Raw genomic sequence first — 56,941 nt, 5'->3', positions numbered from 1 at the left:
TTGGTGGCTCCAGCCCGGCCGTAGGAGGCGTGAACCAGATAGCTGCCGGGTTCGAGCTGGAAGACGGCGGTGCCGCCATGGGACGAGGCGACCATCGGCAATTTACCGTTGACGGCTTCGGGCTTGAAGACCCGCCAGACGATGCCGCGCGTGATGTCGGAACCCTTGTCGGTCAACTGGGCGGACAGCGTGATGGCGCCGCCGCCGCTCAGCGCCAGTGACGTCTCGCCTTTCGGCGTCGCGTAGCTCGAAATTCCCGGAAGCTTCAGGTCGCTGACACCGTCGACGTTCTGTGCCATGGCGAGCGAAACCGGCGCCATCAACAGCAGGGCGCCGAGCCAGACCAGGAAAAGACGGACAGTCCCCTCAAACATGCCTTGCGTTGAAGCCCATGGCGGTGGCAATTTCAAGGCTTAAGAGTCCGATCGATACGACTCTTGCGTCCGGCGTATCCCGCGCCAATGCCCGAGCCGCCCGATTTCCCGATGGTGCGCTTCAGCTAAAACAGAATGTCTAGGAGACTTGCGCCCATGGCGTTGCCGATCATCGATTTCCTGCTGACCCGAAACTCCGCACCGATCCCTGATCTGAAGGAGCCGGCGCCGAGCGATGCGGAGATCGCGACGATGATCACTGCTGCCTCGCGGGTGCCCGACCATGGCCGATTGGAGCCCTGGCGCTTCATCGTCTACCGTGGCGATGCCCGCGTCGAGATCGGCAGGCAACTGGCAGCCCTTGCAGAGCAGCGGGAGGGCCCATTGCCGGAAGGCCGCCGTAACCAGGAATTGGCGCGGTTCTCGCGCGCGCCGCTGGTGATCGGCGTCGTGTCTATTCCCAGGGAGAACCCAAAAATCCCGCAATGGGAAATGTTCCTGTCGGGCGGCATGGCGGCGATGAACCTGATGATCGCAGCCAACGCGCTGGGCTATGGCACCAACATGATCAGCAACTGGTATTCGGATGTGCCGGAGGGCAGGGCGCTGCTGGGGCTGGCGCCGCAGGAGCGGGTCATCGGCTTCATCCATATCGGCTCCTATGCCGGTCCGGCGCCGGAGCGGCCGCGACCCGATCCGGCGAAGCTTTACGGCGATTATTCGGGGCCGTGGGCGGGCTGAATGTTTTACGAGCCTTCAAAGGGCCACGGCCTGCCGCACGACCCTTCGAAGGCGATCGTGGCGCCGCGTCCGATCGGCTGGATTTCGACACTGAACAGGGCTGGTGAGATCAACCTCGCACCGTACTCCTTCTTCAATGCCGTTTCGACGCGGCCTTTCATCGTCTGGTTCTCCTCTGAAGGCGAGAAGGACAGCGCCTCCTTCGCCCAGGAAACCGGCGAGTTCGTCGCCAATCTCGTCAGTCGCGATCTGGCGGAGAAGATGAACCGCACATCCGTCAGTGCTCCGCGCGGCGTCAACGAGTTCGTCTATGCCGATCTTGCGATGGCGCCGTCGCGCCTGGTCGCGCCGCCGCGCGTGGCGGCAGCGCCGGCAGCGCTCGAATGCCGGGTGACGGAAGTTTTTCGGCCAAAGGCGCTGGACGGATCGCCGACAAGTGCCGTCGTCGTCGCCGGTGAAGTGGTCGGCGTGCATATCGACGACGCCTTCCTGACGGACGGCCTGTTCGACATCACCAAGGCCGGCAATGTCGCTCGTCTCGGCTATATGGACTATGCCAGCGTCGACGAAGTGTTTTCGATGCGCCGGCCGCGCTGGGACAAGGACTAACCCAAAACGCCTGCCGCCTTCGCACGCGCCAGAAGCCGCTCCGCCAGCCGCAGGTGCGGGCGGTCGAACATCTTGCCGTCGATGCCGACGACGCCGGGATTTCCCGCTGCCGCGAACGCGGCAACGATTGCCGCCGATTGTCTCACCGCCTCGGCCGACGGCGTGAAGGCGGCGTTGATGACCGGCACCTGATCGGGGTGAATCGCCATCTTGCCGGTAAAGCCATCGCGCTCGGCCTCGGTGCATTCCGCTTCGAAGGCGGCCATGTCGCGAAAATTCGGGAAGACGGTGTCGATCGCCGCGACCTCCGCCGCGCCAGCGGCGAGTATGGTCATCGTGCGAGCGTGGCGGAACACGTCCGTGTAGCGGCCATGCTCGTCGCGGGCCGTGCGCGCGCCGATCGCCGCCGACAGGTCTTCCGCGCCCCAGGTGAGGCCGGCAAGCCGCGCGCTCGTCCCGGCATAGGTCGCCGCCGCCAGCACGCCTGCCGGCGTTTCGGTGATGATCGGCAGGATCTTGATCGCGCCGTCGGCCAGACCGTTTTCGGCCTCACGCACCCTGAGCTTTGCAGAGAGGTGCTGCACATCTTGGCCGCTGTTCGACTTGGGCAGCATGATGCCGTCGGGTTTCGCCGGAACCAGCGCCGCCAGATCGTCATCGGTCAACCCGGTAGACAGGTCGTTGACCCTGACATAGATCGCCGAGCCGGTTTGCGCCCTGTGTTCCGCAATGAAGCGCGCCGCCACCTCGCGCGCCAGCGCCTTGTTGTGCGGCGCCACGGAATCTTCGAGGTCGACGATGACCACGTCGGCGCCGGCACCAAAACCCTTTTCCAGCTTCCTCTGCGAATCGCCGGGAACGAACAGCAGCGAGCGCATGATCAAGCCGCCTTCTTCAGCATCATCGCTTGCCTCGTGCATTTGGCGACGAGATCGCCATGCTGGTTGTAGGCGCGATGCTCGAATTCGACGATGCCGCGATCGGGTTTCGACCTGGACTCGCGCGCCGAGATAACCGTGGTCTCGACCCGGATTGTGTCGCCATGGAAGACCGGATGCGGAAACACGGTTTCCTTCATGCCGAGATTGGCCACCGTCGTGCCGACGGTGATGTCATTGACCGAAATGCCGATCATCAGCCCGAGCGTGAACAGCGAATTGACCAGCGGCTTGCCCCATTCGCTCTTGGCGGCGAAATCGAAGTCGATGTGCAGCGGCTGCGGATTCAGCGTCATCACCGAAAACAGCATGTTGTCGCTTTCGGTAACGGTCTTGCGCAGCGTGTGCTGGAAGACATGGCCGACAACGAACTCTTCGAGATAAAGTCCGGCCATTGCTTTCTCCTCCAGGTGCTTGACGGTTGATAGGCGCTGCAAATCAGCCTCGCAAGCCAGTTAATGAACGTGGTGAACGGTTCGTAAACCAATTCTGCCTACGGTCATCAGGTGGGGTCAGAAGCTTCTGGCAAGGGCGTAAGCAGACGGGCATGGTTGTTGTTTCGCATTTCCTGAAATGGATCTACACGGCCAAGGTGTCGGAGCGCGCCGCGGCGGCGAGCGCTCTGGCCCGGGCCTACATCAATTCCGAATTGCCTTTCGAGGACCGCTGCGCCGCCGAGGCGGCGCTGACGCTGTTGCTCGACGATGCCTCGTCGAAGGTGCGGCTGGCGATGGCCGAGGCGCTGTCGATGAGCCACCAGGCGCCAATGCAGATCATCAGCGTGCTGGCCTCCGACCAGCCGGAAGTCGCCGGCGTGGTGCTGGCGCGCTCGCCGCTGCTCACCGACGCCGACCTGATCAACCGCGTGGCCTCAAGTCCGAAGGCGACACAGAAATTGATCGCCGACCGGCCACGCGTCTCGATGGCGCTGTCGGCGGCCATCGCCGAGATCGGCGAGGCGGACGCTTGCGCCGTGCTGCTCGCCAACAGTGGCGCCGACATCGCCTCGCTCAGCTTCCGCCGCATGGCTGAACGGCATGGGCACATGCCGCTGGTGCGCGAGGCGCTGATATCGGATATCAGGCTGCCGGCCGACTGCCGGCATATGCTGCTCGTCAAGCTTGGCGAAATGTTGAAAACGTCGCCACTGGTGATGGCGATGATGGGCGCGGCGCGAGCCGACCGCGTCATGCGCGATGCCTGCGTCAAGGCTTCGGTGACGCTGATCGAAGGCACGCGCACGGAAGAACATGCGGCCCTGATCGAGCATCTCAGGCTGCGTGGCGACCTCACCGCAAGCTTCCTCATCCGCACCATCGCGCATGGCAAGGTCGATTTCTTCGGCTCGGCGCTGGTTGCGCTCAGTCAGCAGTCCGAACAACGTGTGAGGGCGCTGCTGGCCGGCGGGCATGACGTGGCCTTGCAGGCATTGTTCCGCGGCGCCGGGCTCGCCGGCGCCACGCACGCCGTCATCCTGCGTGCGCTGAAGATCTGGCGCGAGGTCGCCAACGGCAAGCGCATCGCCGGTGTGCAGGAGGTAAGCTGGCTGATGCTCAAGGAAGTGGGCGGTCAATCCGCCGAGGGTGATCTCGCCGCCTTGGTCAAGTCGATCCATCTCGACGCGCTGCGCGAAAACGCGCGCGGCCACGCGCTGGCGATAGCGGCGGCTTAACGTTTATCCCTCGCGAAAAACTCCGGAAAATCCTCCATCGCGGCGGCGATGATGCGCAACGATGCCGCGATCTGCAGCAATTCGCCGGTACCGTTTCGTTGGGCAATGCTCGCCGCATATTGCCGGGCGACGGTGACGGTTGAGGTCTGCGGATCGCCGGGGGCGCGGAAGAGCAGTTCGCGCGCCAGCCCCTTCAGGAAGTTGGCGATCGAAAGCGCGGTCTCGGATGGGATGGCATGGCTTTGGCTCGCATCGCGCAGCCGAAGGACCTCCAGGCCGACGGTGACGGCGGCGACGCCGCCGCCCAGAACCGCATCGCCCTTCTGACCGGCATTCTGCACCAGCGGCATCAACTGGTTGATGCGGTCGTAGGCGAGGCTCTCGAAGGCCGACCGCCTCGGCACCCGCTCATGCAGGCAAAGCCGCGCCAGATCCTCGCGCATGGCGCGCACGATGCGGTTAGCCGCGAGCCATGGATCGGCTGGCAGCACGACGATGAAGACACCGATCGCCAGCAGGATGCCGACCAGAATCGACGCCGAACCGGCGAAGAAGGGCCCAGGATCGTAGGTCATCGCCTGGTGCGGACTGAGGAAGGCGAGGAAGTTGATGGCGAAGGCTGTCGCCACGCCGACATAGCGTGGATTGGCCATGGCCAGTGCCGTCGGTACGAGGATGGGCACGACAAACAGCGTGAACCAGCCGAAGCCGGGCAGGGCAGGCAATGCGATCTGGCCGACGAAAAAGGCAAACGGCAGCGCCAGAAGCGTTCCCTTGAAGAAGCCCCAGGCGACCTGTACAGGGTCGGGGCGAGCAGCAAACAGGCTCGATACGACAGCAACGAGAATGACCGTGCCGGCGGCTTCCGACCATTTCGTCGTCAGCCAGAAGGCCGCGACCAGCAGCGTGGCAAGGGCAGCGCGCACGGCATTGCGCGACGCGCCGGGGTAATCGCGATGCACCACCAGCGCAGGCTGCCTGCTGCCCCGGACCGGGCGCGTGGCAGGCGCACGCAGGGCGTCGAGGCCGCGCAGCACCTGCTTGAGCGCTTCGGCGAAATCGGCGGCGATGGTGAGCCGGGTGATGGTGCCGACCCTGTCGTCGCCCTGATCGGTCGAGGCATCGGGCATTTGCCGGGCCTTGGCCGAGATGGTGTCGAGCCGCGCCACCCAAGGCGTGGTGTCATCCAGTGCACCGGGCTTCGCGGCCAGTACATCGACAAGGGCCTGCAACTCCGAACGCACCGGAATGAGCGCCGCATTCTTCGGAGCGGCATGCGAATGCAGCGCACGTGCCGCCGACAGCGCGGAGAGCAGTTGTCCGATGGTGCGCCGGACCGGATGGGCGCGCGGCGCGAAGCTCGGCGCCTCGAGCCTCGCATAGGCGCGCATCTCGCCAAGCGTCTGGGTATCAGCGACCAGCTTTCGGTGCAGCGCGGACAGTATTGCCGGATCGCCTCCGGAGAACGCACCGCCGGCATAGGTGGCAAGATCGAGGATGCAGCGTTTCAGGCGCGAGATGATGGCGTTGCTGGCCAGTTTCGGCAGGATCAGCCGGCTGGTCAGGCCGGCGCAGACAATACCGAGCACGATCTCGGCACAGCGTGCGACCGCGAGGTCGACGACGAGGTGCGGCTGTCCGAAGGCAGGCAGGCCGATGATCATTGCGGTGTAGCCGGCAAGCGCTGCGCCATAGGCTTCCGGATTGCGCAGCAGTGACGAGACGAAGGTGCAGATGCCGATCCAGACGGCAAGCACAGTCACCAGCACCCAAGGGCCGGTGCCAAATGTGGTGGTGATGCCGATCGCGGCCAAGCCGCCGACCAGCGTGCCGAGCAGCCGGTAGAAGCCCTTCGCCAGCACCATGCCGGCAACCGGCTGAGCGACGATGAACACCGTCATCATGGCCCATTGCGGATGGTCGAGCTTCAGCGCATAGGCGGCCAGCAACGCGATCAGGCCGGCTGAAACCGTGCGCAAGGCAAAGATCCAGTCGGAGCGCGTCGGTTGCGTCAATCCGGCTAAACTCGTCTCGAAATAGCCTTTCAACCGCGCCCAGGTCACATGCTCGTCTCCGCAACTGGAGCCTTGTTATGGACCGGCTGGCGGCTAGATATCCAGCACTTCCGCCGCGGCGAATTCGGCGCGTTCCTGGATGAAGCGGAAACGGGCTTCCGGTTTGGTGCCCATCAGTTCATCGACCCGGTCCTTGGTGGCTGAATCGATTTCGTTCACATCGACCCTGAGCAGCGTGCGCTTTCTCGGATCCATGGTGGTTTCCTTGAGCTGGGCGGCCATCATCTCGCCCAGGCCCTTGAAGCGGCCCAGTTCCACCTTGCCGCGTCCGGTGAATTCGGTGCGCAGGAGTTCATCCTTGTGCGCGTCATCGCGGGCATAGGCGACCTTGCCGCCTTGCCTGATCGAGTAAAGCGGCGGCACGGCGAGGTAAAGGTGGCCGCCGCGCACCAGCGCCGGCATCTCCTGGTAGAAGAAGGTGATCAGCAGCGAGGCGATGTGGGCGCCGTCGACATCTGCGTCGGTCATGATGATCACGCGGTCGTAGCGCAGATCCTCATCGCGGTACTTTGAACGCGTACCGCAGCCGAGCGCCTGGATCAGGTCCGAAATCTGCTGGTTGGCCGCCAGCTTGTCGTTGCCAGCGCTGGCGACGTTGAGGATCTTGCCGCGCAATGGCAGCACCGCCTGGCTGGCGCGGTCGCGCGCCTGCTTGGCTGAGCCGCCGGCCGAGTCACCTTCGACGATAAACAGTTCTGCACCGGCCGCGGCATTCTGCGTGCAGTCGGCGAGCTTGCCCGGCAGCCGCAATTTGCGCACCGCGCTCTTGCGCGACACCTCTTTTTCCTGCCGCCGCCGCACCCTCTCGTCGGCACGCGCGATCACCCATTCGAGCAGCTTCGACGCTTCTTGCGGATTGTCCGCCAGCCAATGGTCGAACGGATCGCGGATCGCGGTCTCGACAATTCGAATTGCCTCGATCGTCGCCAGCCTGTCCTTGGTCTGGCCGACGAATTCCGGCTCGCGGATGAACACCGACAGCATGCCCGCCGCCGAGATCATGACGTCTTCCGAGGTGACGATCGAGGCGCGCTTGTTGCCGACAAGATCGGCATAGGCGCGCAGGCCCCGCGTCAGCACGTTGCGGAAGCCGGCCTCGTGGGTGCCGCCTTCGCCGGTCGGGATGGTGTTGCAGTAGGAATTGATGAAGCCGTCACCGCCGAACCAGGTCACCGCCCATTCGAGCGAGCCGTGGCCGCCCTGTTTCTCACTCTTGCCGGCGAAAATCTCGCGAGTCACCTGGAAGTCGTCGCCGAGCGATGCCTTGAGATAATCCTTGAGGCCGCCGGGAAAATGGAATTCAGCCTTGGCCGGTGTCTGGTCTTTTTCCTTGATCAGCGACGGATCGCAGGTCCAGCGAATCTCGACGCCACCGAACAGATAGGCTTTCGAGCGCGTCATCCGGTAGAGCCGCGCCGGTTCGAACGCCGCGCCCTTGCCGAAAATCTGCTCGTCGGGGTGGAAGCGGATCTTTGTGCCGCGCCGGTTGTGAACCTCGCCCAACTGTTCCAGCCCGGTCACGGGAACGCCGCGCGAGAATTTTTGCCGATAGAGTTGCCGTCCCCGCGCGACCTCGACCTCGAGATGGTCCGACAGCGCGTTGACCACGGACACGCCGACGCCATGCAGGCCGCCTGATGTCTCGTAAACCTTGGAGTCGAACTTGCCGCCCGAATGCAGCGTCGTCATGATCACTTCAAGCGCCGGCTTCTTGAACTTCGGGTGCGGATCGATCGGGATGCCGCGGCCATTGTCGGTCACGGCGAGATAGCCGTCGGCCGAGAGCTCGACATCGATGAAGGTGGCATGGCCGGCAACCGCTTCGTCCATCGAATTGTCGATGACCTCGGCGAACAGATGGTGCATCGCCTTGTCGTCGGTGCCGCCGATATACATGCCTGGCCGGCGGCGCACCGGCTCCAGCCCTTCCAGCACCTCGATGTCGGCGGCGCTATAGCCCTCGCTGCCGTCCTTGGTCGAGGCAGGACGCTTGGTGGCTTGCACCACCAGTGGATCGGCCGGGCGCGCAGGGGTACGCACCGGCTGCGGCTGCTTGTCCATATTGCCGAAGAGATCGTTGTTGTCGTCCATGCCTGCCATAGGTTCCGGTGCTGCGAATCACCTCGCGATAGTGCCACGCTTTTCAGCGCCAAGCGACCGAGGTTCCTGTTCCGTTCGGGGATCTGGCCCCTCTTACCCCAAAACCATTCGATAACCAAGTCGGCGGAAATAGATCCGATACCAACGCCCGGGATTCCTGATTCTTTAACAATGCCGCCTAGCGTGAGCCCAACAAAATAAGAAACTGCAGGCATCAGGGGTTTTCGGCGTGAGGGGCAAGGCCATATCGATGATCGGCATCGCCGCCGTTTTCGGGGCGATCTCGATCTTTGCCGCGGATTTCTGGGTCAAAAGCCAGGCCAAGGCCGATTCCGAAGAGAAGACGTCGTCGATCCCGGCACCTGTTTTGCCGAAAGTCGAGTTCAAGACCATCGTGGTGGCGAATGCCCCATTGCGCCACGGCATGGCGCTCGACCGCGCGCAGCTCAGCGAAATCCCGTGGTCGCAAGAGTCCGTGCCGCAGGGCGCCTTCAACACCATCAATGCGTTGCTTGCCGATGGCAGCCGCGTGGTGCTGTCGCCGATCGAGGTCAACGAGCCGGTGCTGCTAGCCAAGCTGTCCGGTCCGAACGGCCGCGCGACACTGTCCAATATGATGACGCCCGGAATGCGGGCGGTCACCATCCGCACCGACGAGATCGCCGGTGTCGGCGGCTTCGTCACGCCCGGTGACCGCGTTGACGTGGTGCTGACGCGCGATGCCGGCGAAATTCAGGAAGTGGCCAAGAATGCGCAAGGGGCCGCCGGCTCGACCGTCACCTCCGAGATCGTCGTCGCCGACGCCAAGGTGCTGAGCGTCGGGCAGGGTGCCGACGAACGCCAGACGACGCCGCAGATTTCCAATTCGGTGACCATCGAGGTGACGACAGACGGCGCGCAGAAAGTGGCGCTGGCCCGCACCGTCGGCACCTTGTCGCTGTCGCTTCGGTCCGCCAGCGAAGGCGGTGACGGCAAGAACGGCGTCACCACCATCTCCTCCTTCGGCGGATCGGTCGCCTCGAATGTGCAGGCCGCGGCCGGCTCGTTGCTCGAAGCCGTCACCAAGGAGCCAGAGAAACCGAAGTTCAAGACGGTCATCGTAACGCGCGGCACAAAGGCCGAGGAATACCAAGTTCCTTCGCGGGACCAGAAATAAGCCAGTGGGGACTGGGTGAGGGACGGGACAATGTTCGGGCTGTTCACATATCGGGTCATGGGGAGGTTGCGCGTTTTGCGCACCGTGTCTGTCGCGGCTTCGCTGGCTGCTGCCGCGATGCTGGCCTTCGGCGCCTCGGCGAGGGCGGACAACGAGATCGTCTATGTGTCGTCGACCAAGAATGCGTCAATCAAGGTCGCCAAGGGCAAGCCGAAGACGATCATGACCAGTGCCGCCTTCTACCAGATCGTCATCGGCGATCCGGAGATCGCCAACGTCAATCCGCTGACCGACAAATCCTTCTATGTGCTCGGCAACAATCTCGGCACCACCGGCATTGCGCTGTTCGATGAGAAAAAGCAGCTTGTCGGCACTGTCGACATCGAGGTGACGCTCGACACCGACCAACTGGCTAGCACCATTCGCGCCAGCGTGCCGGATGCCAGGATCAAGGTCGGATCGGCCAATGGCCGGGTCGTGCTGTCGGGCGAGGCGGATGACGCGGTCGCAGCTGAAAAGGCAAATAAGATCGCGACGCGCTTTTCCGGCACCGAGGAGGTCATCAACTCGGTCAACATTTCGTCGTCGCAGCAGGTCCAGCTCAACGTCCGCTTCGTCGAGATCAACCGCCAGGCGGGCCAGGATCTGGGCGCCAAATACGCCGCCAATTTCGCCTATGGCCTTGGTGGCCGCGACGTCTCGCTTGATCCGGGTACAGTGCCGACTGCCGGCACTGGCGAGATCATCGGACGGCTTTTGTCGAACGGCGTGTCGATCGATATCGCCATCAAGGCGCTTGAGGAACGCGGTCTTGCCCGTCGGTTGGCCGAGCCGAACCTGATCGCCCGGTCCGGCCAGACGGCGAGCTTCCTCGCCGGCGGCGAGTTCCCGATCCCGGTCTCCGAGGACAACGGCAAGATCTCTGTCAGCTACAAGAAATACGGCGTCAGCCTGGATTTCACGCCGACCGTCCTGAAGGACGGGCTGGTCAGCCTGGACATCGCGCCGGAAGTCTCCTCGATCGACGCCTCGGCCTCCTACAATATCGGCACCATCTCGGTTCCCGGCTTCATCGTGCGCCGTGCCAGGACGTCGGTCGACCTGAAGAACGGCCAGAGCTTCATGATCGCCGGATTGCTGCAGTCGCAGAACGACATCACCACGTCGCGCATTCCCGGCCTCGGCAAGATGCCGGTGCTTGGGGCGCTGTTCTCGTCGAAATCCTATCAGCGGCGCGAGACCGACCTGGTCATCATCGTAACGCCCTATTTGGTCAAGCCGGTCGATCCGTCGAAGAAGCTCGTCGAGCCGACGGATGGCACGCAGCCGGCCAGCAACGCCGACTATTTTCTCAACAACACCGAGGAAGTGAAGGGCGCCGATGCCGGTCGCACCGTGGCGCTGGCGGACGGCCGCGTCACTCAACCTGCAGCGGCCGCTTCGGCTGGGCATTTCCTCGACCTGCCGAAGGATTGAAGCCATGCGTCTGGTCTTTGGATCGAGCGTCGCCTTGCTGCTGGCCGGCTTTGCCGGTGGCTGCACCAGCGACGACTATGTGCGCAGCGAAGGGCCGACGGCTGGCGCCGGAAATGCGCAGGCCGCCAACACCGTCATGCAGATGGTCGATCCCTGGAAATACGGGGTCCAGAACACCAGGCTCCTGGTGCCGGCCCAACGAGGCAGTGCCGCGGCCGTAACACCCGATCAGGCGGCCGGAGCCAAGGCGTCGCAGTCCAGCACGACCAATTGATCCCACGGGCAACTGATCCAACGGTCGATCGACCTGATAGGCTGACAGAATGGCAAACGGCATCAAGACCAGGAAGATCCTGCTCGTATCGACCGACAGGACGTTTGCGCAGGACACGCGCACCGCGTTTTCCGCCTCCGAGATCATACAGCTCTCGACAGTGGAGAAGAACGTTACCGGGTTGCGCGGCGAGATCCAGGAAGCCGACTTCGGCGCCATCATCGTCGACATGGATGCGGCAAAGCTGGAGGAGGTCGAGTCGCTGCAGCGCATTATGCGCCGGCTGGAGGACAAGGTTCCTGTCGTCGTCGTCACCCAGGAGTTCAACGCGGCCGCGGTGCGTATTCTCGTGCAGCTCAAGGTCGCGGATTTCCTGGTCAAGCCGATCACCACCGCCGACCTGGTGCGTTCCGTCGTGCGGGCACTGCAGGGACCCGGGCGTGAGGAAAACACCGAGTCGCAGATCTACACCTTCATGCCTGCGGCGGGCGGCGTCGGCACCACGACGCTGGCACTGCAGACCGCTTTCCAGCTGCATCACTCGGTGACGCGCGGCGCGTCCACCTGTGTCGTCGATCTCAATTTCCAGCAGGGCGCCTGTGCCGAATATCTCGATCTCGAACCGCGTTTCGACATCACCGAGATCGAGAACCAGCCCGAGCGTCTCGACCGCCAACTGCTCGACGTGATGCTGTCCAAGCATGCCAGCGGGCTTTGCGTGCTGGCGGCACCGGCGCATCCAGCAGAGATGCGCTCATTCAAGACCGATGTCGTGGTGCGCATGCTGGACCTCGTTTCGGCCTATTTCGACAATGTCGTCATCGACATGCCACGCACCTGGTTTCCATGGACGGAAACCGTGCTGCTCGGTTCCAACAAGCTCTACATCGTCGCGGAAATGACGGTGCCGTGCCTGCGCCACACCCAGCGGCTGATCCAGGCGGTCTACGAGACTGCCGGCAAGGAAGTGAAGCCGAACGTCATCGTCAACCGTTTCGAACAGAAGATGTTCGATAACGGCATCAAGCAGGCGGACGTCCAGGAGATTCTCGGCGAGCATTTCGTCGGCGGCATCGCCAACAACTACCGGCTGGTGCGCGAAGCGGTCGATCGCGGCGTGCCGCTGCACGAGATCGATCCCAATGCCAATGTCGTCAACGATCTGAAGAAGATCATCCTGCCGGAAGAAGCGGTCCCAACCCGGGCAAAATCGCGCTCGCTATTTGATATGGGCCGTGGATTGCTGAAGAGGAAAGCCGGATGACCAGCCGCTTCTCCGCCCTGCAGAACCGCGATGCGCGTCCGCAGCGCGCGCCTGAGACGACGCCGGTCGCCCATCATGCGGTCGTCATTCCGACCAGCCGAAAGGCATTGCCGGCAAAGCCGGACACAGCGCCGGCAAAGAATGCCAACAAGGTGCTCGATGCGCGCGTGCGTATCCACCGGCTGCTGCTCGAAGAGATCAATCTTGTCGCGCTGGAGCGTTTGCCGAAGGATGAGATGCGCCAGCAAGTGCATGATTTCGTGTCGGAAAAGACCAGGCAGGAGCGGATGGCGATCAACACCGTCGAGCTTGACGCGCTGGTCGACGACATAGTCGACGAGATGGTCGGCCTCGGTCCGCTCGAGCCGCTGCTCAAGGACCCCGACATCAACGACATCCTGATCAACGGCCACATGAACTGCTTTGTCGAAAAGAAGGGCAAGCTGCAGCCGGTCCACATTCCGTTCAAGGACGAAGCGCATCTGTTGCGCATCGTCAACAAGATCGTCGCCGCGGTCGGTCGCCGCGTCGACGAATCACAGCCGATGGTCGATGCCCGCATGCTGGACGGCTCGCGCTTCAACGCGGCCATCCGCCCGGTTGCGGTCGATGGGCCGCTGGTGTCGATCCGCAAGTTCTCCAAGAACAAGCTCGGCCTGCACAAACTGGTCGAATTCGGCGCCATCACCCAGAACATGGCCGAAGTGCTGGCGGCGGCCGTGCATGCCCGCAAGACGACGATCATTTCGGGCGGTACAGGCACCGGCAAGACGACCATGCTCAATGCGCTGTCGGCTTTCATTCCCGAGGACGAGCGGCTGATCACCATCGAGGACGCGGCCGAACTCCAACTGCAGCAGCCGCATGTCGCACGCATGGAAACGCGGCCGGCCAACATCGAAGGCCATGGCGAGCTGAAGCAGCGCGACCTGGTCAAGAACGCACTGCGCATGCGCCCCGACCGCGTCATCCTCGGCGAGTGCCGCGGCGAGGAGGCCTTCGACATGCTGCAGGCAATGAACACCGGCCACGAAGGATCGATGGCGACCATCCACGCCAACACGCCGCGCGACGCCATTTCGCGGCTCGAGCAGATGCTTGGCATGACCGGCATGCCGATGACGGTGCAGTCGATCCGCAGCCAGATCGCCAGCGCGCTCGACCTGATCGTCCAGCTGACGCGCCTGTCCGACGGCAAGCGCAAGGTGACCAGTGTCGCCGAGGTGACCGGCATGGAAGGCGATGTCATCCAGATGCAGGAGATCTTCCGCTTCGTGCGTACCGGCATAGAGGCCGACGGCAAGATTCTGGGCCACTACGAGGCGACCGGCATCCGGCCGCGCTTCCTTGAGGATCTGCGCGCCATGGGCATCGAGTTTCCCGGACGATATTTCGAACCCGGCCGGCCGCAGGAGTAGCCAAGTGTTCGATGGAATGAGCGCGATCTATGTCGTCTATGCCGCAGCCGCGCTGACCGGCATCCTGATCGCCGAGGCCTGCTACCTGCTTTACGCCGGCCGCAGCGACAAGCGCACCGCCATCAATCGGCGCATGAAGCTGCAGGAAAACAAGATCAGCCAGGAGCAGGTGCTCGTCCAACTGCGCAAGGAGCGCGGCCTTGACGCGGGGACGCCGCTGTTTTCGGCGGACCGGTTTCGCGCTCTGCGAACCCAGTCGGGCATGATCATGCCGCTGTCGAAATTCCTGACGGTCACCTGTGGCGTGGCGATGGCGATGGCCTTGGTCGCCATCTGGTACGGCTTGCCGCCGCTGATGGGGCTTGTGCTGTTTGTGGTGCTTGTGCCGGTGCTGCCGGTGATGACGTTGCGTTTCAAGCGCAAGCGCCGGCTGAAGCGGTTCGGCATGCAGTTGCCGGAGGCGCTGGAACTGATCACGCGTGGCCTCAAGGCCGGCCATCCGGTGCCTGTGGCGATCGCCATGGTGGCGCGCGAGATGCCCGACCCGATCGGCAGCGAGTTCGGCGTCATCGCCGACGAAGTGACCTATGGCTCCGATCTGGTTTCGGCGTTGAACGCGCTGTTCGACCGGGTCGGCCAAGAGGATCTGCCGCTGTTCGTCACCGCCGTCTCGATCCAGACCAGTTCGGGCGGCAATCTGCGCGAGATCCTCGATGGCCTGGCGACGACGATCCGCGAGCGCGGCAAGCTGCGCCGCAAGGTGCGCGCCATTGCGACAGAAGGCCGGATGTCGGCCTACATCCTGACGGCGGTGCCGGCGTTGCTGTTTGCCGCCATCATGGCGCTGATGCCGGGCTTCTACAGCGACGTCTGGGGCGAGCCAAAGACCTGGTATCTGCTTGGCGGGTCGATCACCTGGCTGATGCTGGGCAATCTAATGATGTTCAAGATGTCGAATTTCAAGTTCTGACATGCAGGGCTTCATCGAATTCCTCGCCTCGCTTGCGCCGACCTCATTGATGCCGGTGGCCATCCTGCTGCTGGCCGTGGGAGCTGCCGCTGTTGCCTGGCCTGTTGTCACGGCGAAGGGCGATCGCAACCAGGTCATGCGCCGGCTCAGGGTCGACAACGGTCCCGCGGCAGCCAAACCGGAGCCGGTGCAGAAGAAGAATACCGGCGTCGTGCGCGAGAAGGCGGTAAAGCGGGCGCAGGAATTCTACGCCAGGAGCGATCCGGAAAATGTCGCCCGGCTGCGCATGAAGCTCATCCAGGCGGGCTACATGGAGCCGCGCGCTGTCGGCACGTTCTTCCTGATCCGGTTCACCGCGATGATCGGCACGGCAATCGGTGTGTTTGTGCTCAACCGCTGGATGGCCAGCCCGGACGCGACGATGGCCAGCCGCTGGACATTCGTCATCCTGTCGGGAGCGGCCGGCTATTTCCTGCCTGGCCTGGTGCTGAGCCAGAAAGTGCGGGAACGCAGGCGTGAGTACCGCAACGGGTTTCCCGATTTCATGGACCTGATGATTGTCTGCTCGGATGCCGGCATGAGCATGGAGGCGGGCATAGAACGCGTCTCCAAGGAACTCGCCAAGACCTATCCCGCGCTCAGCCAGAACCTGCAGCTGGTGTCGCTGGAGCTGAGGGCCGGGCGCAGCCTTGACGATGCGCTGAAGGCGCTCGCCGACCGCCTCAGCCTGGACGAGGTGCGTTCCTTCGCCACGCTGCTGCAGCAGTCCAAGGAACTCGGCACCAGCCTGTCGGGGGCATTGCGCGTCTTCTCCGACGACATGCGCCACAAGCGCATGTCGTTGGCCGAGGAAAAGGCGCACGCTTTGCCGGCCAAGATGTCGGTGCCGGTGGTGGTGTGCATCCTGCCGGTGGTGTTGATGATTGCGGCGATTCCAGTCATCGTCAAAATGACCGCGCACTAACGAGCGCCCACGAAAGTCCTGGCGAAGGGCTGACAATTCATTGCCCTGCATCCTGCCCGAACTCGGCCCTGCAATGTGAGAAGCCCATGCGAATGCTGTTGCGTACTCTGTTCTTCGGCCTCGCCGCAGCCAGTTTATCGCCCGCCTGGGCTGCGGCCAGCGATTGCGGTGATGCTGCCGCCCTGGTGCAGCAGGCCTATCCAAAGGCTCGAAAGAGTGCCGACGGCGCGTCGTTCACGCTTGAGCCTCACACCAGCATCGCCCTGACGCACTCGGACTACGACCCGCCCGGGTTGGTGTGCAAGATCTGGCCCGCTCACGACAACCTGCTGTTGGTCGCAGTGCCCTTGATCGACAGCGCCCAATCCGTCGAAGGCCAGCATGTCGGCGATATCGAGCTTCTGGTCGTCGACAGGAAGAGCCTACAGGTGCGCCAGCGCCTGCTGCAGCCCGGGCTGATGAGCGACGATGCCATCGCCATCCGCGGCATCGAATTCGATACCGGCCGTTATAGGCTGGCGCCCAAAGTCACGACCTTTGGCCTGCGCATTGACATGGCAAATCATTCGCAGCTCAATCCCTTCAGTCAAATCGGCCTGCGGCTCTATGCCCTCGATGGCGATGCCCTGCGGATGGTGCTCGACGGCCTCGTCGTGGCCGGCAATGGCGGTGAAGGCGATAGCAATTGCGCCGGATCCTTTCATTCCAGCCAGGTCAGCCTGGCGATGAGCCCGGCGAGCCACCACGGCTATCACGACATCACCGCGGTCGAGCGGACCGATACCGACGAACCTTTTGTCGACAAGGATGGCGAGTGCCAATCCCACCCCGGCAAGTCCGTGACGCGGACCTATCGGCTGCGCTATGACGGCAGCCGCTATCCGGTTCCGGAGCCGCTCAAGGCGCTGGGGCCGCCATGAGAACGTCGCTCGCATCTGTGGTTAATGGCTGGTGTGCCCGAAGCCGAATTTTGGCGGCGTTTCGGCACCGAAGTTTAATCGCCGCTGATATATTGTGTTTCCTGAAGAAGGACCCGGCAAATCGGGCGATGAGGCAGGGGCATGCGTCACAGTAATTTCACGGCAATGGCCGCGATGGCGGCCGTCTTGATCATGTCTGGCTGTTCGACCAGCACCGTCGACACGACCAAGACCACGGCCATCCAACCGGCGGCAAAGGACATCGAAACCTCCGATCTGGCGCAAGGCAAGGCGCAGTTTCGCGACGCCAATTACGGCCTCGCCGAAAAGCACTTCCGCAAGGCCGTCGAGTTGAAGGCCGACAATGCGGAGGCCTGGATGGGGCTCGCTGCTTCCTATGACGAACTCGGCCGCTTCGACTTCGCCGACCGTGCCTACGGCCAGCTTTTGAAGGTCGCCGGCCGCAAGCCGCAGATCGTCAACAATATGGGCTATTCGCAACTGCTGCGTGGCAATCGCAAGAAGGCCAGGGCGCTGCTGCTCGAAGCGAAGGCCGGCATGGCCGATCCCACCGTCGTCAACGCCAACCTCGCTCTCTTGAACAAGGGTTGATCTCGCATCCACGGGTCCGTTCGGGACACTTGGTATCGACGCTTTGTAAACCTTGTCCGCAGGTTGGTCGAACGATCGGCTGAAAACCCGTATCTGAGGGCTGCCGCTGACCTAGAATGCAGCGCAACCGCCGACGCTCAAGAGGCCCTTGCCCGAATGCTGGACTTCAGTTCGCTCCTGCTCGCAGCCGCGCTGTCGGGCATATGCCTCAGCGTCACCATGTTTGCGATCTGGTTCACCGCGCCCAAGGCAGGTTTCGTGCTGACGGTGGCGTGCGGAATTCTGGTGCTGGTCGCGCATGTGATCCTGTTCTGGCGATACACCAAGGATCCCGATCCGCTGCTTTGTCAGATCGTGCTAGCGCTGCTCACTCTAGGGTTCCTGATCCTCTGCGTGTCGGCCATGCAATATCTGGGCGTGCCTGGCCACAAACGTGCCATTGCACCGGCGCTTGCCGCCATGGCCATTTGTGCCGTCGTGACCTTTATGGGCTTCGACGGCGTCGGCTTCATCGTCACCTACACCACGGTGACGGCGCTGCTGTCGGCGATGGGCGCCATGTTCTGGATCAACGGCAGCCACGATCGCCGGATCCTGCTGGTGGTATCGTTTCTGAGCGGTACCTGCGCGGTGTCGTTCGCGCTTTGTGGCGTGGTTCTACTGACCAACGGGCAATGGACGCTCGCGGCCGCGCCAGACAACTGGGCCGAACGACTGAATTCCGTCGTGGCGGTGGCCTGCATGACCGGGCTCGGCGCATTGACGCTCTCCCTCCACCATCTGCAGGCGCAGATCGAGCTGAAGGCCGAGACCATGACCGACCCTCTGACGGGGTTGCTGAACCGCCGGGCATTGACGTCGCTCTACGGCGAACGGAGTTTCGGTCCGTTCATGTCCATCGTGATGTTCGACCTCGACCACTTCAAGCGGACGAACGATGTCTATGGCCATCCGGTTGGGGACCAGGTCTTGTGCCGCTTCGCCGCGGTCATCAAGAAATATGCCCGGACCGGCGTCGACGCCTTCCGCCTGGGCGGCGAGGAGTTCGCAATCGTCATGTCGCGGATGACGGATGAAAAGGCCTACGATCTCGCCAGCAAGATCGGCGTTGCCTTCGGCACCGAAATCGTTGCCACCCAGCTCGGCAAGTTGCGCAGCACGGTCAGCGGCGGCATCGGCTTTGGCGAGGCAAGCGGCAGCAGCCTGGATAATGTGCTCGCCGAGGCCGACGCGGCGCTCTATGCCGCCAAACGCGCCGGACGAAATTGCGTCATCAGCCGCAAGAGGATGGGCAAGGCCGAGCCGATCAAGCCGACCTTGCGCTCCGCGTAATTATTCCGCCGCACCCAGATAGTCCGACAGCGGCGGGCACGAGCAGACCAGGTTGCGGTCGCCGGCGACATTGTCGATGCGTGACACCGGCGGCCAGTACTTGGCTGCCGTGTCGGCGTCGCCGGCGGGATAGGCCGCCTCCAGGCGCGAGTAGGGATGCGTCCACTGGCCGGCCAGCACCTCGGCGGCGGTGTGCGGCGCGTTGACCAGCGGATTGTCGGCCAAAGGCCATTCGCCCTTGGCGACTTTCGCTGCCTCGCCTGCGATGGCGATCATCGCCTCGCAGAAGCGGTCGAGTTCCCGCTTGGGCTCGGATTCGGTCGGCTCCACCATCAGCGTGCCGGCGACCGGGAAGGACATGGTCGGCGCGTGGAAGCCGTAGTCGATCAGCCGTTTGGCGACATCGTCGACACTGATGCCGGCGCTGTCCTTGAGCACGCGGGTGTCGAGGATGCATTCATGCGCGATGCGATCGTGCCTGCCCTTGTAGAGAAGCGGGAAATGCGGCGCGAGCCGTGTCGCCACGTAGTTGGCCGAGATGATGGCGGTCTCCGTCGCCTGCTTCAGTCCGGCGGCGCCCATCATGCGGATATACATCCAGGTGATCGGCAGGATCGAGGCGCTGCCGAATGGTGCGGCCGACACGGCGTGCGCCGAACCTTCGGTGACATGTCCCGGCAGATAGGGCTGCAGATGCGCCTTGACGCCGATCGGGCCGATGCCCGGGCCACCGCCGCCATGCGGAATGCAGAAGGTCTTGTGCAGGTTCATATGACAGACATCGGCGCCGATATCGGCGGGCCGCGCCAAAGCGACCAGGGCGTTGAGGTTGGCGCCATCGAAATAGACCTGGCCGCCATGCTCGTGGATGAGGGCGCAGAGGTGGCGCGCACCTTCCTCGTAGACGCCATGTGTCGAGGGGTAGGTGAACATCAGCGCAGCGAGATTCTTGGAGTGCTCGTTGGCCTTGGCCCTCATATCGTCCATGTCGATATTGCCGTCCTCCAGGCAGCGCACGACGACAACGCTCATGCCGGCCATCGCCGCACTCGCCGGATTGGTGCCATGCGCGGAGGAAGGGATCAGGCAGACGGTGCGATGGCCTTCGCCGCGCGAGCGATGATAGGCGCGGATTGCGAGCAGGCCGGCATACTCGCCCTGGCTGCCGGCATTGGGCTGCAGGCTGACGGCGTCGAAGCCGGTGATCTCCGACAGCCATCCTTCCAGTTCGCCGATCATGGCGCGATAGCCGGCCGAATGGCTTGCCGGCGCGAAAGGATGCAAATTGGCGATTTCAGGCCAGCTTACCGGCATCATTTCCGCCGCCGCGTTGAGCTTCATGGTGCAGGATCCCAGCGGGATCATGGTGCGGTCGAGCGCCAGGTCCTTGTCGGCCAGCCGGCGCAGCAAGCGCATCATCTCGGTTTCCGACTTGTTTTCGCGCAAAACAGGCTGGGTCATGAATTCCTTGCCGCGCGGCTTGCCGGGCATCGTGCTGTCGGCCGACGGAGCGGCCTTGGCGCCGAACAGGGTCGCGATCGCATCGAGATCGGCGTCGGTCGAGGTCTCGTCGAAGCTGATGCCGACATGGTCGGCATCGATGACGCGCAGCAGCCGGCCGGTCTTTTCAGCCGCAGTGGCGATCTGCGCCGCCTTGCCCTTGGTCTCCACCGTCACCGTGTCGAAACGGCTGGCACCGATCACTGACACGCCTGCCGCTTCGAGGCCGCTTGCCAGACGATTGGCCAGCGTGTGGATGCGCCCGGCAATCGCCTGCAGTCCGGCGGGGCCATGCCAGATCGCATAGGCGGTCGCCATGTTGGCGAGCAGCGCCTGCGCGGTGCAGATGTTGGAGGTCGCCTTGTCGCGGCGTATATGCTGTTCGCGCGTCTGCAAGGCAAGCCGGTAGCCGGGACGCCCCTTGCTGTCTGTCGACTGGCCGACGAGGCGGCCGGGCATCAGTCGCGTCAATTTGTCCGAGACGGCGCAATAGGCGGCGTGCGGCCCGCCAAAGCCCATCGGCACGCCAAAACGCTGCATCGGGCCGACGGCAATGTCGGCGCCAAGTTTGGCCGGCGCATCGGTCAGCGCCAGGCCGAGCGGGTCGGCGATGAAGACGACGATGGCGCCGGTCGCACGCGCCTTGTCGATCGCAGCCTTGTGGTCGCCATAGACCCCAAACGTATCCGGCCAGGAGACGAGCAAAGCAGCCGTGTTGTCGTCGATCGTCTCGCCGTCGATCTCGATGCCGAGCGGCTCGGCGCGGGTACGCACAACGTCCAGTGTCTGCGGGTGTGGCGTGCCGGCAAGTGCGATCTTGGTGCGCTTGTCGCGGTGGTGGCGCAAGGCGATGCCGACCGCTTCGGCCACGGCGGTTGCTTCATCCAGCAGCGAGGCCGACGCCACCGGCAGGCCGGTCAGTTCAGTGACCAGCGTCTGGAAATTGAACAGCATTTCGAGCCGGCCCTGGCTGATCTCGGCCTGATACGGCGTGTAGGCTGTGTACCAGGCCGGGTTCTCGAACAAATTGCGCTGGATCACCGGTGGCACATGGACGCCGTGATAGCCGGCGCCGATGAAGCTCTTCAGCACCGTATTCTTGGCCATGGTCGCCGACAATTCGGCCAGCGCTTCCGCTTCGCTGGCCGGTGCGGGCAGGTTCAGTGGCAAGTCGAGGCGGATCGACTGTGGCACGGCCTGACTGATCAGCGTCTCGATGGACGGAACGCCGATCACGGCAAGCATGGCTCTGACATCGTTGACGCTCGGGCCGATATGGCGGGCCGAGAAGGGAGTGAGTGCTGCGGTCATGTCAATCCGTCCTGATATCAGCCGATATGGGCTTTGTAGGCGGCCTCATCCATGAGGCCCGCGAGCTGGCTTTCGTCGGCAAGCTTCATCTTCCACAGCCAGCCGGCGCCGGTTGCCGCCGAGTTGACCAGTGACGGGTCCGACGACAGCGTGCTGTTGGCTTCGGTGATCTCGCCATCGACGGGCGCGTAGACATCGGAAGCGGCCTTGACGGATTCGACCACGACGGCGGTGTCGCCCTTGGTCAATTTCTTTCCGGTCTCCGGCAGTTCGACGAAGACGAGATCACCGAGCTGTTCCTGCGCATAGTCGGTGATGCCGACAGTGGCGATGCCGCCCTCGACGCGGAGCCACTCGTGATCTGATGTGAAATAGGTTGTTGCCATGGAAATCATCCTTTGCGGTAGCGATGCGGTGTGAAGGGCAGGGAGCTGATATCGACTGGAATTTTCGTGCCGCGCACATCGGCGAAAACCCGTGTTCCGGGCTTTGCCAGAGCTGTCGAGACATAGCCCATGGCGACCGGATGGCCGGCCGAGGGGCCGAAGCCGCCCGATGTGACATGGCCAGCCGGATTACCGTCGGCGTCGAAGAGCGCGGCACTGCCACGCACCGGCTGGCGGCCTTCCGGCTTCAGCCCGACCCGCTTTTGCGCGGGTCCTCGTTCCACAGCGGCGCGGAGCGCATCGGCGCCTATGAAAGCCCCGGAAGCTCGGATTTCCTTTGGAATTGCCCACATCAAGGCGGCGCTGGCCGGATCGGTCTCCGGCGTGATGTCCTGGCCATGCAGGCACAGCCCTGCCTCCAGCCGCAGGCTGTCGCGGGCGGCTAGCCCGATCCACAGCACGCGCTCGTCGCCGAGCAATTTACCAACGAGATCGCGTGCATCGACTTCCGGCAGGCCGATCTCGAAACCGTCCTCGCCGGTATAACCCGACCGGCTCATGAACCAGTTCTTGCGCGGTTCGACCCCATGCATGAACAGCAGCGAGCCGGTCTCGATGCCGGCGCGGGAAAGGACGGCCCAGGCTTCGGGGCCCTGAATGGCAAGGAAGACGCGGTCGAGCGGCTCGACCTTCGCGTCGAAATCCGCGGCAAGTGCACGCAAATGCTTTTCGTCGGCTACGGCGTTGCCGGCATTGGCGACCACCATGAACCTGGCATCGCCAAGTCTGGTGACGATCAGGTCGTCCAGGATGCCGCCTGCTTCATTGAGGAAGAAGGACAGTTTGGACTGTGAGATTTCGAGCGCGCCGGCATCCAGTGGGCAGGCGCGGTTGAGCAGTGAAACTGCTTCCGGTCCGCTCACCTCGAACAACTTCATATGCGAGATGTCGAACAGGCCGGCCTGTTCGCGGGTGTGAAGATGTTCCTTCATGACGCCCGTCGGATAGGTCAGGGGCATCGACCAGCCGGCAAAGGCGCCAAAGCGCGCACCGGCGGCCATATGGATATCTTCGAGGGGAAGGTGTCTTGTGTCGTCGCCCGTCATGTCGTCTCCAGAGTCGCACGCAATCGGTCGCGAATGGCGACCAGTCCGTGCCCCTCTGTCTGAAGCCTGAGAGACTCGCGCAGCCGGAACTCTGTCAGCGGCGCTTACACCTTCGGCGCGGGGGCAAGCCCCGACTTTCCAGAGTGTCTTTCCCGTCTACGGTTCTTTTGCCTGAGAGATTTCGGGCGATTTCCCCTTCGGCGACAGCTCTCGCTGTTCTCTCCCGCAAACAGGTAGGACTCAGACCCTGAGTCCTCGACGCGCCATCCATAGCTTGCGCGCGACCGCTTGTCACCTGTCCGCGACATCTAAAGCGCGTGCATGTCGTTCTCCAAAACCACGGCACGCTTTCAGGTGACATGCGTTGGCGGCAAGTCTTCGCTAACCACGCCGTTTGCCGGTTTTTCAAGACACTGCTGATATGTTGGCGGGTAGGGGCTGGCGCTTGGCGACGGCGGACGGGGACGACAAATGGGCGAATTGATCATGAGCGCGCCGGTGGCCGGGTTGACCTCGAAAAGCCGCATCGCCGCGGAGGACGTGGCGATGTTGCGCCATGAAGTGTTCGGCGACGGCGTCGTGACGCGCGGCGAGGCCGAGGCGCTGTTCGCGCTCGATGCCACGGCGAAGGACAAATGCCAGGAATGGCCGCCTTTCTTCGTCGAGGCGATCACCGACTATATCGCCCACCAGGAAAAGCCATCGGGCTATATCTCGCAGGACAATGCCGACTGGCTAATCCGCACGATCTCGCGCGATGGCATGGTTGACAGCCGGACCGAGCTCGAATTGCTGGTGCATGTGCTTGAACAGGCGAAATCGTCGCCGAGCCAGCTTTGTGTGTATGCGCTGGAGCAGGTGGCGCATGCCGTCATCGACGGCAAGGGGCCGCTGATGCTCGACGGCGCGCTGACTCCGGGCCTCATCGCAAAGGCGGAGGTCGAGCTGCTGCGCCGGATCCTCCATGCCCATGGCGGCGACGGCAACATCGCCATCACGCGCGCCGAGGCCGAGGTGCTGTTCAAGATCAACGAGCGCACTGCTCAAGGACACAACGATCCGTCCTGGAACGAGCTGTTCGTCAAGGCGATCGCCAATTTCGTCATGTGCTCGGCGGGTTACGAAGCACCGACGCGCGATGTGGCGCTGCGCCGTGATGCCTTCCTCGAACATGCCGATCCGGAAATCGGCGGCTTCTTCAGCCGCATGATCTCCGGCGGCCTTGCCGGCATCATGGAAGCCTACCGGTCTCCAGGCGACATCGAGGCCGAGTGGGAGGCCAAGAACAGGGCGGCCGAGGCCCTGGCACGCCGCGCCGAGACGATTGATGCCGGCGAAGCCGGCTGGCTGATCGAACATATTGGCGTCGACAGGCCTCTTTACGAGAACGAACGCGCGCTTCTGACGCTGATCAAGCACGCCTCGCCGGAAATCCATCCGGCGCTCAGGCCGCTGCTCGACAAGGTTGCCTGACCGACCAGGGATTCCTAATCAGATCCGGGTTGCTGGTCAGATCTGGTCGACGTCGACGTATATCCGGGCCAGGCCTTCCCGAACGGTCGACATGGCATCGGCGACACTGATTTCGATGTGGTCATGCATGAGCCTGGCCGCGCTGTCGGCATCGCGGGCTACCATGGCTCGGGCGATTTCGCTATGTTCGGTGTAGGTCGTCGACAGTCGCCGGTGCTTCTCCACTTCGATCTTGCGAACGAATTGGATGCGCGTGTTGACGCCTTCGAGCATGCGCGCCAGTTCGGGATTGCCTGACAGCCTGGCGATGCGGATGTGAAACTCCTCGTCCCTGGCGGTCAGCTCGGCGCTGGAAAACGAGTCGGCGCGCGCCATGGTGAGCGTCCACCAGTCGACGAGCGCGGCAAGCTCTTCATTTGTCGCGCGCTGGATCGCCAGCCTGACGGAGCGCTCCTCGAGCACCGCCCGCACGTCGGAAAGATTGACGATCTCGTCGACATCGAAGCCGCGGCAAAAGAAACCGCGATTGGTCTGGAAGGTGATGAGTCCCTCCGTGACCAGCCGCTGGAGGGCCTCCCGGATGGGGCTGCGGCTAACATTCAGCCTCGCGGCAAGCGCCACTTCGTTGATGCGTTCGTTCGGCTTGAAGCGATAGTCCATCGCCATGCGGCGGATCTCTTCATAGACACGTGGGCCGGTTTTGATCGGCTTGGACGCTGACGCCGCGCTGTTGTCCTGGTTGGTTTGCCTGGTCGGTCGGAGCATGGCGTCGGTCAAGCCTTTGCGGTGCTTGGTTTGACGAACCGCGCCTGTGTGGGAAGGATGCCGTCGAGGGCGATCGGCGCGGCCCGGCCGGCGATCAGATCGGCGACGATGCGGGCCGATCCATGCGCCATCGTCCAGCCGATATGGCCGTGGCCGGTGTTCAGCCAGAGGTTTTTGATGTTGCGCAGGCCAAGGATCGGCAGATTGTCGGGCGTCATGGGTCTCAGACAGGCCCGCATCTCGGCGCGATCATAGGCGATACCGCGTGGAAACAGCTCCTGCGTGACGCGCTTCATGAAGGCAAAATCCGAAGACTTGTGGCTGCGATCATAGCCTGCGAATTCCGCGGTGGCGGTGACGCGGATGCGATCGCCCATCGGCGTGATGGCAACGAGATTGTGCTCATCGATAACCGGCAGCTTTGGAGCCAGGGCCTGGTCGACGATGGGAATGGTCAGGGAATAACCCTTGATCGGGTAGATCGGCAGACCAAGGCCGATCTTGCGGGCAAGGATCGGGCTTTCCGCGCCCAGACACAGAACGTAGGCGTCGGCCAGGATTTCTCCCTTGTCGGTGACGACCCGGGTGATCGCGTCGTTCCTGCGCTCTATCCCGACGATCCTGGTGCCTGTCAGGATCTTGCCGCCCCTCGTTTCGACGATGGCCGCCATTGCGCGCGTGAACTTGGCGGCGTCGCCGGTTTCGTCGGTCGGACACACTATGCCGCCGGCAATGCTGCCGCGTGACGAAGCCAGCGCCGGCTCGCGATCAACGATTTCCTGCGCGTCGACAATGCGGATCTCCTGGCCGTCGGCTTCCAGCAGGCGCATGTTGGCGACGCCCTTGTCGAGCGCCTCACGGCTTCGGTGGAAGTAAAGAATGCCGGCCGACGTCCTGTCGTATTCTATCGCTTCCTCCCTGACGACCGCCTGCAGGACCGATTGGGAATGGACCGCGAGCCGATGTTTGAGGAGGGTGTTGCGGCGCGCCCTGGCGGCCGTGCATTGCATGAGGAAGCGCAGCGACCAGCTGTAGAGATGCGGATCGGCGGAAAGTTTGAAACGAAGCGCCTGGTCCTTCTGGAACAGCGACTTCAGCAGGATTTTCGGGGCGGCTGGCGATGACCAGACGAAGGAATGGCCAGGCGCGATCATGCCGGCATTTGCCCAGCTAGCGCCCTCGGCCACCTGCGGTGCCTGCTCGAGAACGGTGACCGCGTGGCCGTCCTTTTGCAACTGATAGGCAGTGGTGATCCCGACCACGCCCCCGCCCAAAATCAATACGCGCATTGCCGTCCCAATGGCTGTCGTTCCTGTTGTCGACAATTCAATAGGCAGACGCTGGTCATTGTCAACGGCGCATGGGTGGACGGCTGATGGACGACTCACTCAATCTCAGAATTCCGCTATTTCCCGGGTTTTTAAATCGGAACGGAGCTCTTGACACGCTCGGCTATGTTGTCGTTTCTATTGTCGACAATTCTGATTGGCATCAGGAAGGGGACTGCACCATGGACGCCCCGGTTAGCCGTGCCGACGACACGCTTGTCCTCGACAAGGAACACATTCCCTTCAAGACCGATGACGGTATCGGCACCCGCGCCAATCTCGGCCTGCTCGTGCTGCGGACCGACCAGACCATCGAGGATGAATTCCGCTATGCGCTGCCGGCGCGCGACATCGCGCTGTACGAGGCGCGGCTCTACAGCGACGTCGAGATCACGCCGGAGAACCTGATGAAAATGTCGGCGGTGATCCCCGGCACGGTCGGCCTGTTGCCCGACGTCAAGTTCGATGTGATCGGCTTTGCCTGCACCTCGGGAGCGCTTGTCATCGGCGAGGACAAGGTTGCGGCGCGCGTTCACGAGGTGCTGCCAGGGGTGCAGGTGACCAACCCGGTGACCGCGGCGCGGGCGGCGCTGAAGGCTCTGGGCGTCTCGCGGATAGCGCTGCTCACCCCTTATTTGGCGAAAATAAATCACTCCCTGCGTGCATCGCTGATGGCGCGGGGGATGGATATTCCGGTCATGGGCTCCTTCAATGAGGCGGACGACAATGTCGTTGCGCGCATCACGCCGGCGTCGGTCAAGCAGGCCATCCTGGAAATCGGCGCGTCGAGCGACTGTGAGGCCGTGTTCGTGTCCTGCACCAGCATGCGCGTTGCCCGCATCATCGAGGAGGTCGAGAAGGACCTGGGGAAACCGGTAACCTCGAGCAATCACGCCCTTGCCTGGCACATGCTGCGGCTCGGCGGCATCGGTGAGCAGATTGCCGAAAAGGGCGAACTGTTTCGCCGCTCGCTGTAAGCTGGCCGCTTTATATCCGCGACGTTAGCGGCATGCGGTTCAGATCCCGCCATACCAGTCGTAGCCATTGTCTTCCCAATAGCCGCCCCGACCGCCGCCGACATCGGCAAAGCCGTCGACCAACTCGATCTTGTAGAGATATTTTGGCATCTTGTAGCCGAGCTGGCGCTCGACGCGGACGCGCATCGGCGCGCCGTTCTCGACCGGCAGCGGCTTGCCGTTCAGGCCGTAGGCAAGGATCGTCTGCGGGTGACGGGCATCGATCAGGTCGATACTGCCGTAATATTTGATGTCGCCCGACAGGCTGCGGTCGATCGTGTCGAGGCAATGGAACATGACATAGCGTGCCTGCGGTTTGACCACCGCCTGGTCCAGCACCAGCGACAGCGGCGTGCCGGTCCATTTGGCGATACAGCTCCAGCCTTCGACGCAGTCATGGCGGGTGATCTGCGTGCGGCTCGGCATGTTCTGAAGCTGCTCGCGGCTGAGTGACAGCGGCTTTTCGACAAGGCCTGAAACCTCCAGCCGCCAGTCGGCGAAGTTGTTGGCGAGCAGACCTTTGTAAACATCGTCATCGGGTGCGGTGACGCCGTTCGGCCGCTGCGGCTGGCGGATGTCGGCGTCGGTGAATTCCGGCGCCAGCGCATCGCGTCCGGCAAGCAGGCGTTGCGCCCGGTATGTCAGGCCATTGGCGTTTTCGAGGAAACTGCGCAGGCCGCTGCCGATGCTTAGCTGGCTGTCGAAGGCATCGCAGCCCGACAGCATGATGCCGGAGGCGCCGAGGCTGGCACCGGTCAGGAATTTGCGGCGGCTGATCTCAAATTTCGCCATGTCACGCACTCCTCTCGACGGGTTTGTTGTCCTGCGCGGGAGGATCGGTGCGATACCAGCCGGTGATGATCGAGCGCAATTCGTTGATCGGGCCGGCGGCCAGGATCATCAGGATATGGACGACGAAGAAGGCGACCAGCAGCACCATGACGGTGAAATGGATGGTGCGTGCCGTCTGCCGGCCACCGAGCAGATCGTTGAGGAACGGCAGTACCGCGTTCATGCTTGGCGACATCGCCAGGCCGGTGATGATCATCAGTGGCAACAACAAGAACAGCACGCCGCCATAGGCCATCTTCTGCAGTGTGTTGTATTCGCGCGTGTGGTGGAATTTGAGCTTGGCGTGGTCGACGATGTCTTGCGGTAGTCGTTTCAAGTCGTCGAGGCGTGGCGCGAGATCGCGCCGCAGATGGCCGTTCACGGTGCTGGCGACAAACCAGACCATCAACGTCGTAATGAGTATCCAGGCAAAGAAGAAATGGATGACGCGCGCGGTGCCGAGATCATAGTAGGAGGGGATGGTCGCCCAGGATGGGAAGGCGCGGGACGTCTCCTGGCCTGCCGGCCCCGACCAGCCGAGCACACCGGTGGTGTCGAAGCGATGCCCGAAGATTTCCGTGTAGCCGCGCGGACCCGCATCGGAGTTCTCGGCGCCGATGGCGAAGATGGTGTTGTTGTAGTCGAAGCCCGACTCTTTGCCGATATAGAGCTGAGGACGAGCATTGAAGATCTGCAGGCCGGACAGCAGCATGAAGAACAGCGAGATGGCCCAGAGCCAATGCGTCAGCCGCGTCCAGCGCGACTGGCGATAGATCAGCGTTTTGTCGTTCGACGCAGAAGCGCCTGGATCGGCGGCGGATTGGCTTCTGGCAACGGATTCCATCGTGTTTCGTCTCCCGGCCTAGCGGCATGGCCTGCGCGTTCATTGTCCTCCTGATACGTCGCGATCCAAACCGATGTTTCATCCGATCACGGATTTATTACGGGCCGCCCAGGCTGACGGCGAGATTGACGGCGGCGGCGACGATCACCGTGTTGAAGAAAAACGACAGGATCGAATGGACAAGCACGACACGACGCATATGCGTTGTCGAGATGTTGGTATCGGCGGTCTGTGCGGTCATGCCGATCACCGTCGAGAAGTACAGGAAATCCCAGCCTTCCGGCCGTTTGTCACCTGGGAACAGCAGCCCGCCGACCGGGATTTTCTTCCTGGTCTCGCCATCCACCGCATCGCCGTCCATCCAGTAGACATGGGCATAATGGAGCGCTGCCATGGCATGGATTGTGAACCAGCCGAGCGGGATCGACAGCAGCGCGAAGATGAGCTCTATAGGATGGTTTCTGTCCTTCTGATTGATCAGCAGGAACAATGAGATGACGGCAACGCCGACGACGACAAGCGTCACAGCGAAGATGACCAGCACCGGCTGGTCGGTGGCGCGCGCATTCCTGCTCAGATATTTGCCGGTGAACTTCGGCATCTGGGCGACGACGAGAATGACATAGGCGGCAAAGAACGCGTTGGCGCCGATCGAATAGGCGAGCGGGGCGTGCAGCAGCAATGCCACGAGGAGCGCAAAAACGCCAACGCAGGCCGACACCGCGAACAGCATGTGGCGCTGCATGGGAGACTTCATCGGGGTTTCGGCAGCCATGTCGGTTCCAACCTTGGATGGCGCTCGGTTTCTAGTCCGGTGTGGCGGATTTGAGCGCCCGCCGCAAGATGCGGTCGAGTTCGCCGAGAAAGCGCGAGCGGTCCTGCGGGGCGAAGCTGGCATTGTAGCCCTTGCTTTCGCCTGTCTCGCGCAGATGCTGCTTCAGGTCACGCATCGCCACCGCCATGCCGATCGTTTCCGGCGTGAAAGGACGCCCCGTGGGTCCAAGCACATGCGCGCCAAGCGCCACCGCGCGGGCGGCCAGCGGAATGTCGGCGGTGATCACAATGTCGTTGGTGCGTGCATTGTCGACGATCCAGTCGTCGGCGGCATCAGCGCCCTTGGAGACCACGACATTGCGGACCATCGGATCGCGCGATGGCCGCAGGCCGCCGTTGGAGACGTAGGTGACAACGACGCCATGCCGGTCGGCCACTTTTTCGACCTCGGCCTTGACCGGGCAGGCGTCTGCATCGACGAGAATGGCGGGGAGTTCGCTCATGTTTCTTTTCTCCTCCCATTGTTAACCACGGAGGTCGGGGCCGGTTGGGCGGCGGCCTTGGTCTTCCTCAGTAAACCACGACGCTTCTGATCGATTTACCCTCATGCATGAGATCGAAACCCTTGTTGATGTCCTCGAGCTTCAGCGTATGGGTGATCATAGGGTCGATCTGGATCTTGCCGTCCATGTACCAGTCGACGATCTTCGGCACGTCGGTGCGGCCGCGCGCGCCACCGAACGCGGTCCCCATCCAGGTGCGGCCGGTGACCAGCTGGAACGGCCGCGTCGAGATCTCCTGGCCGGCACCCGCGACGCCGATAACGACCGACTTGCCCCAGCCGCGATGCGAGGCTTCGAGCGCCTGACGCATCACCTTGGTGCTGCCGGTGCAGTCGAATGTGTAGTCGGCGCCGCCGATCTGGTCGGCGCCGCGCTTGGTCATGTTGACGAGGTAGGGCACGACATCGCCGTCGATCTCCTTCGGATTGACGAAATGCGTCATGCCGAACCGCTCGCCCCACTCCTTCTTGTCGTTGTTCAAATCGACGCCGATGATCATGTCGGCGCCGGCAAGTTTCAGGCCCTGAATGACATTGAGGCCGATGCCACCGAGGCCGAAGACGGCCGCGGTGGCGCCGATCTCGACCTTGGCGGTGTTGATCACAGCCCCGATGCCGGTGGTGACGCCGCAGCCGATGTAGCAGATCTTGTCAAAGGGCGCGTCCGGGTTGACCTTGGCAAGTGCTATCTCGGGCAGCACGGTGAAGTTGGAGAAAGTCGAGCAGCCCATGTAGTGGAAGATCTTGTCCTTGCCGATCGAGAAGCGCGATGAACCATCCGGCATCAGGCCTTGGCCCTGGGTGGCGCGGATGGCCGTGCACAGATTGGTCTTTCTGGACAGGCAGGAAGGGCACTGGCGGCATTCGGGTGTGTAGAGCGGGATGACATGGTCGCCCTTCTTGAGCGAGGTGACCCCCTTGCCGATATCGACGACGACGCCGGCGCCCTCATGGCCCAGAATCGCCGGAAACAGACCTTCCGGATCGGCGCCCGACAGCGTGAATTCGTCGGTGTGGCAGATGCCTGTCGCCTTGATCTCGACCAGAACTTCCCCCTCACGCGGCCCGTCGAGGTCGACCTCCATGATCTCCAGCGGCTTTCCGGCGGCGACTGCGACAGCGGCGCGGGTTTTCATCAGGCGTCCTCCAATGCGGATTTTTTTCCAAGGTTTCAGGTTTTGCCGACACGATCAACTGGCAGCTGGCTCCCCGACTGGGCCACAGCGATGAATTTGGAATCGCAAGTCTATTGAAGGGCACTGAATTGCATGGTCGGCTTGACCCTGCAAGCACAGGCCATAAAAGGAACGGCCGACCCGAGGGATGACATTTCGCATGTTCACCAAGATCCTGATCGCCAATCGCGGCGAAATTGCCTGCCGCGTAATCAAGACGGCGCGCAAGATGGGCATCGCCACGGTTGCCGTTTATTCCGATGCCGATCGCGATGCCGTGCATGTCGAGATGGCCGACGAGGCGGTGCATCTCGGGCCCTCGCCAGCCGCGCTGAGCTATCTCGTCCCGGAAAAGATCATCGCCGCCTGCAAGGAAACGGGGGCCCAGGCCGTGCATCCCGGCTACGGATTCCTGTCCGAGCGGGCGGCCTTCTGCGAGGCGCTGGAAGCGGAAGGCATCATTTTCATCGGCCCGAAGCCCAAGGCCATAAAGGCGATGGGCGACAAGATCGAATCGAAGAAGTTCGCCAACGCCGCCAAGGTTTCCACCGTGCCCGGCTGGCTCGGCGTCATCGAGAATGCCGACCATGCCGAAAAGATCGCCGGCGAGATCGGCTATCCCGTGATGATCAAGGCTTCGGCCGGCGGCGGCGGCAAGGGCATGCGCATCGCCTGGAGCGAGGCCGAAGTGCGCGACGGCTTCGACCGCGCGCGCTCGGAAGCCAAGAGCTCGTTCGGCGACGATCGTCTCTTCATCGAGAAGTTCGTCGTCGATCCGCGCCACATCGAAATCCAGGTGCTGGCCGACGCGCATGGCAACGCGCTCTATCTCGGCGAGCGCGAATGCTCGATCCAGCGACGCAACCAGAAGGTCGCCGAAGAGGCGCCGTCGCCATTCCTGGACGCCGCGACACGCAAGGCCATGGGCGAGCAGTCGGTGGCGCTGGCCCGGGCCGTCGACTACCAGAGCGCCGGCACGGTCGAATTCATCGTCGACAAGGACAAGAACTTCTATTTCCTTGAAATGAATACACGATTGCAGGTCGAGCATCCGGTGACAGAACTCGTCACGGGCATCGATCTGGTCGAGCAGATGATCCGCGTCGCGGCCGGCGAAAAGCTTGGCCTGAAGCAAAGCGACGTCAAACTGAACGGCTGGGCAGTGGAAAGCCGGCTCTACGCCGAAGACCCTTACCGCAATTTCCTGCCTTCGATCGGCCGGCTGACGCGCTACCGACCGCCCGAGGAAGGACAATTCGGCGATGTCGTCATCCGCAACGACACCGGCGTCACCGAAGGCTCCGAAATCTCGATGTTCTACGATCCGATGCTCGCCAAGCTGTGCACCTGGGCGCCGACGCGTCTGGAAGCCATCGATGCCATGTCGGAAGCGCTCGACAGCTTCGTCGTCGACGGTATCGAGCACAACATTCCGTTCCTGGCTGCCTTGATGCAGCATCCGCGTTGGCGGGAAGGGCGGATATCGACCGCTTTCATATCGGAGGAATATCCCGGCGGCTTCGCGCCGGTCGTACCGAACGACGACGAGAAAGCCGTGCTGGCGTCGATCGCGACCGCGGTGGAACTGCTGCGACGTGACCGGCTAGACCGGCTGGGCGGGCGCCTGGCGCCGCATTCTGGAGCGCTGAAGCGCGACTGGGTGGTGAAGCTCGGCGAAGACTATCTGTCGGCGTCGATCATCGAGGGCATGATTTCTATTCCGATGGAAGTCGATCTGTCGATTGAGGGCGGAAAAGCGCTGACCGTTTCGTCCGACTGGCGGCCGGGCGATCTGATATGGCGCGGCACGGTCGGCACGCGCAAGGTCGCGGCTCAGGTCAGACCGGTTGCCAATGGCTTTCGCATTGCCTGGAAGGGTATGTCGGTGACCGCGCGCGCCATGCTGCCGCGCACCGCCGAGCTGGAAAGGCTGATGCCCGAAAAGGTAGCGCCGGACACGTCGAACCTGCTGCTTTGCCCGATGCCTGGCCTTGTCGTGTCGATTGCCGTTGCCGAAGGCCAGGAGGTCAAGGCCGGCGAGACATTGGCGGTGGTCGAAGCGATGAAGATGGAAAATGTGCTGCGTGCTGAACGCGACCTTGTCGTCTCCAAACTCAACGCCAAACCGGGCGACAGCCTGGCTGTCGACGCGGTGATCATGGAGTTTGCGTAAGGCTAGCCGGGAAGCGGCCTTTGATCAGCAATGGTTTGTGCTGGACTGGCATCGCGCGGTCCCGGACAATACATCTCTATCGACTCAGGGACCTTCACGCAGCACCATGGCCGACGAAAAACTTCCCCGCGATCCCTTGAAGCGCGAAGCAGCGATTGCTGCCGCGCGGCCCGAGGCGCCGGCGCGGCCCTTCGTCCATTTGCGCGTGCATTCGGCATATTCGCTCCTGGAAGGCGCCTTGCAGATCGGCAAGGTGGTGGCTCATGCGGTCAAGGACGAAGCCCCCGCCATTGCCGTCACTGACACCAACAATCTGTTCGGCGCCCTGGAATTCGCGCAGAAAGCGGTGAAGGACGGCATCCAGCCGATCATCGGCTGCCAGACGGCGCTCGCGTTTTCCGGCGAAAACAGCGACGGCCAGCGCGACCGCAGGCGGCAGGGTCCGGATATGCGGCCGGTGGTCCTGCTCGCCGCGACCGAAGCCGGCTATTCCAACCTGGTCAGGCTGGTCAGCCGCGTCTACCTCGAAACACCGCCGGGTGAAGCCGTGCACCTGACCACGGAAATGATGGAAGGCTTTTGTGACGGATTGATCTGTCTCAGCGGTGGGCCGCGCGGACCGATCGGCACCGCGCTCAAGGAAGATCGCCGCGATCTGGCCGAAGCCCGGCTTTTGACCCTCAAGGCGATGTTCGGCGACCGGCTCTATGTCGAACTGGACCGGGTTTCCGGTTATGATCGCGTGATCGAGAAATCCTCGATCGATCTCGCCTATGCCCATGAACTGCCTCTGGTCGCCACCAACGAGGCGTTTTTTTCCTCTCGCGACGACTATGACGCACATGACGCGCTGATCGCCATTGCCGAGGGATCGGTCGTGGCCGCCGACAATCGTCGCCGGCTGTCGCCGGACAATTTCCTGCGCAGCCAGGCCGATATGGCAAGGCTCTTTGCCGACCTGCCGGAAGCGATCGACAACACTGTCGAGATCGCGCTGCGCTGCTCCTATTATCCCAGGAATCGCAATCCGATCCTGCCGCGCTTCACCGGCGGCGATGTCGCCGACAATGACGCCGCCGTGCAGGCGGAAGCCGACGAACTGGCCCGCCAGGCGCATGAGGGGCTCGACGCGCGCCTGGCCATGCATGGCCCGACATCAGGCTATACGGTCGAGCAATATCGCGAGCGGTTGAATTTCGAGCTTGGCATCATCACCAAGATGAAGTTTCCCGGCTACTTCCTGATCGTTGCCGACTTCATCAAATGGGCCAAGGCGCAAGGCATTCCGGTCGGGCCGGGACGTGGTTCGGGCGCAGGCTCGCTGGTTGCCTATTCGACGACCATCACCGACATCGATCCGCTGCGCTTCTCGCTTCTGTTCGAGCGCTTCCTCAATCCCGATCGCGTGTCGATGCCCGACTTCGACATCGACTTCTGCCAGGATAGGCGCGAGGAGGTCATCCGCTACGTCCAGCAGAAATACGGCCGCGACCAGGTCGGCCAGATCATCACCTTCGGTACGCTGCAGGCTCGCGCCGTGCTGCGCGACGTCGGCCGCGTGCTGCAGATGCCCTACGGCCAGGTCGACAAGCTGTCCAAGATGGTGCCGCAGAATCCGGCCAATCCGGTCAAGCTCGCCGACGCCATCGCCAACGAGCCGCGCTTTGCCGAAGAGGCAGAGAGGGAGCCGATCGTCCAGACGCTGCTTGACATGGCGCAGAAGCTGGAAGGTCTTTACCGCCATGCCTCGACGCACGCCGCCGGCATCGTCATCGGCGATCGCCCGCTGTCGGAACTGGTGCCGATGTACCGCGATCCGCGCTCGGACATGCCCGTCACCCAGTTCAACATGAAATATGTCGAGCAGGCCGGACTGGTGAAGTTCGACTTCCTCGGCCTAAAGACGCTGACCGTGCTGGAGACGGCGGTGAAGCTGATCCGCCGGCGCGGCATCGAGATCGACCTGGCGACCATCCCGCTCGACGATCCCGAGACCTACGCCATGCTGTCGCGCGGCGAGGTGGTCGGCGTGTTCCAGGTGGAAAGCGCCGGCATGCGCAAGGCGCTGATCGGCATGCGGCCCGACTGCATCGAGGACATCATCGCGCTGGTTGCGCTCTACCGGCCGGGGCCGATGGAGAACATTCCGACCTACAACGCCCGCAAGCATGGCGAGGAGGAGATGGCCTCGATCCATCCCAAGATCGACCATCTGGTGAAGGAGACGCAAGGCGTCATCGTCTACCAGGAACAGGTGATGCAGATCGCGCAGGAGCTGTCCGGCTACTCGCTCGGCGAAGCCGATCTGCTGCGCCGCGCCATGGGCAAGAAGATCCGCGCCGAGATGGACAAGCAGCGCGAGCGCTTCGTCTCAGGCGCGGTCGAGCGTGGCGTCGGCAAGCCGCAAGCCGACTTCATTTTCGACCTGCTGGCCAAGTTCGCCGACTATGGTTTCAACAAATCGCATGCGGCCGCCTATGCAGTGGTTTCATACCAGACCGCCTATCTCAAGGCGCATTATCCGGTCGAGTTCCTGGCGGCGTCGATGACGCTCGACATGGGCAACACCGACAAGCTAGCCGATTTCCGCCAGGACGCGCTGCGCCTTGGCATCGAGGTTCTGGCGCCCTCGGTGATATCGAGCTTTCGCCCCTTCGAGGTCGGTGAGAACCGCATCTACTATTCGCTGGCAGCGCTCAAGGGCGTCGGCGATGCGGCGGTCGAGCACATCGTTGCCCAGCGTGGTGAAAAGCCGTTCAAGAACCTCGCCGATTTCTGCGAGCGGGTCGATCCCAAGATCGTCGGCAAGCGCGTCTTCGAAAGCCTGATCATGGCCGGCGCGCTCGACTGCTTCGGCCACGACCGCGCGTCGATGATGGCGGGCGTGGAGCGCATGATGGGGCTGGCGTCGCTGGCGCAGCAGAACGCGGTTTCCGGACAGCACGACATCTTCGGCGCATCGCTCGGCGCCCAGTCGCAGGCACTCAATCTGCCGGCGACAGAGCCGTGGCTCGCCGCCGACCGGCTGCACCGTGAATTCCAGGTGGTCGGCTTCTATCTTTCGGCGCACCCGCTCGACGAGTACAAGGCGGCCCTGCAGAAGATGCGGGTGCAGACATGGGCTGAGTTTTCGGCGGCTGTCAAACGCGGTGCCGCCGCCGGCCGCTTGGCCGGCACGGTAACATCCAAGCAGGAACGCAAGACGCGCACCGGCAACAAGATGGGCGTCATCGCCTTCTCCGATACGTCAGGCCAGTACGAAGCCGTGCTGTTTTCCGAAGGACTGGCGCAATATCGCGACCTGCTCGAGGCCGGCCGCTCGGTCGTTATCACGGTTGCGGCCGAAGACAGGCCGGAAGGCGTCAATCTGCGCATCAATAGTGTGCAGTCGCTGGAGGACGAGGCAAGCCGAATCCAGAAGGCACTGCGCATCTTCGTGCGCAACGCCTCGCCGATCAACACGCTGGCTGGCCAACTTGCCGTCAGGGGCGAGGGGCAGGTCAGTTTCGTGCTGATCAAAGAGGAGGGCGAGGGAGAAATCGAGATAGAGCTGCCCAACCGCTACCGGATCTCGCCACAGATCGCCTCGGCGATGCGCGCGGTGCCGGGCGTGGTCGAAGTGGAGTTGGTGTGATCGCCGCTCTTCCCGGCAAGAGGCGGTTTGCCGGGCGGCTCTTGACGCAATTGCCATGAAGTCGGCAGACAAGGACGGTTCGCGGGACGCTTCAACCTTGGCGCGGCTGCGTGACAGGCTGCGCAGGCTCTATCATGGGCGCACGCCGGCCGCTTTCCGGTTTCAACTGGTGGCCGTCGTCATCGACCTCGCCATCATCGCCTTCTTCATCGCGACGCCGGTTCTTCAGGACAAGCCGTCCTTCCTCTGGCTCGATTATTCGGCGGCCGCGCTTGTCGCCGCGGACCTGGTCGCCCGGCTGCTTGCCTCCAGAAACATGCTGCGGCTGATGAAGCAGCCGACGTCGTGGGTCGATGTCTTCATCCTTTTGACGCTGCTGATGCCGACGGCGTTCGCCAATCTCGCCTTCCTGCGCATCCTGCGGCTGTGGTCCCTGTCGCGCAGCGGTTCGCTCTGGCGGCATTTGGAGATGCGCGGCCTGAGACCGTGGCGCGAGGCCAGCCACGCGGTCATCAACCTTTTGACCTTCCTGTTCGTCATCACCGGCTTCGTTTACACGTTCTTCTTCCGCACTGGCGCCGGCCTGGAAAACTATATCGACGCGCTTTATTTCACCGTCGCCACGGTGACGACCACCGGCTTCGGCGACATCGTGCTGCCGGGCATGGCCGGCAAGCTGACGGCAATCGTCACCATGATCATCGGCATATCGCTGTTTGTCAGACTGGCTCAGGCGATCTTCCGGCCAGCCAAGGTGTTGTTTCCCTGTCCGCAGTGCGGCTTGCGGCGGCACGAGCCGGACGCCGTGCATTGCAAAGCCTGCGGCCATCTTCTCAACATACCCGACGAAGGGAACTGACGGCCGGCGGGACTACGACGCCGCCACTTCGGCCGGCTTTATCGGCCTGCGCTGAAGATTGAGCAGATTTCCCATCAGGATCAGCAGTGCGCCGCCGGCGGTAAAAGCGTCGATCTGCTCGCTATAGAGCAGCCAGCCGATCAGCGCCGATAGCGGCACGCGCAGGAAATCCATCGGCGAGATGACGGTCGCGTCGGCATAGCCGAGCGCGCGGGCCATGCAGAAATGCGAAGACATGCCGCTGAAGGCGATCAGCATGATCCATGGCCACAGTTCCAGCGGCGGGTTGCGCCATGTAGAGAGTGCCGGAACGAGGCCGACCGCCGACTGTATGATCAGCATCCAGAAGATGATGCGCACGACGCTGTCCGTGCGTGTCAGCGACTTGACCATGACCACCGAGATGCCGAAGCAGACGGCGGCACCGAGCACGATGAGATGCCCCGGATCGACCGAGCCGACACCGGGGCGCACGATGATCACCACGCCGATCAGCCCCAGCGCGATCGCTGCCAGCTTGGGCCGGTTCAGCCTTTCGCCAAGGAAGCCAACGGCCAGAAGCGCCGTCCAGATCGGCGTGGTGAATTCGATCGAGATCAGCACGGCCAGCGGGATCAGCGTCAGTGCGTAGAGCCAGGCCGCCTGGCCAGTGTAATGGATGACGTTGCGGGCGATATGGGCAATAGGGCGCTGCGTGCGCATGGCTTGAAAGCCGCCACTCGTCATCACCAGCGGCAGAAGGATGAAGAAGCCGATCACCGAGCGCAGTTCCAGCACCTGGAAGACATTGAGCTCGGCTGTCGTGGCGCGGCCGGCGACCGACATCGCCAGGAACGAGGCAATTGACAGCGCCATCCAGAACGCGGCCTTTGGAATCGAAGGGGTGGGTGCCATCCGCGCTATGTCGCAGGCCAGGGCTTCTGCCGCAATCGCTAGCTGCTGCCTTCTTCTGGGCCAGTCGCGACTGGCTGGATGTCGCAACAGTCATGTTGCGGGAGGAACCTGAAATGGCAAGGGGCGTTAAGTCCCGATACTTCCCCTCGTGCTCTGCGGAACTGCCTTCCGGCACCGTCAAGGAGAGTTTTAATGAGATCATTCGCGAAACTCGCGCTTGCTGGCTGTCTCGTGGCCGCGGCAGGCACGGCCCATGCCGACGAAACCAAATTTCTCCAGTCGTTCAAGGGCAATTTCGCCGGCAAGGGCACTGTCCAGGTAACCACGGATGTGCCGAACGTCAGCGTATCGTGCAGCTTCAAGTCGAATGCGACCTCAACCTCGCTATCGCTGGATGGAAATTGCCGCGGTTTCGTCGTGGTGTCGCGGGCCATCAGCGCCAATCTGAAGGTCACGGGTGCGAAATACAGCGGCACCTATGTCGGCTCTCGTACAGGGCCGGCACAGCTGAACGGCAGCCGTTCGGGCAACGCTATCAATCTAGGCATCCGCTGGGCCAAGGAGGTCAATGGCGACCGCAAGGCGCGGATGACGGTCGAGAAGAGAGGTAAGAACGGCATCCGGCTGACCGTCATCGACACCGACCCGAAAACCGGCAAGAGCGTGGTGACGAGCAGAATAGACTTGCAGCGCACCTAATCCTCAAGCGGCTCCGGCGGATGGGCGTCGCGGCCCTTGCCGAATGTGTAGCCGGTTTCCACTGCCTTGCGGCCGAACTTGTCGCGCAGGGCATCGATGGCGCCTTCGGCCATGGCGCGCTTGCGCGATTGGATGTCGACCAGATCGGGCGGGTCGGCCTTGTCGTCGTCCGAGAGGTCGCTGACGCCGATGCCGAGCAGCCGATATTTCGTGCCGTCGGTTTCCTTGCGCAGAAGCTCCACCCCGGTCTGGAAGATGCGGTCGGCGAGCCGGGTCGGGTCGCCGAGCTGGCGATTGCGCGTGCGCAGCTTGAAATCCTGGGTCTTCAGCTTCAGCACCACGGTGCGACCGGCGATGCTTGATTTTTTCAGCCGTGCCGAGACCTTTTCCGAAAGCCCCCTTAGCACCGCGACCAGCTCGTCCAGCGACGCGATATCGGTGTCGAAAGTGGTTTCGGCCGATACGCTCTTGGCATCCTGGTCGGGATCGACGCGGCGGACGTCCTCGCCGCGCGAAAGGTGGTAGAGCCGGTCGCCCATCGTGCCGTAGCGGCGCATCAGATCGCCACGATCCATCTGCTGCAACTGGCCGATGGTGCGGATGCCGTCGCGCTCCAGCGTGGCGTTGAACGCCTTGCCGACGCCCCAGATCATGGTCACCGGCTGCGCCGCCAGGAAGCCGACCGCCTCGGCTTCGCCGATGACCGAGAAGCCGCGCGGCTTGCGAAAATCAGACGCTATCTTGGCGAGGAACTTGCAGTAGGACAGGCCGGCCGAAACGGTGATGCCGATCTCCTTCTCGACCGCCAGCGCAAAGCGCGCCAGCACCACAGCGGGTGGCAGGCCGTGCAGCCGTTCGGTGCCGGCGAGGTCGAGAAACGCCTCGTCGATCGACAGCGGCTCGACCAGCGGCGTCAGCGCCTGCATCATGGCGCGCACTTCGCGGCCGACGCGGACGTATTTTTCCATGTTGGGGCTGATGACCACCGCCTCGGGGCAGGCTTCGAGCGCCTTGAACATCGGCATAGCCGACCGCACGCCCTGGATGCGGGCGATATAGCATGCGGTGGAGACGACGCCGCGCTTGCCGCCGCCGATGATCAGCGGCTTGTCCTTGAGCGCCGGATTGTCGCGCTTTTCGATTGCCGCGTAGAAGGCGTCGCAATCGATATGGGCCAGATGCAGCCGGTAAAGCTCGGCATGACGCGCAAGCCGAGGGCTGCCGCAGCGCTCGCAGCGGCGCGTCTGGCTGCGCTGAAACATCAGGCAGTCGCGGCAAAAACCGTGATCGGGATTGTTGACAGGGGCCGCCATCGCTGCGAACATAAAGAGAACAGAAGCAATGGTACGACAGTGCAAGGCCAGCGACAAGGCTGGCCTGGGGAGAACGCATGAGCACGACCATAGCGCCGCTTGCGCCTGAGCTTTGGGCGGAATTCGAGGACCTCTTCGGCAAGCAAGGCGCCTGCTACGGCTGCTGGTGCACGCATTTCCGGCTGGCGCCGGCGATGCGCCGCGAGAGCAGCCGGGAACGCAACAAGGACCACATCAAGGCGCGTATCGAAGCCGGCCCGCCGCCGGGCCTGCTGGCATTCGAGGATGGTCAGGCGGTTGGCTGGATGCAGATCGGACCGCGCGCCGACGTGCCCGAATGGAACAATCAGGGCAGGGGGTCGGCGCCGGTCGACCCTGCCGACGCGGCGGATCCGGCCGTCTGGGCGATCTCCTGCTTCTTCATCCGCGGCAAGGCGCGCGGCAGGGGGATCACGCATCGCCTCGTCGAAGGCGGCATCGATTTCGCCCGCCACAACGGTGCGCGGCTGCTCGAGGCTTGTCCGATAGATCTGTCTCGCGATTCGCGCTCGATCGGCCTGTTCGTCGGCTCGTCGCGGGTCTTCGAGAAGGCGGGTTTCGAGCGGTTGGTGGAACGCAAGGCCGGTCGCCCGCTGATGCGGCTGGTGCTTTGATCGAGATTGTCTGCCAGGGTGCCGTCGTCGATCTCACCTTGCGGTTGCAGCGGTAATTTCATACCAGACGGACAAAGTCTTTCTTCTAGGTCAAACGGAGAATTCGCGTGAACCGTGCCCTGCCATTCGTGTTCCTTCTTGCGTTGAGTGCCCCTGCTTTCGGCCAGACCGTCGACAGTCAGGGTGCGAAGCAATTGTCCGACGACTTGTCCCGCTATGTCGGCAAGCAGGCCATCGACAAGGGCATTTTGAAGGTTTCGCTCGAAGGTGGCGCCTACAAGATCCTGTTCGATTTCAAGGCACTCGCCGCATCATTTCCGGACCAGAAACTGCTGAAGTTCGACTTCGCGCCCTATGCCCTGATGGTCAAGCCGCGCAGCGACGGGTCTTGGGATGTCTCAATGGATTTCTCCCAAACCGCCTCCTTCGAGTTCAACCGACCCGAAGGGCTGCAAAGCACTCAATTTTCGATCAAGGACGGCAAGGGCTCGGGCGTCTACGATCCAAATCTGGCGGCCTTTACCAGCGGCACCAGCTCGATGGCCGGCATGACGATGGCATCGAAGGATGCCAAGCAGCACATGGAAGCCAGTACTGGCGCTGGCATCGCGACCGTTGCCGCGACCAAGTCGGCGACCGGGGGCGTCGATTTCACAACCTCCCAGAAGGTGTCGAGTTTTGTCGAAGCGATCAATTTCGATGACCCTGAGAGCGGGCTGAAATTCCCGGTCACCGTCAGGTCGCCGGAATTGTCGGTCGAAGCCAGCGGCAAGGGCGTGCGGACCAAGCCATTGCTCGATCTCCTGGCATTTGCAGTGGCCAACGAGGACGAGGCGACGCTGAAGGCCAACCAGGCGCAGCTCAAATCGCTTCTGCTCGCCGCCTTGCCGCTTTGGCAGCGTATCGACGGGACCTATGGTTTCAAGGATTTCGCGGTGGAAAGTCCGGTCGGCAATTTCGGTGCCACCCAGCTAAGCACCGCGTTCGGCACCGATGGCGTGGCCGAGAACGGCACGATCACGTATGGCATCAAGGCATCGGGGCTGACCGTGCCGACGCAGCTTCTGCCGAGCTGGAGCGTGGGGTTGTTGCCCACCGATGTCGATTTGAACTTCGGCGGCGCCAATATCGATCTCGACAGCATGGCGAAGAAGGCGATCGAAGCCTTTGATCTCAATAAGAATCCACCGCTGTCGGCCGAATTCGGCGAGCAGCTTAAAGCCGATTTTATGGCCAAGATGCCGAAAGTCGTGCTCGGCCACAGCACCGTGAAGAACAAGGACACGGAGATCGCGCTGGAAGGCGAGATGACATTCCCAGGCGAAATGCCCGAAGGTAGCGTGACCGTCGATGTCGCCGGCTTCGACAAGCTTGTCGAAGGCCTGCAGGAAGCGGCAAAGTCGGAACCGGAGGTGGCCCAATACGTGCCAGTCGCTCTCATGGCGAAAGGCTTTGGCAAGACGCTGTCCGATGGTCGGCTGGAATGGATCGTCAACGCCAAGGCCGACGGTTCGGTCACCGTCAATGGCGTCATGCTGAAGCCCGCCGACGCGGCCGTGGACGACAGCATGGATGATGGTGACGGCGACGATGACAGCGGAGACGACAGCGGCGGCGCAGGTGCGAACTGAACCCCTGAAGGTTGGAGTTTAGAGCCCCAGCGCGCTTGCAATCTTGGGCGCGGCTTCGTGCCAGTCCTGGACGACGACCACATCGTCCGTCACCGGCGGCAGGAATGCGCGCAGCGAATTGTCGGCCATCAGGTGGAACAGTTCGGCGTCGGCGACCGATCCCCGCACCGACGCCAGATTGTGCGGCTGATCGTCGACGAAGACCACCGGTCGGCCGGCCTTGCCGCGAAGCTTGGCCACTGCCGGTCCTTTGGCCATTTCAGTGGTCAGAAGCGGGTAGCTCAGTCCAAGCGCGTCGAGATGGACGCGACGCACGGCCCGGTGTTTGTGCGGCATGGCCGTCAGCAAGATGATTTCCGCGCGGTCGCCAATTCCTGCCAGGGCCTCTGCCGCGCCGTCCGTAATACTTTGCCAATCGGCTTGCGTGTCAAAGAAATCGCCCAGCAGTGCCGTGACTTCGGGCTGTTCGATCAGCCGGCCGCTGGCCGTCTCGGCGATGTTGCCGGTCAGTCGGAAGGAGGCCAGCGTCAGGCCGTAGCCACGCGCCTTGAGGAAATTCGGAAACGGTCGGATGAATTCGAGCACGACATCGTCGACATCGAGCACCAGCAACGGCCGGTCGTCGGCTGCCAGTTCCTCGATCTGGCGCGCGGTTTCTGGATCATCGCTCATATGGAATGCTCGTGGTTGTCATCGCCCAGTGGCAGCGACCGCAGGGCCTTGCCGACAGCAGCCGGCGGGGTGCCGGTTTCCTCGGCAAAGCGCATCAGCGTCGGCTCGTGGGCGAGGATGAATTGCAGGACACCAGCCAGGAAACCCGGCTCGCTGGCGGCTTTGCGGATCGAATGGACCTCTATGCCGGTGATAGCCAGAAAGCGCGGCAACAGCTCCGGATCGGAGGCGACAAAGCCCAGGGCCTTCACGGCAATCGATTCCGCTTCTTCGCGCATTGACGCTGCGTTTGCCATCACTACCTTCGGTGTGTGGAATGAGTCTCTCCCGCAGTAATGGCAAGAGTTGCTTGCGGCAAGCCATTAGAGCGTGGCGCGCCCTTTGGACGCGCAGGGACGAGGTGGGATCCGCGCTGTTTTCCAGCCGCGGATTTCCGTTTCGTCAATCATATTGCCGTAAAGTGAAGCAGGGTTTGGTGCGTTCAGACATGGGCGCATGACGGTCGCCTTCGAAGCGGATGGACGGCCGGGACGGGATATCGATGCCGAAGAAGGTCATGATCGTCGAGGACAATGAGCTTAACATGAAGCTCTTTCGGGACCTCATCGAGGCAAGCGGTTACGAGACCGTGCGCACCCGCAACGGTCTGGAAGCGCTCGATCTGGCGCGCCTGCACCGGCCGGATCTCATCCTGATGGATATCCAGCTGCCTGAAGTGTCGGGCCTGGAAGTGACCAAATGGCTGAAGGAGGACGACGAGCTGCACGTCATCCCGGTCATCGCGGTGACCGCCTTCGCGATGAAGGGCGACGAGGAACGCATCCGCCAGGGTGGCTGCGAGGCCTATATTTCGAAGCCGATCTCGGTGCCGCGTTTCATCGAAACCATCAAATCCTATCTGGGTGATGCGTGATGTGCCCTTTCCAGCCGAGCCGGAGCCTTGTGAAATGACTGCGCGGATCCTCGTCGTCGACGACATCCCTGCCAACGTGCGGCTGCTGGAAGTCCGGCTGCTGGCCGAATATTTCGAGGTGCTGACCGCCACCAACGGGCCGGATGCGATCGAAACTTGCGAGAACGGCAAGGTCGATGTCGTGCTGCTCGATGTGATGATGCCGGACATGGACGGCTTCGAGGTTTGCCGGCGGCTGAAAAGCGATCCGGCAACATCGCACATTCCGGTGGTGATGATCACCGCGCTCGACCAGGTTTCCGACCGCGTACGCGGGCTTGAGGCCGGCGCCGACGACTTCCTGACCAAGCCGGTCAACGATTTGCAGCTGATGACGCGTGTCAAGAGCCTGGTCCGCCTGAAGTCGCTGACCGACGAGTTGCGGCTGCGCGCCTCGACGACGCGCAACATCGGCATCGAAGAACTGCTCAGCCGCAATTTCGCATCGGAGGACACGACACCGAAAGTGCTTTTGATCGACGAGCGCAAATCGTCCGTCGAGCGCATCCAGAAGATGCTGCGCGACCGCGCCGACCTCGACGTCACACACGATCCGCATGCCGGTTTCTTCCAGGCCGCCGAGACGTCCTATGAATGCGTGATGATCTCGACCGCGTTCGCAGATTTCGATCCGCTCAGGCTCTGTTCGCAGTTGCGCTCGCTCGATCGCACCCGCTTCGTGCCGATCATCCTGCTGGCGGAGGAGGGCGAGGAGGAACGCATCATTCGCGGCCTCGAACTCGGCATCAACGACTATCTCATGCGGCCGATCGACCAGCAGGAACTGACGGCACGGCTGCGCACGCAGGTGCGCCGCAAGCGTTACAACGACCAGTTGCGGGCCAGCGTCACCCAAACCATCGAAATGGCGGTGACCGATGGATTGACCGGGCTGCACAACCGCCGTTATCTCGACAGCCATCTGCAGACGCTGTTCGATCGTGCCGTGGCGCGGCGCCGGCCGCTGTCGGTGATGATCACCGACCTCGACCGTTTCAAGGCGATCAACGACGCACATGGCCATGACGGCGGCGACGAGGTGCTGCGGGAATTCGCACGACGGCTGCGCAAGAATGTCAGGGGTATCGATCTTGCCTGCCGCTTTGGCGGCGAGGAGTTCGTCGTAGTGATGCCGGATACCGAGGGCGCGGTGGCCGAGAAGGTAGCCGAGCGCATTCGCGCCGAAATCGCCCAGGCGGCTTTCGCCATCGGGCAGGACGGCAAGGCGATCGAAGTCACGGTCAGCGTCGGCGTGTCGTCGGTGCTGAAGGGGGTGGACACGGTGGCTGCGCTGATGAAGCGTGCCGATCTCGCGCTCTACGAAGCCAAAAGCGGTGGCCGAAATCGCGTCGTCGCCAAGGCGGCGTAGCGATCCAGCCCCGATTATCCTGTCAACCCGACAGGGTTACCCGTTTACCTTAATCCAAGCGATTCGCGAGCCTTGGTTAAGAAACTGTTGATTTTCATAAGCTCTTGCGCAACTGTGCAGGCCAAGACGAAGCCGGCACGAGGACAGACCGCCGGCTCCGATCCCCAGAATACCCCATGATGCTCAGGTCCGCCGCATCTCCTGGGTCCGTGGGGTCGGCCGGCCGGCGCTGGCACATAGTGGCCTCCTCGTACCGCTGCCAAACGCCGACCGGCCCCCTTCTTTCCAATGAGCATCAGAGTTCCGTGCCAAAGCACGGAAGACTCCGCGTTTTTGTGTTTGAAAATCGGATGTCGCTATAAAGCCGCCCCCAGGAGATTGTCCTGTGCGTGCGTAAAGTTTTGTTCCGCGGCAACCAACAGCGAGGAACAATACCCGCCCTTCCATTTCATACATATGGCGCCCAAGGGGCTTGCGGCAAGACCGGGCTCCTCCCGTAAAACCGTGACCCAGCCAGGGTGCGGAAAACGGGAGTGACGACAATGATATCAGATCATGCGGTGGTGATCGCTGGGGCTGGTCCGACGGGATTGATGCTGGCGGGCGAACTGGCGTTGGCCGGCGTCGACGTTGCCATTGTCGAAAGGCGGCCGGATCAGAAGCTTGCCGGCCTGCGCGCGGGCGGCCTGCACGCACGCACGATCGAGGTGCTGGACCAGCGCGGAATCGCCGATCGTTTCCTCTCACAGGGCCAAGTGAGCCCAGCCGTGGGTTTTCACATGATCCGCCTGGACATCAGCGACTTCCCAACCCGGCACAATTATCTGTTGGCGCTGCGGCAAAACCACATCGAGCGCATCCTGGCCGACTGGGTCGGCGAGTTGAAGGTACCGATCTATCAGGGACACGAGGTTGCGGGGTTTACCCAGGACGACAGCGGCGTCGATGTCGAACTGTCCACCGGCCACCGCCTGAGGGCCGCATATCTCGTCGGCTGCGACGGAGGCCGCAGCACCATTCGCAAGGCGACCGGTATTGAGTTCGCCGGGTGGGATCCGACGATGAGCTGGATGATTGCCGAGGTCGAAATGTCTGAAGAACCGGCATGGGGTTTCCGCAGCAACGCCTTCGGAATTCATGCCCTGGGTAAGATCGAGGACGGCAAGAAGGTTGGCGTCGTGCTGACGGAGCAACGCCTGGAGGCGCGCGGCGAACCGACGCTGCGCGAACTCAGCGAGGCGCTGACTGCCATCTACGGCACCGACTTCGGGGTCCACAGCCCGACCTGGCTATCGCGCTTCACCGACATGACGCGCCAGGCTGCCGCATACCGCGACAGGCGCGTGCTGCTGGCGGGTGATGCCGCGCATATCCATCCTCCGATGGGTGGGCAGGGCCTCAACATCGGCGTGCAGGATGCGGTGAACCTTGGATGGAAGCTGGCCCAGGTCATCAAGGGGACATCGCCGCAAGGCCTGCTTGACAGCTATCACGCCGAGCGTCATCCGGTCGCCGCCCGCGTGTTGCGCAACACGATGGCGCAGGTCGCGCTTCGCCGCACGGACGACCGCAGCAAGGCCTTGGCCGACACCGTTGCCGAGTTGCTCGGCATGGATGAACCCCGCAAGAGAATCGCCGCGGAGATGTCTGGTTTGGCGGTCCATTACGACCTTGGCGAGGGGCATCCACTGCTTGGGCGGCGAATGCCCGATCTCGATCTGACCACCGCCAGCGGACCGTTGCGGGTCTTCACCTTGCTGCACGACGCGCGGCCCGTGCTGCTCAACCTCGGTGAGCCCGGCAGACTGGACATCGCGCCCTGGGCTGATCGGGTCCGGCAGATCGACGCCTTGTATGCCGGTGCCTGGGACATCCCGATGCTCGGAAGGGTCGTTGCGCCCGACGCGGTCTTGATCCGGCCCGATGGTTATGTGGCTTGCGCCGGGACGGGAACCCAACGGGGACTGGTGGACGCGTTGACCATCTGGTTCGGGCCGCCTGCTGCCGCAGGTTAGCAGACGCGATCGAAACGCGATCGCGCCACCCCCTTTGAAAGTATTCCGTCGCTCCCTCCGACAGTACTCCTGACAGTTGGTTGACAGGAGTTTCCTTCTGTGCAGAAATTGGTTGGACCATTGGACCACTTGGAGGAAGTGTGGACCAGAACAGCCTGCCACCCATTCAAATCACGGCGCGCGATGACGCCGTGTTGAAGGCGTTGGTGGGATTTGTTCGCGCCGAAGCCCTGCAGCCGGGTGAGAGACTTCCGACCGAACGCATTCTGGCCGAGCGGCTGAAGGTCAGCCGCAACACCGTGCGCGAGGCGCTGACACGCTGGGAAGGGCTCGGCCTGGTCGAGCGCAGGCAGGGCAGCGGCACGTATCTCAAGGCGGCTGTCTCACACGATATGCTGCACATGCCGCTGACGCTGGCTGGCGGTAATGATTTCACCAGCCTGATGCAGACGCTGGAGATCCGCCGCGCGCTGGAGGCGGAGGCCGCAGCCCTTTGCGCCGAACGCGCCAGCCAGGCCGACATTGCCGAGATCGCGCGCAAGCTCGACATCATGGAGCAGGCGTTCCGCACCCGCGACGGCATGTCCTCGGAAGAGGACTGGGAATTCCACCAGGCGATTTACCGGGTCTCAGGCAATCCGCTGTTCGAGCAGATCATCGCCGCCATGCATGAGCTGTTTCATCGCTTCTGGGAACATCCGCTCGGCGTGCGCGATTTCGGCCATGCCAGCTTTCCTTACCATCGCACCATCTACGAATGCATTGCCGCGCGCGACCCGCAGGGCGCCCGCGCCGAGGCGCTCAAGCTGATCGCCACCGTCGAGGACGACCTCAAGCGCGGTGCCGCCAAACTCAAACTTTTGAGCCAGACATGAACGAGCATCCATCCGGTTTCGATCACGACTATCTTGCCGAGGCGGCGACACTCTTGGCACATGACGAGCCGTTCCCCGGCGGTGCGGTGGTGCCGCCGATCTACCAGACCTCGCTGTTCACCTTCGCCAGCTATGACGAGATGGCCGATACCTTTGCCGGCAAACGAAAGCAGCCGATCTATTCGCGTGGCGACAATCCCACGGTGATGGAGTTCGAGGCGCGCGTGGCAGCGCTTGAGGGCGCAGAAGCCGCGCGCGGCTTTTCCAGTGGCATGGCGGCAATCAGCGCCACGGTGCTTGCGTTCGTCGGCGCCGGCGAGCGCATCGTCGCCGTGCGCAACTGCTATGGCGATGCCTACCGGCTGTTCGAGCGGTTGTTGCCGCGGCTCAACATCAAGGTCGATTATGTCGACGGCTCCGACCCGGATGCGGTCGCGGCGGCACTTCCCGGCGCCAAGCTGCTCTATCTGGAAAGCCCGACCTCGATGATGTTCGAGCTGCAGGACATCGCGCATCTGACACGGCTGGCCAAGGAACAGGGCATCGTCACCACCATCGACAATTCCTGGGCAACGCCGGTGTTCCAGAAGCCGATCACGCACGGCGTCGACCTGGTGCTGCACTCGGCCTCGAAATACCTTGGCGGCCACAGCGATACGGTCGCGGGGGTCGTGGCGGGTTCGGCCGCCCATATCAAGCACATCAACGAGCAGACCTATTCCTATCTCGGCGGCAAGCTGTCACCGTTCGAGGCGTGGCTTTTGCTGCGCGGTCTGCGCACGCTGCCGCTGCGCCTGCCGCACCACATGAAGAGCGGCTTGACCATCGCCGAACGGCTGAAGGCGCATGCCGATGTCGAGCGGGTCAACCACCCCGTCTATTCGAACCACCCAGGCAAGGCGACGCTGGCCGGCTATGCCGGGCTGTTCTCCTTCGAGGTGACGGACGATATCGACATCCCCGTCTTCGTCGACGCGCTGAAATATTTTCGCATCGGCGTCAGCTGGGGCGGGCATGAAAGCCTGGTCGTACCGGCCAAGGCGTCGCTGGAGCAGACGCCGGGCCTGAATTCGATGGCGCGCTTCGGCGTCAGCCCCCGAACCATCCGCTTCAATGTCGGATTGGAAAGTGTCGAAGACCTGTGGGCGGATGTCGCCCAAGCCTTCGAAAAAGCCAGAAAATAACAAGCGGGTTCAAAATGGGAGTCTTGAACATGAAAAAACTGACCGTCATGCTTGCCACCGTTGCGGGACTGGCGATTTCCGCCGGAAATGCTGTGGCCGATTCGACCCTGAAAATGGTCGAAGTCATCACCAGCCCGCCACGCACCGAGTTCCTGAAAAAGCAGATCGCCGAGTTCGAAACGGCCAATCCGGGCATCAAGGTCGAGCTTATCTCGCTGCCCTGGGGGCAGGCGTTCGAGAAATTCCTGACCATGGTGCAGGCCGGCGACACGCCCGACGTCGTCGAAATGCCGGAACGCTGGATGGGCCTCTACGCCAACAATGCCCAGCTCGAGGATCTCGGCCCCTACATGGCCAAATGGGATGACGCCAAGACGCTTGGCGAGCGCGCCAAGCAGTTCGGCTCGACCGTCAACAACACCCAGTTCATGATCCCCTACGGCTACTATGTGAACGCGCTGTTCTGGAACAAGAAGCTGTTCAAGGAGGCCGGCCTCGATGGCCCGCCGGCGACGCTCGATGACTTCATCGCCGATTCCAAGAAGATTTCCGCGCTCCCGGGGAAATACGGCTACTGCCTGCGCGGCGGGCCGGGCGCCTTCAACGGCATGCACATGTTCATGAACATCGCCGCCGGCAAGGGTGGCTACTTCAACGAGGACGGCACTTCGACGATCAACGAAGAAGGCTCGGTCAAGGGCCTGCAGATGCTGGCCGACATGTACAAGGACGGCTTGGCGCCAAAGGATGCGGTGAGCTGGGGCTTCAACGAAACGGTCACCGGTTTCTATTCCGGCACCTGTGCCATGCTCAACCAGGATCCGGACGCGCTGCTCGGCATCGCCGACAAGATGAGCGCCGATGATTTCGCGGTAGCGCCATTGCCGGTCGGGCCGAGCGGCAAATCCTATCCGACACTGGGCTATGCCGGGTGGGCGATGTTCGCCAATTCGCAGCACAAGGACGATGCCTGGAAGCTGATGGCGACGCTTTTGTCGCCGAAGGACAATCTGGAATGGGCCAAGGAAGTCGGCGTCGTCCCGATCCATAACGGTGCCGACCAGGATCCTCATTTCAAGACGGAGCAGTTCAAGGGCTGGTTCACGGAACTCAGCGACAGCTCCAAATATGAAATGGTCACCCCGCCGACGCATCTGGAGAACCTCGGCAATTTCGTCGACCAGGTGGCGATCAAGAATTTTCAGGAAGTGCTGCTTGGCCAAAAGACGGCCAAGGACGTCGCCGACCAATGGGCCGCCTTCCTGACCAAGGAACAGCAGGATTGGCTGGCGAAGAACAAGAAGTAGTTTTTCTCCTTTCTCCCCGTTCACGGGGAGAAAGTGTCACGAAGTGACGGATGAGGGGCGGCGCCAGCACCCCAAGGTTCGTGCTGCCCCTCATCAGCCTGCCGGCATCTTCTCCCCGTGAACGGGGAGAAGGGTGCTGATTGCCCATCCCGTTACTTCCAGGAGACGATCCGCAGCCAATGACCTACGCCGTGTCCGAAATACGATCCGTCGGCAAGCCGCGTCGCAAGCGGCTATCCCACGCCGCAATCGAGCCATGGCTCTATCTCAGCCCGGCGATCATCCTGCTGGTCGTGGTGCTTCTGGTGCCGCTGGTCATCGGCATCAGCTACTCCTTTCGCAAGTTCTCCGCCTTCAAGTCCGAATATGTCGGGCTTGGGCAGTATCAGGCGATGCTGTCGGATCAGGTGCTGGGGCAGGCGCTGGTCAACACGCTGTGGTGGACGGTCGCCAGCCTGTTCTTCCAGTTCTTCCTCGGCCTTGGCCTCGCGCTGCTGCTCGACAAGCCATTTCGCGGCCGCAAGGCTGTACAAGCCCTGGTGTTCCTGCCTTGGGCGGTGCCGTCCTTCCTGTCGGGCCTGACCTGGGCCTGGCTGTTCAATCCGATCATCGGCCCGCTGCCGCACTGGCTGTTTGCATTGGGGCTGAAGGCCGAGCCGACCAATGTGCTGTCCGATCCGTCAACCGCGATGTGGGGGCCGATCGTCGCCAATATCTGGTTCGGCATTCCGTTCTTCGCCATCACCCTCCTGGCGGCACTGAAGTCGATCCCGTCGGAATTGCATGAGGCGGCGGCCATCGACGGCGCTTCGCCCTGGCAGCGCTTCACCAAGGTGACGCTGCCGTTCCTGGCGCCGACCATCGCCATCACCGTCATGTTGCGCACCATCTGGATCGCCACCTTCGCCGACCTGATCTTCGTCATGACGGAGGGCGGGCCAGCCGGCTCGACCAACACGGTGCCGGTCTACATCTATGTCAGCGCCTTCAAATCGCTGGACAAGGGCTATGCCTCGGCGGTGGCCGTGCTGCTGCTGGTCCTGCTCATTGCCTATGCGATTGCGCTGATCGGCATCCGCCGCACGCTGGTGAGGCACGTCTGATGATCGCGGGACGCACAGCCTCGCAGCGCTTCTTCGGCGGCATCGGCCTCTACGCGGCAATCGCGGCTTACGTGCTCTTTGCCCTGTTCCCGATCTACTGGACGCTGAAGATCTCGGTCACGCCGGAGCGGTTGCTCTATTCCGAAGGCATCACCTTCTGGCCGTCGCACATGACGCTGCAGAACTTCGTCACCGTGCTCGAGGCCACCGATTTCCCCCGCTATTTCCTCAACAGCGTCATCGTATCGGTATCGACGGCGGCACTGGTGACAATCATCGCCACGCTCGCCGGCTATGCCATGTCGCGCTTCACCTTTCGCGGCAAGGCAGCACTGGCGCTGATGTTGCTTTTGACCCAGACCTTTCCGCTGGTGATGGTCATTCCGCCGATCTACCGCATGATGGGTCAGATCGGCCTGATCAACAGCCTGACCGGGCTGATCATCATCTACACCGCTTTCAACACGGCCTTTGCCACCTTCCTGATGCAGTCGTTCTTCGACGGCATCCCCAAGGATTTGGAGGAGGCCGCGATGATTGACGGCTGCACGCGTGCGCAGGCGATGCGCAAGGTAATCGTGCCGCTGACGCTGCCGGGCATGGGCGCGACGCTCGGCTTCGTCTTCACCGCCGCCTGGAGCGAGCTTCTGTTCGCGCTGATGCTGATTTCCAGCGACGACCAGAAGACCTTCGCCGTCGGCTTGCTCACCTTCATCGGCAAGTTCGCCGTCGACTGGGGACAGATGATGGCGGCATCCATCCTGGCGCTGATCCCGGTCTGCATCTTTTTCGCCTTCCTGCAACGCTATCTCGTCACCGGCCTGACCGCCGGCGCCGTCAAAGGATAGATCGATGGCCTCTGTTACGCTCGAAAAGGTCCGCAAGGACTATGGTGCCGTCCGCGTCCTGCACGCGGTCGACCTTGAAATCGCCGATGGCGAGTTCGTCGTCCTGGTTGGGCCGTCAGGCTGCGGCAAGTCCACGCTTTTGCGCATGATCGCCGGGCTGGAGGAGGCTTCCGGGGGTGAGATCCGCATCGGCGAGCGGCTGGTCAACGACGTAGCACCCAAGGACCGCGACATCGCCATGGTGTTCCAGTCCTACGCGCTCTATCCGCATATGGACGTGTCGAAGAACATGGGCTTCAGCCTGCTCCTGAAGAAGGCGGAGAAAACGACGATCGACGCCAGGGTGGACGGCGCCGCCAAGCGGCTCGGGCTCGACACCTTCCTGCAGCGCCTGCCGCGGCAATTGTCCGGCGGCCAGCGTCAGCGCGTCGCCATGGGCCGGGCGATCGTGCGCGACCCCAAGGTGTTCCTGTTCGACGAGCCGCTGTCGAACCTCGACGCCAAGCTGCGCGTCCATATGCGCGCCGAGATCAAGGCGCTGCACCAGCAGCTGAAGACGACATCGGTTTATGTCACGCACGACCAGATCGAGGCGATGACCATGGCCGACCGGATCGTCGTCATGCATGACGGGCTGATCCAGCAGGTCGGCGCACCGCTCGATCTCTATGATCGGCCGGCCAACATCTTCGTCGCCGGTTTCATCGGTTCACCCGGCATGAATTTCCTTCCGGCGACGGTTCGCAAGGGCGGTACCCCGGAGGTCGTACTGACCGATGGCCAGGCGCTGAGGCTGCCGGAAGGCCTGCCGCTCAAGGATGGTGACGCCATCACTGTCGGTTTGCGGCCCGAGCATATCGAGTTGGCGGATGACGGCGCGTTGAAGGCCGAGGTGGGTGTGGTCGAGCCGCTCGGGCTTTCGACGCAGTTCTACGTCAAACTGGCCAGCCAGCAGTTGTGCGTCTTTGCCATGGGCCGTGCCGGCGTGAAGCCCGGCGACGAGGTACGGTTGGCGGCCGAACCACACCAGCTGCATCTGTTCGATCCGAAGAGCGGTGAGCGCATCGGCTGAGGGGACCGAACCAGGGCGGATGCGGGCAGCCGGGATCAGGCGCCGCTATCGGGCGGGAATACACGGTAACGCTACATTTCAATTGGATAAAATAGCGGAACGTCCAAGAGACATTTCCGGAACTTAACAGGACCACTCGGACCTCTGCGTGTAAAGCACAAGACTTTAGTCCCGCCGTCTTCTCAAAAGAACGGAGGTTATTTCGCCACGAACTAGGCCGCCGTCGGAGCTGGTCAACACCGACAACGGCCTGCAATATGGGTGAGTGGGTTGTGTGCGGATATGGTGTGATCGCGGAAGGTGATTGTAGATCGCTAACCGCGAAGGCTTCTTTTGGACAGCGGCGAGCTGTCCAACGGGTTCTCAGCCGACTTGGCCGATCGCCGCTCCTTCAGCCACAGGGACTTCTTTCTCCTTGCCAGGTTCTCGTCTCGAACGCTGTCTTCGGCGGTCACTCCGCCATGCATCGCGGCAATCACGTAGTCGGCTCTGTTGGTTCGAAAGTCGCCTTTTTGTACGGACATCGTTTTCTCCCAGTGCGAGGCATTTCCCCCCTTTTTGCCTGACGCTGAAACTAACTGCCTATCCGTGGTGCAAGTCTACCAATCGGCGATTGTATTAAAACGATACACTCAGCAGGTATGATGATGGCGATCGCACGAGAGGAGCCCATTCTCGCGGGGCTTCTTCATTGACCCGGTTGTGATCCTTGCGAGGGTGCCGCGGCGGGAGGGGCCGGAGCCTGCGGTGCGGGTTCCGTGGAAGGCGGGGCGGGGGTGTCAGGCTGAGGTGCAGGCTGTGCGGCCTCTTCCTCAGTCAGAACCTGGTCAGTCCTGGCCTTGATCTCATCGGCCGTCTGCTGGCTTATCAGCCCATTGCTGACGGCGAAGCCAGCAGCCAGAGCGACAAGGGCTGCAATGATTGCAGCTTTCAACTTCTTCGACATCCATAGGCGCCTTGTTCATGACACCCAACCCACGGCCAAGGGTGCCGCAACCATGGCGAAGGTCAATCCTTTGGTGGAGTCCCTGCTGGGACGCAACGAAATCAATTGGCTACAAACGAAAAACGCCGCCCATTGGGCGGCGTTTCGGCATTGCAGCGGAACCCAGATTACTTGATCTTGGTTTCCTTGAATTCGACGTGCTTCTTAGCGACCGGGTCGTACTTGCGGAACGACAGCTTGTCGGTCTTGGTGCGGCTGTTCTTGCTGGTCACGTAGAAGAAACCGGTGTCGGCGGTCGACAGAAGCTTGATCTTGATGTTTGCGGCTTTGGCCATGATATCAGTCCGTTTGTTCGTGGGGTTTTGGCCGCTGGAGCACGGGGAAACACCCGGACGCGGGAAACTTGGCGCGACACATAAAGAACGCGCCCGGAAAGTCAAGCCCGGTAGGCCTTGTTGTCGTAAGCACACGAGTTGTCCGGATTAGGTAGCACGTGAGTTGTCCGGTTTGATCTTCAGCGAACGGAGGCTGGGGATGAGACGGGCACAATGGCTACAGGACCGGAGAATGCAGAAGTTTCGAGACGTATTGAGCCGCTGGAATGGTGGCGATCTTTCGATGCTGGAGGCTGGGGAATTGCTTGGGATGTCGGAACGGCAATTCCGGCGCTACCGCGACCGTTACGAAGAGGCTGGGGACGCAGGGTTGGTCGACCGGCGTTTGGGCAAGCTTTCGACGCGCCGGGTGCCTGCGGAAGCGATTGAGGAGATGCTGGA

At 62.7% G+C, this 56,941-nt stretch carries 53 protein-coding genes and 1 riboswitch (1 of these 54 cut by a window edge); of the genes, 32 read left to right on the top strand and 21 right to left on the bottom strand.

Going from position 1 to position 56,941, the window contains the following annotated elements:
- Positions 1-374 carry the 5' end (the start) of a hypothetical protein gene (locus LB558_RS00265; RefSeq protein ID WP_224695583.1) on the bottom strand. The gene continues 589 nt to the left of window position 1, outside the view, so 374 of the gene's 963 nt are visible here — the first part of the coding sequence; it begins with the start codon at positions 372-374; the stop codon falls past the left edge of the window.
- Between the two features lie 156 nt (positions 375-530).
- Between LB558_RS00265 and LB558_RS00260 the strand changes: the two genes are divergently transcribed.
- Positions 531-1,115: a nitroreductase gene (locus LB558_RS00260; RefSeq protein ID WP_224695582.1), complete on the top strand. Its 585-nt coding sequence runs from the start codon at positions 531-533 to the stop codon at positions 1,113-1,115.
- Positions 1,116-1,724, top strand: coding sequence for a flavin reductase family protein (locus tag LB558_RS00255; RefSeq protein WP_224695581.1), 609 nt, complete (start codon positions 1,116-1,118; stop codon positions 1,722-1,724).
- Here the strand turns inward: LB558_RS00255 and LB558_RS00250 are convergent.
- A complete protein-coding gene (locus LB558_RS00250) occupies positions 1,721-2,602 on the bottom strand; it encodes an HpcH/HpaI aldolase/citrate lyase family protein (protein WP_224695580.1) in 882 nt (293 codons plus the stop codon). The two genes, LB558_RS00255 and LB558_RS00250, sit on opposite strands and share 4 nt — an antisense overlap.
- Positions 2,603-2,604: 2 nt before the next feature.
- Positions 2,605-3,057 (bottom strand): MaoC family dehydratase, encoded by a 453-nt coding sequence (locus LB558_RS00245; protein WP_224695579.1) that lies wholly within the window; start codon positions 3,055-3,057, stop codon positions 2,605-2,607.
- A 152-nt stretch (positions 3,058-3,209) separates the two neighbouring features.
- Between LB558_RS00245 and LB558_RS00240 the strand changes: the two genes are divergently transcribed.
- On the top strand, positions 3,210-4,334 hold the full coding sequence (locus tag LB558_RS00240) for a DUF2336 domain-containing protein (RefSeq protein ID WP_224695578.1): 1,125 nt from the start codon (positions 3,210-3,212) through the stop codon (positions 4,332-4,334).
- Here the strand turns inward: LB558_RS00240 and LB558_RS00235 are convergent.
- On the bottom strand, positions 4,331-6,397 hold the full coding sequence (locus LB558_RS00235; RefSeq protein ID WP_224695577.1) for an FUSC family protein: 2,067 nt from the start codon (positions 6,395-6,397) through the stop codon (positions 4,331-4,333). The genes LB558_RS00240 and LB558_RS00235 overlap by 4 nt on opposite strands.
- Before the next feature lie 45 nt (positions 6,398-6,442).
- On the bottom strand, positions 6,443-8,500 hold the full coding sequence (gene parE / locus LB558_RS00230) for a DNA topoisomerase IV subunit B (protein ID WP_027036837.1): 2,058 nt from the start codon (positions 8,498-8,500) through the stop codon (positions 6,443-6,445).
- A 238-nt stretch (positions 8,501-8,738) separates the two neighbouring features.
- On the opposite strand from parE, the gene cpaB reads away from it, so the two are divergent.
- The 10 genes from cpaB to LB558_RS00180 all read left to right on the top strand — a co-directional run bounded on the left by cpaB (position 8,739) and on the right by LB558_RS00180 (position 18,895).
- Positions 8,739-9,665: a Flp pilus assembly protein CpaB gene (cpaB, locus tag LB558_RS00225; protein ID WP_318011598.1), complete on the top strand. Its 927-nt coding sequence runs from the start codon at positions 8,739-8,741 to the stop codon at positions 9,663-9,665.
- Between the two features lie 57 nt (positions 9,666-9,722).
- Positions 9,723-11,141, top strand: coding sequence for a type II and III secretion system protein family protein (locus tag LB558_RS00220; protein WP_412033429.1), 1,419 nt, complete (start codon positions 9,723-9,725; stop codon positions 11,139-11,141).
- Positions 11,142-11,145: 4 nt separating this feature from the next.
- On the top strand, positions 11,146-11,415 hold the full coding sequence (locus LB558_RS00215; protein WP_224695575.1) for a hypothetical protein: 270 nt from the start codon (positions 11,146-11,148) through the stop codon (positions 11,413-11,415).
- A gap of 49 nt (positions 11,416-11,464) precedes the next feature.
- Positions 11,465-12,679 (top strand): AAA family ATPase, encoded by a 1,215-nt coding sequence (locus tag LB558_RS00210; protein WP_224695574.1) that lies wholly within the window; start codon positions 11,465-11,467, stop codon positions 12,677-12,679.
- Positions 12,676-14,097, top strand: a complete 1,422-nt coding sequence (locus tag LB558_RS00205; protein WP_224695573.1) for a CpaF family protein — start codon at positions 12,676-12,678, stop codon at positions 14,095-14,097. The genes LB558_RS00210 and LB558_RS00205 overlap by 4 nt, the downstream gene beginning before the upstream one ends.
- Positions 14,098-14,101: 4 nt before the next feature.
- On the top strand, positions 14,102-15,067 hold the full coding sequence (locus LB558_RS00200) for a type II secretion system F family protein (protein ID WP_224695572.1): 966 nt from the start codon (positions 14,102-14,104) through the stop codon (positions 15,065-15,067).
- 1 nt (position 15,068) lies between these two features.
- Complete coding sequence (locus LB558_RS00195; RefSeq protein WP_224695571.1) at positions 15,069-16,031, top strand: type II secretion system F family protein; 963 nt, start codon at positions 15,069-15,071, stop codon at positions 16,029-16,031.
- Positions 15,965-16,951, top strand: coding sequence for a hypothetical protein (locus LB558_RS00190; protein ID WP_224695570.1), 987 nt, complete (start codon positions 15,965-15,967; stop codon positions 16,949-16,951). The genes LB558_RS00195 and LB558_RS00190 overlap by 67 nt, the downstream gene beginning before the upstream one ends.
- Before the next feature lie 141 nt (positions 16,952-17,092).
- Positions 17,093-17,563 (top strand): hypothetical protein, encoded by a 471-nt coding sequence (locus tag LB558_RS00185; RefSeq protein WP_224695569.1) that lies wholly within the window; start codon positions 17,093-17,095, stop codon positions 17,561-17,563.
- Between the two features lie 156 nt (positions 17,564-17,719).
- Complete coding sequence (locus LB558_RS00180) at positions 17,720-18,895, top strand: GGDEF domain-containing protein (RefSeq protein ID WP_224695568.1); 1,176 nt, start codon at positions 17,720-17,722, stop codon at positions 18,893-18,895.
- Here LB558_RS00180 and gcvP read toward each other — a convergent pair whose 3' ends face one another.
- Genes gcvP through gcvT form a run of 3 tightly spaced genes read right to left on the bottom strand, consistent with a single transcriptional unit; the run spans position 18,896 to position 23,198 of the window.
- Entirely contained in the window at positions 18,896-21,706 is a 2,811-nt protein-coding gene (gcvP, locus tag LB558_RS00175) for an aminomethyl-transferring glycine dehydrogenase (protein ID WP_224695567.1), read from the bottom strand.
- Positions 21,707-21,723: 17 nt separating this feature from the next.
- Positions 21,724-22,092: a glycine cleavage system protein GcvH gene (gene gcvH, locus LB558_RS00170; protein ID WP_128303368.1), complete on the bottom strand. Its 369-nt coding sequence runs from the start codon at positions 22,090-22,092 to the stop codon at positions 21,724-21,726.
- Between the two features lie 5 nt (positions 22,093-22,097).
- Positions 22,098-23,198, bottom strand: a complete 1,101-nt coding sequence (gcvT, locus tag LB558_RS00165; RefSeq protein WP_224695566.1) for a glycine cleavage system aminomethyltransferase GcvT — start codon at positions 23,196-23,198, stop codon at positions 22,098-22,100.
- Positions 23,199-23,347: 149 nt separating this feature from the next.
- A riboswitch (glycine riboswitch) is annotated at positions 23,348-23,434 on the bottom strand.
- Positions 23,435-23,669: 235 nt separating this feature from the next.
- Between gcvT and LB558_RS00160 the strand changes: the two genes are divergently transcribed.
- Positions 23,670-24,671: a hypothetical protein gene (locus LB558_RS00160; protein ID WP_224695565.1), complete on the top strand. Its 1,002-nt coding sequence runs from the start codon at positions 23,670-23,672 to the stop codon at positions 24,669-24,671.
- 36 nt (positions 24,672-24,707) lie between these two features.
- Here the strand turns inward: LB558_RS00160 and LB558_RS00155 are convergent, their stop codons facing one another.
- Both LB558_RS00155 and LB558_RS00150 read right to left on the bottom strand, forming a co-directional pair.
- Positions 24,708-25,436 (bottom strand): GntR family transcriptional regulator, encoded by a 729-nt coding sequence (locus tag LB558_RS00155; RefSeq protein WP_224695564.1) that lies wholly within the window; start codon positions 25,434-25,436, stop codon positions 24,708-24,710.
- Positions 25,437-25,444: 8 nt separating this feature from the next.
- A complete protein-coding gene (locus tag LB558_RS00150; RefSeq protein WP_224695563.1) occupies positions 25,445-26,725 on the bottom strand; it encodes a D-amino acid dehydrogenase in 1,281 nt (426 codons plus the stop codon).
- Positions 26,726-26,946: 221 nt separating this feature from the next.
- Here LB558_RS00150 and LB558_RS00145 point away from each other — a divergent pair, with 221 nt between their 5' ends.
- A complete protein-coding gene (locus LB558_RS00145) occupies positions 26,947-27,741 on the top strand; it encodes an Asp/Glu racemase (protein WP_224695562.1) in 795 nt (264 codons plus the stop codon).
- Between the two features lie 39 nt (positions 27,742-27,780).
- Here LB558_RS00145 and LB558_RS00140 read toward each other — a convergent pair whose 3' ends face one another.
- The 5 genes from LB558_RS00140 to LB558_RS00120 all read right to left on the bottom strand — a co-directional run bounded on the left by LB558_RS00140 (position 27,781) and on the right by LB558_RS00120 (position 31,927).
- Positions 27,781-28,572 (bottom strand): molybdopterin-binding protein, encoded by a 792-nt coding sequence (locus LB558_RS00140; RefSeq protein WP_224695561.1) that lies wholly within the window; start codon positions 28,570-28,572, stop codon positions 27,781-27,783.
- Between the two features lies 1 nt (position 28,573).
- Positions 28,574-29,455, bottom strand: coding sequence for a cytochrome b/b6 domain-containing protein (locus LB558_RS00135; protein WP_224695560.1), 882 nt, complete (start codon positions 29,453-29,455; stop codon positions 28,574-28,576).
- Positions 29,456-29,552: 97 nt separating this feature from the next.
- Positions 29,553-30,230, bottom strand: a complete 678-nt coding sequence (locus LB558_RS00130; RefSeq protein ID WP_224695559.1) for a DUF1345 domain-containing protein — start codon at positions 30,228-30,230, stop codon at positions 29,553-29,555.
- Between the two features lie 31 nt (positions 30,231-30,261).
- Positions 30,262-30,732 (bottom strand): YaiI/YqxD family protein, encoded by a 471-nt coding sequence (locus LB558_RS00125; RefSeq protein WP_127322761.1) that lies wholly within the window; start codon positions 30,730-30,732, stop codon positions 30,262-30,264.
- A 67-nt stretch (positions 30,733-30,799) separates the two neighbouring features.
- Entirely contained in the window at positions 30,800-31,927 is a 1,128-nt protein-coding gene (locus tag LB558_RS00120) for an S-(hydroxymethyl)glutathione dehydrogenase/class III alcohol dehydrogenase (protein ID WP_224695558.1), read from the bottom strand.
- Between the two features lie 199 nt (positions 31,928-32,126).
- Here LB558_RS00120 and LB558_RS00115 point away from each other — a divergent pair, with 199 nt between their 5' ends.
- The 3 genes from LB558_RS00115 to LB558_RS00105 all read left to right on the top strand — a co-directional run bounded on the left by LB558_RS00115 (position 32,127) and on the right by LB558_RS00105 (position 38,632).
- Positions 32,127-34,139, top strand: coding sequence for an acetyl/propionyl/methylcrotonyl-CoA carboxylase subunit alpha (locus tag LB558_RS00115; RefSeq protein WP_224695557.1), 2,013 nt, complete (start codon positions 32,127-32,129; stop codon positions 34,137-34,139).
- Positions 34,140-34,245: 106 nt separating this feature from the next.
- Positions 34,246-37,773: a DNA polymerase III subunit alpha gene (gene dnaE, locus LB558_RS00110; protein WP_224695556.1), complete on the top strand. Its 3,528-nt coding sequence runs from the start codon at positions 34,246-34,248 to the stop codon at positions 37,771-37,773.
- A gap of 55 nt (positions 37,774-37,828) precedes the next feature.
- On the top strand, positions 37,829-38,632 hold the full coding sequence (locus tag LB558_RS00105) for a potassium channel family protein (RefSeq protein WP_224695555.1): 804 nt from the start codon (positions 37,829-37,831) through the stop codon (positions 38,630-38,632).
- 12 nt (positions 38,633-38,644) lie between these two features.
- Here the strand turns inward: LB558_RS00105 and LB558_RS00100 are convergent, their stop codons facing one another.
- On the bottom strand, positions 38,645-39,526 hold the full coding sequence (locus tag LB558_RS00100) for a DMT family transporter (protein WP_224695554.1): 882 nt from the start codon (positions 39,524-39,526) through the stop codon (positions 38,645-38,647).
- A 192-nt stretch (positions 39,527-39,718) separates the two neighbouring features.
- Here LB558_RS00100 and LB558_RS00095 point away from each other — a divergent pair, with 192 nt between their 5' ends.
- A complete protein-coding gene (locus LB558_RS00095; protein WP_224695553.1) occupies positions 39,719-40,225 on the top strand; it encodes a hypothetical protein in 507 nt (168 codons plus the stop codon).
- On the opposite strand, the gene LB558_RS00090 is transcribed toward LB558_RS00095, so the two are convergent.
- Positions 40,222-41,550: a DNA polymerase IV gene (locus tag LB558_RS00090; RefSeq protein ID WP_224695552.1), complete on the bottom strand. Its 1,329-nt coding sequence runs from the start codon at positions 41,548-41,550 to the stop codon at positions 40,222-40,224. The genes LB558_RS00095 and LB558_RS00090 overlap by 4 nt on opposite strands.
- A 65-nt stretch (positions 41,551-41,615) precedes the next feature.
- Between LB558_RS00090 and LB558_RS00085 the strand changes: the two genes are divergently transcribed.
- Together LB558_RS00085 and LB558_RS00080 are read left to right on the top strand one after the other, a co-directional pair.
- Complete coding sequence (locus LB558_RS00085; protein WP_224695551.1) at positions 41,616-42,191, top strand: GNAT family N-acetyltransferase; 576 nt, start codon at positions 41,616-41,618, stop codon at positions 42,189-42,191.
- A 107-nt stretch (positions 42,192-42,298) separates the two neighbouring features.
- Positions 42,299-43,822, top strand: a complete 1,524-nt coding sequence (locus tag LB558_RS00080) for a hypothetical protein (RefSeq protein WP_224695550.1) — start codon at positions 42,299-42,301, stop codon at positions 43,820-43,822.
- An 18-nt stretch (positions 43,823-43,840) separates the two neighbouring features.
- On the opposite strand, the gene LB558_RS00075 is transcribed toward LB558_RS00080, so the two are convergent.
- Together LB558_RS00075 and LB558_RS00070 are read right to left on the bottom strand one after the other, a co-directional pair.
- On the bottom strand, positions 43,841-44,494 hold the full coding sequence (locus tag LB558_RS00075) for a DUF2608 domain-containing protein (protein WP_224695549.1): 654 nt from the start codon (positions 44,492-44,494) through the stop codon (positions 43,841-43,843).
- Entirely contained in the window at positions 44,491-44,790 is a 300-nt protein-coding gene (locus LB558_RS00070; protein WP_024503583.1) for a DUF3572 domain-containing protein, read from the bottom strand. The genes LB558_RS00075 and LB558_RS00070 overlap by 4 nt, the downstream gene beginning before the upstream one ends.
- A gap of 260 nt (positions 44,791-45,050) precedes the next feature.
- Here LB558_RS00070 and LB558_RS00065 point away from each other — a divergent pair, with 260 nt between their 5' ends.
- The 9 genes from LB558_RS00065 (at position 45,051) to LB558_RS00025 (ending at position 55,219) form a co-directional block, all read left to right on the top strand.
- Positions 45,051-45,407, top strand: coding sequence for a response regulator (locus tag LB558_RS00065; RefSeq protein ID WP_281035958.1), 357 nt, complete (start codon positions 45,051-45,053; stop codon positions 45,405-45,407).
- 34 nt (positions 45,408-45,441) lie between these two features.
- Complete coding sequence (locus LB558_RS00060; RefSeq protein ID WP_023810534.1) at positions 45,442-46,815, top strand: PleD family two-component system response regulator; 1,374 nt, start codon at positions 45,442-45,444, stop codon at positions 46,813-46,815.
- Between the two features lie 542 nt (positions 46,816-47,357).
- Positions 47,358-48,830 carry an FAD-dependent monooxygenase gene (locus tag LB558_RS00055; protein ID WP_224696200.1) on the top strand — a complete coding sequence of 491 codons (1,473 nt, stop codon included), beginning with the start codon at positions 47,358-47,360 and terminating at the stop codon, positions 48,828-48,830.
- 140 nt (positions 48,831-48,970) lie between these two features.
- Positions 48,971-49,705 carry a FadR/GntR family transcriptional regulator gene (locus tag LB558_RS00050; RefSeq protein WP_224695548.1) on the top strand — a complete coding sequence of 245 codons (735 nt, stop codon included), beginning with the start codon at positions 48,971-48,973 and terminating at the stop codon, positions 49,703-49,705.
- Complete coding sequence (locus LB558_RS00045; RefSeq protein WP_224695547.1) at positions 49,702-50,889, top strand: PLP-dependent transferase; 1,188 nt, start codon at positions 49,702-49,704, stop codon at positions 50,887-50,889. Before LB558_RS00050 ends, LB558_RS00045 begins: the two co-directional genes overlap by 4 nt.
- A gap of 29 nt (positions 50,890-50,918) precedes the next feature.
- On the top strand, positions 50,919-52,196 hold the full coding sequence (locus tag LB558_RS00040; protein WP_224695546.1) for an ABC transporter substrate-binding protein: 1,278 nt from the start codon (positions 50,919-50,921) through the stop codon (positions 52,194-52,196).
- A gap of 179 nt (positions 52,197-52,375) precedes the next feature.
- On the top strand, positions 52,376-53,299 hold the full coding sequence (locus LB558_RS00035) for a carbohydrate ABC transporter permease (RefSeq protein WP_013531925.1): 924 nt from the start codon (positions 52,376-52,378) through the stop codon (positions 53,297-53,299).
- On the top strand, positions 53,299-54,147 hold the full coding sequence (locus LB558_RS00030) for a carbohydrate ABC transporter permease (RefSeq protein ID WP_224695545.1): 849 nt from the start codon (positions 53,299-53,301) through the stop codon (positions 54,145-54,147). The genes LB558_RS00035 and LB558_RS00030 overlap by 1 nt, the downstream gene beginning before the upstream one ends.
- Before the next feature lie 4 nt (positions 54,148-54,151).
- Positions 54,152-55,219, top strand: a complete 1,068-nt coding sequence (locus LB558_RS00025) for an ABC transporter ATP-binding protein (protein ID WP_224695544.1) — start codon at positions 54,152-54,154, stop codon at positions 55,217-55,219.
- A 314-nt stretch (positions 55,220-55,533) separates the two neighbouring features.
- Here the strand turns inward: LB558_RS00025 and LB558_RS00020 are convergent, their stop codons facing one another.
- The gene (locus tag LB558_RS00020; RefSeq protein ID WP_224695543.1) at positions 55,534-55,743 is read right to left on the bottom strand and encodes a hypothetical protein; all 210 of its coding nucleotides are present in this window, start codon (positions 55,741-55,743) and stop codon (positions 55,534-55,536) included.
- Positions 55,744-56,136: 393 nt separating this feature from the next.
- Here LB558_RS00020 and LB558_RS00015 point away from each other — a divergent pair, with 393 nt between their 5' ends.
- Entirely contained in the window at positions 56,137-56,340 is a 204-nt protein-coding gene (locus tag LB558_RS00015) for a hypothetical protein (RefSeq protein ID WP_224695542.1), read from the top strand.
- Here LB558_RS00015 and rpmG read toward each other — a convergent pair.
- Positions 56,333-56,500 (bottom strand): 50S ribosomal protein L33, encoded by a 168-nt coding sequence (gene rpmG, locus LB558_RS00010; protein ID WP_006201775.1) that lies wholly within the window; start codon positions 56,498-56,500, stop codon positions 56,333-56,335. The genes LB558_RS00015 and rpmG overlap by 8 nt on opposite strands.
- A gap of 232 nt (positions 56,501-56,732) precedes the next feature.
- Between rpmG and LB558_RS00005 the strand changes: the two genes are divergently transcribed.
- Positions 56,733-56,941: helix-turn-helix domain-containing protein (locus LB558_RS00005; protein WP_224695541.1), on the top strand; the 209-nt coding region annotated here is incomplete at its 3' end.

It is taken from the genome of Mesorhizobium sp. CO1-1-8, assembly GCF_020164875.1.
In the GTDB taxonomy this organism is placed as follows: Bacteria; Pseudomonadota; Alphaproteobacteria; order Rhizobiales; family Rhizobiaceae; genus Mesorhizobium.
The sequence above is the reverse complement of the archived record's forward strand: the minus strand, read 5'-3'. Positions and strand labels throughout refer to the sequence as shown.

What these genes read in the sequence shown, in the direction of transcription:
- LB558_RS00260 (WP_224695582.1), top strand. Translation starts at nt 531, where the DNA reads ATGGCGTTGCCGATCATCGATTTCCTGCTGACCCGAAACTCCGCACCG.
- LB558_RS00255 (WP_224695581.1), top strand. Translation starts at nt 1,116, where the DNA reads ATGTTTTACGAGCCTTCAAAGGGCCACGGCCTGCCGCACGACCCTTCG.
- LB558_RS00250 (WP_224695580.1), bottom strand. Translation starts at nt 2,602, where the DNA reads ATGCGCTCGCTGCTGTTCGTTCCCGGCGATTCGCAGAGGAAGCTGGAA.
- LB558_RS00245 (WP_224695579.1), bottom strand. Translation starts at nt 3,057, where the DNA reads ATGGCCGGACTTTATCTCGAAGAGTTCGTTGTCGGCCATGTCTTCCAG.
- LB558_RS00240 (WP_224695578.1), top strand. Translation starts at nt 3,210, where the DNA reads ATGGTTGTTGTTTCGCATTTCCTGAAATGGATCTACACGGCCAAGGTG.
- parE (WP_027036837.1), bottom strand. Translation starts at nt 8,500, where the DNA reads ATGGACGACAACAACGATCTCTTCGGCAATATGGACAAGCAGCCGCAG.
- LB558_RS00220 (WP_412033429.1), top strand. Translation starts at nt 9,723, where the DNA reads ATGGGGAGGTTGCGCGTTTTGCGCACCGTGTCTGTCGCGGCTTCGCTG.
- LB558_RS00215 (WP_224695575.1), top strand. Translation starts at nt 11,146, where the DNA reads ATGCGTCTGGTCTTTGGATCGAGCGTCGCCTTGCTGCTGGCCGGCTTT.
- LB558_RS00210 (WP_224695574.1), top strand. Translation starts at nt 11,465, where the DNA reads ATGGCAAACGGCATCAAGACCAGGAAGATCCTGCTCGTATCGACCGAC.
- LB558_RS00205 (WP_224695573.1), top strand. Translation starts at nt 12,676, where the DNA reads ATGACCAGCCGCTTCTCCGCCCTGCAGAACCGCGATGCGCGTCCGCAG.
- LB558_RS00195 (WP_224695571.1), top strand. Translation starts at nt 15,069, where the DNA reads ATGCAGGGCTTCATCGAATTCCTCGCCTCGCTTGCGCCGACCTCATTG.
- LB558_RS00185 (WP_224695569.1), top strand. Translation starts at nt 17,093, where the DNA reads ATGCGTCACAGTAATTTCACGGCAATGGCCGCGATGGCGGCCGTCTTG.
- LB558_RS00180 (WP_224695568.1), top strand. Translation starts at nt 17,720, where the DNA reads ATGCTGGACTTCAGTTCGCTCCTGCTCGCAGCCGCGCTGTCGGGCATA.
- gcvP (WP_224695567.1), bottom strand. Translation starts at nt 21,706, where the DNA reads ATGACCGCAGCACTCACTCCCTTCTCGGCCCGCCATATCGGCCCGAGC.
- gcvH (WP_128303368.1), bottom strand. Translation starts at nt 22,092, where the DNA reads ATGGCAACAACCTATTTCACATCAGATCACGAGTGGCTCCGCGTCGAG.
- gcvT (WP_224695566.1), bottom strand. Translation starts at nt 23,198, where the DNA reads ATGACGGGCGACGACACAAGACACCTTCCCCTCGAAGATATCCATATG.
- LB558_RS00160 (WP_224695565.1), top strand. Translation starts at nt 23,670, where the DNA reads ATGGGCGAATTGATCATGAGCGCGCCGGTGGCCGGGTTGACCTCGAAA.
- LB558_RS00155 (WP_224695564.1), bottom strand. Translation starts at nt 25,436, where the DNA reads ATGCTCCGACCGACCAGGCAAACCAACCAGGACAACAGCGCGGCGTCA.
- LB558_RS00150 (WP_224695563.1), bottom strand. Translation starts at nt 26,725, where the DNA reads ATGCGCGTATTGATTTTGGGCGGGGGCGTGGTCGGGATCACCACTGCC.
- LB558_RS00145 (WP_224695562.1), top strand. Translation starts at nt 26,947, where the DNA reads ATGGACGCCCCGGTTAGCCGTGCCGACGACACGCTTGTCCTCGACAAG.
- LB558_RS00140 (WP_224695561.1), bottom strand. Translation starts at nt 28,572, where the DNA reads ATGGCGAAATTTGAGATCAGCCGCCGCAAATTCCTGACCGGTGCCAGC.
- LB558_RS00135 (WP_224695560.1), bottom strand. Translation starts at nt 29,455, where the DNA reads ATGGAATCCGTTGCCAGAAGCCAATCCGCCGCCGATCCAGGCGCTTCT.
- LB558_RS00130 (WP_224695559.1), bottom strand. Translation starts at nt 30,230, where the DNA reads ATGGCTGCCGAAACCCCGATGAAGTCTCCCATGCAGCGCCACATGCTG.
- LB558_RS00125 (WP_127322761.1), bottom strand. Translation starts at nt 30,732, where the DNA reads ATGAGCGAACTCCCCGCCATTCTCGTCGATGCAGACGCCTGCCCGGTC.
- LB558_RS00120 (WP_224695558.1), bottom strand. Translation starts at nt 31,927, where the DNA reads ATGAAAACCCGCGCCGCTGTCGCAGTCGCCGCCGGAAAGCCGCTGGAG.
- LB558_RS00115 (WP_224695557.1), top strand. Translation starts at nt 32,127, where the DNA reads ATGTTCACCAAGATCCTGATCGCCAATCGCGGCGAAATTGCCTGCCGC.
- dnaE (WP_224695556.1), top strand. Translation starts at nt 34,246, where the DNA reads ATGGCCGACGAAAAACTTCCCCGCGATCCCTTGAAGCGCGAAGCAGCG.
- LB558_RS00105 (WP_224695555.1), top strand. Translation starts at nt 37,829, where the DNA reads ATGAAGTCGGCAGACAAGGACGGTTCGCGGGACGCTTCAACCTTGGCG.
- LB558_RS00100 (WP_224695554.1), bottom strand. Translation starts at nt 39,526, where the DNA reads ATGGCACCCACCCCTTCGATTCCAAAGGCCGCGTTCTGGATGGCGCTG.
- LB558_RS00095 (WP_224695553.1), top strand. Translation starts at nt 39,719, where the DNA reads ATGAGATCATTCGCGAAACTCGCGCTTGCTGGCTGTCTCGTGGCCGCG.
- LB558_RS00090 (WP_224695552.1), bottom strand. Translation starts at nt 41,550, where the DNA reads ATGTTCGCAGCGATGGCGGCCCCTGTCAACAATCCCGATCACGGTTTT.
- LB558_RS00085 (WP_224695551.1), top strand. Translation starts at nt 41,616, where the DNA reads ATGAGCACGACCATAGCGCCGCTTGCGCCTGAGCTTTGGGCGGAATTC.
- LB558_RS00075 (WP_224695549.1), bottom strand. Translation starts at nt 44,494, where the DNA reads ATGAGCGATGATCCAGAAACCGCGCGCCAGATCGAGGAACTGGCAGCC.
- LB558_RS00070 (WP_024503583.1), bottom strand. Translation starts at nt 44,790, where the DNA reads ATGGCAAACGCAGCGTCAATGCGCGAAGAAGCGGAATCGATTGCCGTG.
- LB558_RS00065 (WP_281035958.1), top strand. Translation starts at nt 45,051, where the DNA reads ATGATCGTCGAGGACAATGAGCTTAACATGAAGCTCTTTCGGGACCTC.
- LB558_RS00060 (WP_023810534.1), top strand. Translation starts at nt 45,442, where the DNA reads ATGACTGCGCGGATCCTCGTCGTCGACGACATCCCTGCCAACGTGCGG.
- LB558_RS00055 (WP_224696200.1), top strand. Translation starts at nt 47,358, where the DNA reads ATGATATCAGATCATGCGGTGGTGATCGCTGGGGCTGGTCCGACGGGA.
- LB558_RS00045 (WP_224695547.1), top strand. Translation starts at nt 49,702, where the DNA reads ATGAACGAGCATCCATCCGGTTTCGATCACGACTATCTTGCCGAGGCG.
- LB558_RS00040 (WP_224695546.1), top strand. Translation starts at nt 50,919, where the DNA reads ATGAAAAAACTGACCGTCATGCTTGCCACCGTTGCGGGACTGGCGATT.
- LB558_RS00035 (WP_013531925.1), top strand. Translation starts at nt 52,376, where the DNA reads ATGACCTACGCCGTGTCCGAAATACGATCCGTCGGCAAGCCGCGTCGC.
- LB558_RS00030 (WP_224695545.1), top strand. Translation starts at nt 53,299, where the DNA reads ATGATCGCGGGACGCACAGCCTCGCAGCGCTTCTTCGGCGGCATCGGC.
- LB558_RS00025 (WP_224695544.1), top strand. Translation starts at nt 54,152, where the DNA reads ATGGCCTCTGTTACGCTCGAAAAGGTCCGCAAGGACTATGGTGCCGTC.
- LB558_RS00020 (WP_224695543.1), bottom strand. Translation starts at nt 55,743, where the DNA reads ATGTCCGTACAAAAAGGCGACTTTCGAACCAACAGAGCCGACTACGTG.
- LB558_RS00015 (WP_224695542.1), top strand. Translation starts at nt 56,137, where the DNA reads ATGATTGCAGCTTTCAACTTCTTCGACATCCATAGGCGCCTTGTTCAT.
- rpmG (WP_006201775.1), bottom strand. Translation starts at nt 56,500, where the DNA reads ATGGCCAAAGCCGCAAACATCAAGATCAAGCTTCTGTCGACCGCCGAC.